The sequence below is a fragment of the Streptosporangium sp. NPDC004379 genome (assembly GCF_042873875.1).
Classification (GTDB): Bacteria; Actinomycetota; Actinomycetes; order Streptosporangiales; family Streptosporangiaceae; genus Streptosporangium.
In genome coordinates this window covers 1-55116 of sequence record NZ_JBIAMC010000030.1, presented here as the reverse complement: position 1 = coordinate 55116, position 55116 = coordinate 1, and the positions used below count along the sequence as shown (strand labels likewise).

At 69.0% G+C, this 55116-nt stretch carries 52 protein-coding genes and 5 tRNA genes; 26 read left to right on the top strand and 31 right to left on the bottom strand.

The window, feature by feature from the left end; translation table 11 throughout:
• Nucleotides 1-103: 103 nt before the first annotated feature.
• A tRNA-Phe gene (locus ACFYSC_RS36360) sits at nt 104-182 on the bottom strand.
• Between the two features lie 781 nt (nt 183-963).
• Between ACFYSC_RS36360 and ACFYSC_RS36355 the strand changes: the two genes are divergently transcribed.
• Nucleotides 964-2406 carry a WD40 repeat domain-containing protein gene (locus ACFYSC_RS36355; protein ID WP_389970775.1) on the top strand — a complete coding sequence of 481 codons (1443 nt, stop codon included), beginning with the start codon at nt 964-966 and terminating at the stop codon, nt 2404-2406.
• Between the two features lie 151 nt (nt 2407-2557).
• Here ACFYSC_RS36355 and ACFYSC_RS36350 read toward each other — a convergent pair whose 3' ends face one another.
• Nucleotides 2558-3208 carry an HAD family hydrolase gene (locus ACFYSC_RS36350; RefSeq protein ID WP_389970772.1) on the bottom strand — a complete coding sequence of 217 codons (651 nt, stop codon included), beginning with the start codon at nt 3206-3208 and terminating at the stop codon, nt 2558-2560.
• Between the two features lie 369 nt (nt 3209-3577).
• Between ACFYSC_RS36350 and ACFYSC_RS36345 the strand changes: the two genes are divergently transcribed.
• On the top strand, nt 3578-4408 hold the full coding sequence (locus tag ACFYSC_RS36345) for a serine/threonine-protein kinase (protein ID WP_389970769.1): 831 nt from the start codon (nt 3578-3580) through the stop codon (nt 4406-4408).
• A 12-nt stretch (nt 4409-4420) separates the two neighbouring features.
• Nucleotides 4421-5815, top strand: a complete 1395-nt coding sequence (locus ACFYSC_RS36340; protein ID WP_389970766.1) for a hypothetical protein — start codon at nt 4421-4423, stop codon at nt 5813-5815.
• On the opposite strand, the gene ACFYSC_RS36335 is transcribed toward ACFYSC_RS36340, so the two are convergent.
• Nucleotides 5772-6575 carry a hypothetical protein gene (locus tag ACFYSC_RS36335; RefSeq protein ID WP_389970763.1) on the bottom strand — a complete coding sequence of 268 codons (804 nt, stop codon included), beginning with the start codon at nt 6573-6575 and terminating at the stop codon, nt 5772-5774. The genes ACFYSC_RS36340 and ACFYSC_RS36335 overlap by 44 nt on opposite strands.
• 543 nt (nt 6576-7118) lie before the next feature.
• Nucleotides 7119-7355, bottom strand: coding sequence for a GntR family transcriptional regulator (locus tag ACFYSC_RS36330; protein WP_389970760.1), 237 nt, complete (start codon nt 7353-7355; stop codon nt 7119-7121).
• A gap of 175 nt (nt 7356-7530) precedes the next feature.
• Between ACFYSC_RS36330 and ACFYSC_RS36325 the strand changes: the two genes are divergently transcribed.
• Nucleotides 7531-7857, top strand: a complete 327-nt coding sequence (locus ACFYSC_RS36325) for a hypothetical protein (RefSeq protein WP_389970757.1) — start codon at nt 7531-7533, stop codon at nt 7855-7857.
• Between the two features lie 706 nt (nt 7858-8563).
• Here the strand turns inward: ACFYSC_RS36325 and ACFYSC_RS36320 are convergent.
• The 3 genes from ACFYSC_RS36320 to ACFYSC_RS36310 form a co-directional block, all read right to left on the bottom strand.
• A complete protein-coding gene (locus ACFYSC_RS36320) occupies nt 8564-9145 on the bottom strand; it encodes a guanylate kinase (protein WP_389970754.1) in 582 nt (193 codons plus the stop codon).
• On the bottom strand, nt 9142-9879 hold the full coding sequence (locus ACFYSC_RS36315) for an AAA family ATPase (RefSeq protein ID WP_389970751.1): 738 nt from the start codon (nt 9877-9879) through the stop codon (nt 9142-9144). The genes ACFYSC_RS36320 and ACFYSC_RS36315 overlap by 4 nt, the downstream gene beginning before the upstream one ends.
• 577 nt (nt 9880-10456) lie before the next feature.
• Nucleotides 10457-10825 carry a winged helix-turn-helix domain-containing protein gene (locus ACFYSC_RS36310; RefSeq protein WP_389970748.1) on the bottom strand — a complete coding sequence of 123 codons (369 nt, stop codon included), beginning with the start codon at nt 10823-10825 and terminating at the stop codon, nt 10457-10459.
• Between the two features lie 147 nt (nt 10826-10972).
• On the opposite strand from ACFYSC_RS36310, the gene ACFYSC_RS36305 reads away from it, so the two are divergent.
• From ACFYSC_RS36305 to ACFYSC_RS36270, 8 genes are all read left to right on the top strand, one after another.
• On the top strand, nt 10973-11347 hold the full coding sequence (locus ACFYSC_RS36305) for a hypothetical protein (RefSeq protein ID WP_389970745.1): 375 nt from the start codon (nt 10973-10975) through the stop codon (nt 11345-11347).
• Nucleotides 11344-12720 (top strand): FtsK/SpoIIIE domain-containing protein, encoded by a 1377-nt coding sequence (locus ACFYSC_RS36300; RefSeq protein ID WP_389970742.1) that lies wholly within the window; start codon nt 11344-11346, stop codon nt 12718-12720. Before ACFYSC_RS36305 ends, ACFYSC_RS36300 begins: the two co-directional genes overlap by 4 nt.
• A 32-nt stretch (nt 12721-12752) precedes the next feature.
• Nucleotides 12753-13466 (top strand): DUF2637 domain-containing protein, encoded by a 714-nt coding sequence (locus ACFYSC_RS36295; protein ID WP_389970739.1) that lies wholly within the window; start codon nt 12753-12755, stop codon nt 13464-13466.
• Nucleotides 13467-13485: 19 nt separating this feature from the next.
• Complete coding sequence (locus tag ACFYSC_RS36290; protein ID WP_189246367.1) at nt 13486-13662, top strand: hypothetical protein; 177 nt, start codon at nt 13486-13488, stop codon at nt 13660-13662.
• Nucleotides 13659-13799: a hypothetical protein gene (locus ACFYSC_RS36285; RefSeq protein WP_389970736.1), complete on the top strand. Its 141-nt coding sequence runs from the start codon at nt 13659-13661 to the stop codon at nt 13797-13799. The genes ACFYSC_RS36290 and ACFYSC_RS36285 overlap by 4 nt, the downstream gene beginning before the upstream one ends.
• 102 nt (nt 13800-13901) lie before the next feature.
• On the top strand, nt 13902-15284 hold the full coding sequence (locus ACFYSC_RS36280; protein WP_389970734.1) for a replication initiator: 1383 nt from the start codon (nt 13902-13904) through the stop codon (nt 15282-15284).
• A 10-nt stretch (nt 15285-15294) separates the two neighbouring features.
• A complete protein-coding gene (locus tag ACFYSC_RS36275) occupies nt 15295-15456 on the top strand; it encodes a helix-turn-helix domain-containing protein (protein ID WP_389970731.1) in 162 nt (53 codons plus the stop codon).
• On the top strand, nt 15456-16727 hold the full coding sequence (locus tag ACFYSC_RS36270; RefSeq protein WP_389970728.1) for a tyrosine-type recombinase/integrase: 1272 nt from the start codon (nt 15456-15458) through the stop codon (nt 16725-16727). Before ACFYSC_RS36275 ends, ACFYSC_RS36270 begins: the two co-directional genes overlap by 1 nt.
• Before the next feature lie 614 nt (nt 16728-17341).
• Here ACFYSC_RS36270 and ACFYSC_RS36265 read toward each other — a convergent pair.
• The 4 genes from ACFYSC_RS36265 to ACFYSC_RS36250 all read right to left on the bottom strand — a co-directional run bounded on the left by ACFYSC_RS36265 (nt 17342) and on the right by ACFYSC_RS36250 (nt 19310).
• Nucleotides 17342-17418: transfer RNA gene (locus ACFYSC_RS36265), tRNA-Phe, on the bottom strand.
• A 27-nt stretch (nt 17419-17445) separates the two neighbouring features.
• Nucleotides 17446-17520 (bottom strand) — tRNA-Asp (locus tag ACFYSC_RS36260).
• A 106-nt stretch (nt 17521-17626) separates the two neighbouring features.
• Nucleotides 17627-17699: transfer RNA gene (locus ACFYSC_RS36255), tRNA-Glu, on the bottom strand.
• A 105-nt stretch (nt 17700-17804) separates the two neighbouring features.
• Nucleotides 17805-19310, bottom strand: a complete 1506-nt coding sequence (locus tag ACFYSC_RS36250; protein ID WP_389970724.1) for a metallophosphoesterase — start codon at nt 19308-19310, stop codon at nt 17805-17807.
• A 41-nt stretch (nt 19311-19351) separates the two neighbouring features.
• Between ACFYSC_RS36250 and ACFYSC_RS36245 the strand changes: the two genes are divergently transcribed.
• Together ACFYSC_RS36245 and ACFYSC_RS36240 are read left to right on the top strand one after the other, a co-directional pair.
• The gene (locus tag ACFYSC_RS36245; RefSeq protein ID WP_389970721.1) at nt 19352-19702 is read left to right on the top strand and encodes a metallopeptidase family protein; all 351 of its coding nucleotides are present in this window, start codon (nt 19352-19354) and stop codon (nt 19700-19702) included.
• A gap of 189 nt (nt 19703-19891) precedes the next feature.
• On the top strand, nt 19892-21187 hold the full coding sequence (locus ACFYSC_RS36240; protein ID WP_389970718.1) for an MFS transporter: 1296 nt from the start codon (nt 19892-19894) through the stop codon (nt 21185-21187).
• Nucleotide 21188: 1 nt separating this feature from the next.
• Here the strand turns inward: ACFYSC_RS36240 and ACFYSC_RS36235 are convergent, their stop codons facing one another.
• On the bottom strand, nt 21189-21719 hold the full coding sequence (locus ACFYSC_RS36235; protein ID WP_389970715.1) for a PspC domain-containing protein: 531 nt from the start codon (nt 21717-21719) through the stop codon (nt 21189-21191).
• A 133-nt stretch (nt 21720-21852) separates the two neighbouring features.
• Here ACFYSC_RS36235 and ACFYSC_RS36230 point away from each other — a divergent pair, with 133 nt between their 5' ends.
• Nucleotides 21853-23010 (top strand): acyl-CoA dehydrogenase family protein, encoded by a 1158-nt coding sequence (locus ACFYSC_RS36230; RefSeq protein WP_362935788.1) that lies wholly within the window; start codon nt 21853-21855, stop codon nt 23008-23010.
• A gap of 201 nt (nt 23011-23211) precedes the next feature.
• On the opposite strand, the gene ACFYSC_RS36225 is transcribed toward ACFYSC_RS36230, so the two are convergent.
• Nucleotides 23212-23838, bottom strand: a complete 627-nt coding sequence (locus ACFYSC_RS36225; RefSeq protein WP_389970711.1) for an exonuclease domain-containing protein — start codon at nt 23836-23838, stop codon at nt 23212-23214.
• A gap of 116 nt (nt 23839-23954) precedes the next feature.
• Here ACFYSC_RS36225 and ACFYSC_RS36220 point away from each other — a divergent pair.
• Nucleotides 23955-24030, top strand: a tRNA-Lys gene (locus ACFYSC_RS36220).
• Nucleotides 24031-24135: 105 nt separating this feature from the next.
• Here the strand turns inward: ACFYSC_RS36220 and ACFYSC_RS36215 are convergent.
• From ACFYSC_RS36215 to ACFYSC_RS36205, 3 genes are all read right to left on the bottom strand, one after another.
• Nucleotides 24136-24951, bottom strand: coding sequence for a tyrosine-type recombinase/integrase (locus ACFYSC_RS36215; RefSeq protein WP_389970708.1), 816 nt, complete (start codon nt 24949-24951; stop codon nt 24136-24138).
• 47 nt (nt 24952-24998) lie between these two features.
• Nucleotides 24999-25574, bottom strand: a complete 576-nt coding sequence (locus ACFYSC_RS36210; protein WP_389970705.1) for a GNAT family N-acetyltransferase — start codon at nt 25572-25574, stop codon at nt 24999-25001.
• Nucleotides 25575-25734: 160 nt separating this feature from the next.
• Nucleotides 25735-26346, bottom strand: coding sequence for a superoxide dismutase (locus ACFYSC_RS36205; protein WP_389970702.1), 612 nt, complete (start codon nt 26344-26346; stop codon nt 25735-25737).
• A gap of 717 nt (nt 26347-27063) precedes the next feature.
• Here ACFYSC_RS36205 and ACFYSC_RS36200 point away from each other — a divergent pair.
• The 3 genes from ACFYSC_RS36200 (at nt 27064) to ACFYSC_RS36190 (ending at nt 28329) form a co-directional block, all read left to right on the top strand.
• Nucleotides 27064-27186 carry a hypothetical protein gene (locus tag ACFYSC_RS36200; RefSeq protein ID WP_389970699.1) on the top strand — a complete coding sequence of 41 codons (123 nt, stop codon included), beginning with the start codon at nt 27064-27066 and terminating at the stop codon, nt 27184-27186.
• A 147-nt stretch (nt 27187-27333) separates the two neighbouring features.
• Nucleotides 27334-27816: a hypothetical protein gene (locus tag ACFYSC_RS36195; RefSeq protein WP_389970696.1), complete on the top strand. Its 483-nt coding sequence runs from the start codon at nt 27334-27336 to the stop codon at nt 27814-27816.
• A gap of 246 nt (nt 27817-28062) precedes the next feature.
• Entirely contained in the window at nt 28063-28329 is a 267-nt protein-coding gene (locus ACFYSC_RS36190; protein WP_389970693.1) for a hypothetical protein, read from the top strand.
• Nucleotides 28330-28451: 122 nt separating this feature from the next.
• Here the strand turns inward: ACFYSC_RS36190 and ACFYSC_RS36185 are convergent, their stop codons facing one another.
• Nucleotides 28452-28670 carry a hypothetical protein gene (locus ACFYSC_RS36185; RefSeq protein WP_389970690.1) on the bottom strand — a complete coding sequence of 73 codons (219 nt, stop codon included), beginning with the start codon at nt 28668-28670 and terminating at the stop codon, nt 28452-28454.
• 95 nt (nt 28671-28765) lie between these two features.
• Nucleotides 28766-29872 carry a GNAT family N-acetyltransferase gene (locus ACFYSC_RS36180; protein WP_389970687.1) on the bottom strand — a complete coding sequence of 369 codons (1107 nt, stop codon included), beginning with the start codon at nt 29870-29872 and terminating at the stop codon, nt 28766-28768.
• 30 nt (nt 29873-29902) lie between these two features.
• On the opposite strand from ACFYSC_RS36180, the gene ACFYSC_RS36175 reads away from it, so the two are divergent.
• A complete protein-coding gene (locus ACFYSC_RS36175) occupies nt 29903-30367 on the top strand; it encodes a MarR family winged helix-turn-helix transcriptional regulator (RefSeq protein WP_389970684.1) in 465 nt (154 codons plus the stop codon).
• 148 nt (nt 30368-30515) lie between these two features.
• Here the strand turns inward: ACFYSC_RS36175 and ACFYSC_RS36170 are convergent, their stop codons facing one another.
• The 3 genes from ACFYSC_RS36170 to ACFYSC_RS36160 form a co-directional block, all read right to left on the bottom strand.
• Nucleotides 30516-31469 carry a sigma-70 family RNA polymerase sigma factor gene (locus tag ACFYSC_RS36170; protein ID WP_389970681.1) on the bottom strand — a complete coding sequence of 318 codons (954 nt, stop codon included), beginning with the start codon at nt 31467-31469 and terminating at the stop codon, nt 30516-30518.
• An 18-nt stretch (nt 31470-31487) separates the two neighbouring features.
• Nucleotides 31488-32687: an NAD(P)/FAD-dependent oxidoreductase gene (locus tag ACFYSC_RS36165; RefSeq protein ID WP_389970678.1), complete on the bottom strand. Its 1200-nt coding sequence runs from the start codon at nt 32685-32687 to the stop codon at nt 31488-31490.
• A 175-nt stretch (nt 32688-32862) separates the two neighbouring features.
• A complete protein-coding gene (locus tag ACFYSC_RS36160) occupies nt 32863-33588 on the bottom strand; it encodes a LysR family substrate-binding domain-containing protein (RefSeq protein ID WP_389970675.1) in 726 nt (241 codons plus the stop codon).
• Between the two features lie 54 nt (nt 33589-33642).
• Here ACFYSC_RS36160 and ACFYSC_RS36155 point away from each other — a divergent pair, with 54 nt between their 5' ends.
• The 3 genes from ACFYSC_RS36155 to ACFYSC_RS36145 all read left to right on the top strand — a co-directional run bounded on the left by ACFYSC_RS36155 (nt 33643) and on the right by ACFYSC_RS36145 (nt 38666).
• Nucleotides 33643-34008 (top strand): DUF5997 family protein, encoded by a 366-nt coding sequence (locus ACFYSC_RS36155; protein ID WP_362935682.1) that lies wholly within the window; start codon nt 33643-33645, stop codon nt 34006-34008.
• A gap of 114 nt (nt 34009-34122) precedes the next feature.
• A complete protein-coding gene (locus ACFYSC_RS36150; RefSeq protein WP_389970672.1) occupies nt 34123-35463 on the top strand; it encodes an SWIM zinc finger family protein in 1341 nt (446 codons plus the stop codon).
• Nucleotides 35460-38666 (top strand): DUF6493 family protein, encoded by a 3207-nt coding sequence (locus ACFYSC_RS36145; protein WP_389970669.1) that lies wholly within the window; start codon nt 35460-35462, stop codon nt 38664-38666. The genes ACFYSC_RS36150 and ACFYSC_RS36145 overlap by 4 nt, the downstream gene beginning before the upstream one ends.
• Nucleotides 38667-38740: 74 nt before the next feature.
• Here ACFYSC_RS36145 and ACFYSC_RS36140 read toward each other — a convergent pair whose 3' ends face one another.
• From ACFYSC_RS36140 to ACFYSC_RS36130, 3 genes are read right to left on the bottom strand one after another with little or no spacing between them, the layout of a single operon-like run.
• The gene (locus ACFYSC_RS36140; protein ID WP_389970666.1) at nt 38741-39778 is read right to left on the bottom strand and encodes a LacI family DNA-binding transcriptional regulator; all 1038 of its coding nucleotides are present in this window, start codon (nt 39776-39778) and stop codon (nt 38741-38743) included.
• A 16-nt stretch (nt 39779-39794) separates the two neighbouring features.
• Entirely contained in the window at nt 39795-40124 is a 330-nt protein-coding gene (locus ACFYSC_RS36135) for a hypothetical protein (protein ID WP_389970663.1), read from the bottom strand.
• Nucleotides 40125-40129: 5 nt separating this feature from the next.
• Nucleotides 40130-41047, bottom strand: coding sequence for a DUF6772 family protein (locus ACFYSC_RS36130; RefSeq protein WP_389970660.1), 918 nt, complete (start codon nt 41045-41047; stop codon nt 40130-40132).
• 152 nt (nt 41048-41199) lie between these two features.
• On the opposite strand from ACFYSC_RS36130, the gene ACFYSC_RS36125 reads away from it, so the two are divergent.
• Nucleotides 41200-42510, top strand: coding sequence for an MFS transporter (locus ACFYSC_RS36125; protein WP_389970657.1), 1311 nt, complete (start codon nt 41200-41202; stop codon nt 42508-42510).
• Between the two features lie 74 nt (nt 42511-42584).
• On the opposite strand, the gene ACFYSC_RS36120 is transcribed toward ACFYSC_RS36125, so the two are convergent.
• The 6 genes from ACFYSC_RS36120 to ACFYSC_RS36095 form a co-directional block, all read right to left on the bottom strand.
• On the bottom strand, nt 42585-43463 hold the full coding sequence (locus ACFYSC_RS36120; protein WP_389970653.1) for an alpha/beta fold hydrolase: 879 nt from the start codon (nt 43461-43463) through the stop codon (nt 42585-42587).
• A gap of 3 nt (nt 43464-43466) precedes the next feature.
• Nucleotides 43467-46163: an AAA family ATPase gene (locus ACFYSC_RS36115; protein ID WP_389970650.1), complete on the bottom strand. Its 2697-nt coding sequence runs from the start codon at nt 46161-46163 to the stop codon at nt 43467-43469.
• A gap of 67 nt (nt 46164-46230) precedes the next feature.
• Nucleotides 46231-48405 carry a DEAD/DEAH box helicase gene (locus tag ACFYSC_RS36110; protein ID WP_389970647.1) on the bottom strand — a complete coding sequence of 725 codons (2175 nt, stop codon included), beginning with the start codon at nt 48403-48405 and terminating at the stop codon, nt 46231-46233.
• 178 nt (nt 48406-48583) lie between these two features.
• Entirely contained in the window at nt 48584-49489 is a 906-nt protein-coding gene (locus ACFYSC_RS36105) for an LLM class flavin-dependent oxidoreductase (protein WP_389970644.1), read from the bottom strand.
• Nucleotides 49490-49597: 108 nt separating this feature from the next.
• Nucleotides 49598-50062 carry a MarR family winged helix-turn-helix transcriptional regulator gene (locus ACFYSC_RS36100; RefSeq protein ID WP_389970641.1) on the bottom strand — a complete coding sequence of 155 codons (465 nt, stop codon included), beginning with the start codon at nt 50060-50062 and terminating at the stop codon, nt 49598-49600.
• Nucleotides 50063-50092: 30 nt separating this feature from the next.
• Entirely contained in the window at nt 50093-51514 is a 1422-nt protein-coding gene (locus ACFYSC_RS36095) for an MFS transporter (protein ID WP_389970638.1), read from the bottom strand.
• A gap of 84 nt (nt 51515-51598) precedes the next feature.
• On the opposite strand from ACFYSC_RS36095, the gene ACFYSC_RS36090 reads away from it, so the two are divergent.
• Nucleotides 51599-52468: a helix-turn-helix domain-containing protein gene (locus ACFYSC_RS36090; protein ID WP_389970635.1), complete on the top strand. Its 870-nt coding sequence runs from the start codon at nt 51599-51601 to the stop codon at nt 52466-52468.
• Here ACFYSC_RS36090 and ACFYSC_RS36085 read toward each other — a convergent pair.
• Entirely contained in the window at nt 52378-54216 is a 1839-nt protein-coding gene (locus ACFYSC_RS36085) for an ABC transporter ATP-binding protein (protein WP_389970632.1), read from the bottom strand. The two genes, ACFYSC_RS36090 and ACFYSC_RS36085, sit on opposite strands and share 91 nt — an antisense overlap.
• 107 nt (nt 54217-54323) lie before the next feature.
• On the opposite strand from ACFYSC_RS36085, the gene ACFYSC_RS36080 reads away from it, so the two are divergent.
• Nucleotides 54324-54902 (top strand): sugar O-acetyltransferase, encoded by a 579-nt coding sequence (locus tag ACFYSC_RS36080; protein ID WP_362935619.1) that lies wholly within the window; start codon nt 54324-54326, stop codon nt 54900-54902.
• The last annotated feature ends 214 nt before the right edge of the window (nt 54903-55116 follow it).

Sequence of the window (55116 nt, the reverse complement as noted above, 5' to 3'; positions counted from 1 at the left end):
TTCGCACTCGAAGGATCACGCGATGGCCGTTCTCATTTCACGGCGCCACGCCTGCTAGCTGGGGAAACTCATACACCACCTCCGTGGACGCAACCCTCAGGTGTGGCGGTCAGGGGCAGGGTCGAACTGCCGACCTTCCGCTTTTCAGGCGGAGCGATCGTCCTCGCCGTGCGGCGGACGCCGTGGTCAGAGGGTGGTGGACGGTGGCGGGCGTGAGCCTGTGTGCGGGGACGTTGCTGTCAGGGTTGCTGTCCCTGCTCCTCAGGATCAGCTCGAAATTCTGATCTTCAGGATTTGCGAGGGGGTCGTCCCTTGCCCGCCACACTCCTGTTATAGGCCTTCGCCATGATCCTGGAGATCCTAACGATCTGTTCTGTCCTCGTCTTCCGGCTGTTTACGATCCCGCTCACCTAGTTCAGCAGTCAGCTCGTTCCCCTCGGTAGGTCCTGACTGTTGGCCGCCAGCCATGCCTTGGGAGTGAGAAGCGTCATGGCGGATCAGATCCGGCGTCATACCGCAGTAGAGATCAGCATGCTCCTCAGTCTCATCGCCTTTGAGGACTCCAGGGACGGCCGGTTCTTGCCTGCCGGCGCGCTTCCGGTGCCGACGGACACGTTGGGCCGTCACCACAGCGGCGTATAGACCAACACCACTGCCTGCCACTTGCAGCAATTGAGTGAGGAGGTCAAGGACCTGAGACATGCCGCGCTCTTTCTACGAAGGGAACAGGGAAGCCCCAAGGGCTGCCGCCAGCGAAAGCGGTGATGCCCTCATTAGAGCAGCAAGTGAAGCCTCATATCCAGACATCCAGACAAAAGGACACTTTAAGTCCAGCAGCATTCCATTTCCTGCCAATAAGGGACAAGCTAGGACTCATTACGAAAACTTCAGGACAAGCGCGGACAGCTCCTCTAGAGTGGCGGACAGCAACGGACAGCCCTAGATAGACCAGGAAGCACTTCGATGCCTCGCCTCTCCCCGTCAGACTCACCCAGACCATTCACCGGAAGCCGTATCGATCTGGAAAAGGTCCACACTCATCAAGAGCTAACTGCCGCACTACAGGCACTACGTATCCGCGCCGACCATCCCTCCACGCGAAAAATAGAAGAGCGGACCGCAGGAGAAGAAACCGAACTGAAACGCAATTCCATATCACAGATACTCAAGGGCAATAAATTTCCATCCAAAAAAGTACTAACCGCCCTAGTTTGCGCTTTAGGGGAAAATGAAATAGCGCCCTGGCATAGCGCATGGGAGCGGGTCGCGCTCCGTGAATACGATGATCCTTCACCTGAAATGGCATCGTCCAAATCAATGCCCCCCGGCCCTACAGGGGCATTGCTAGCAGCCATTAGCGATGCAAAAGAATTTTATACGGTGGCCTTTCATCCTAAAAGCGATTTACTTGCCACCGGTAGCCGTGATGGCACCATACGACTATGGAATCCAATCACTGGGGGGCGCATCGGCGAACCCCTGACTGGCCATACTGACGCCGTCCTCGCCATGGCCTTCCACCCTGACGGTCATCTGCTCGCTACAGGGGGAGACGATGGGACCGTGCGACTATGGGACCCAGCCACCAGGAGCCCTATCGGTAAACCTCTCACTGACCATAGGGGATCGGTCTGGGCTATAGCCTTCCACCCTGACGGCCACCTACTCGCCACCGGTGGAGAAGACCCCGACGTGCGACTGTGGCATCTGACGGCCGATTCACCTTCTAGTAAGCCCTTGATCGGTAATGATGGCTTCGCCGCCGCAATAGCCTTCCACCCTGATGGCCACCTACTCGCCACCAGCGGAACCGACTTCACCGTGCAGCTATGGGACTCAAAAACCGGAGGTTGTATCGGCACCCTGACTGGCCACACTGACGCTATCCTCGCCATGGCCTTCCATCCCGACGGGCACCTACTTGCCACCGGAGGACATGACGGCACCGTACGACTATGGGATCCAGTCGCCGGAACCCCCATCGGCAAACCTCTGACTGGCCATACCTACTCTATCGATGCGGTGGCCTTTCACCCTGACGGCCACCTACTCGCCACCGGCGGGTATGACGGCACCATACGACTGTGGGACCTGACCACTGGGATCCCCGTTAGCCAGCCGCTAACTAATTATGAAGGCGCGGTTACCGCGGTCTCCTTCCATCCCGACGGCCACCTACTGGCTAGCAATGAAAAACATAGGGGTGTATCCCTATGGAACATTGAAACAATCCAGTCCTCCCCTGAAGCCCTGCACAGACGCATCCATCAGTTCCGCATGCGAGTGACTACCCTACGCCAAGAACGGAAAATTCTACGGAACGAGCGCGATGACTTAGCAGCTCGTCTCTCAATTTTAACTGCCGCACTCAAAGAAGGAACAAAGATCAGCCCCGAAAAGAGCTAGACTATGGGCTTCCTTTATTGCGAAGGAGTAGCACTACTTAGGTCGATACCTTCCCGCCCTAGATGGATAGTTGATAGGGGCAGGCAGCATGTGACCGCGGAAGGGAATGTTGCTGGACAGCGCTCCCTGTGGACTGTGGCACGGCTTCTAATCAGCGCTCGCCATGCAGAATATCCATCGCCTGGAGCACGTCCATGACGACGTGATCTGCCTCGTGCTCTTGGTCCAGCCATGTTCCCCGGTCGATCCAGACCGTACGGAGGCCGGCGGCCCGTCCTCCACCGATATCAGCGACCAAGTGATCACCGACCATCCATCCACCATCGGCGAGGTCCATGCCGCACCGCCGGGCGGCGATCTCGAACAGACCAACCTCGGGCTTGCGGATGCCTTCGAGCCCAGAGAGTGCATAGGCGTCGACAGCTTCACCCAACCCTGTCCGCTGGATCTTGCCAAGCTGGTTGTCAGCGGTGCCGTTGGTGACGATTGCCACCTTCCACCTGGTCGCGCGGAGCCGCGCTAGTCCGTTCATCACCTCGGGCCGGCAGCGGACGAGGTACGGCATGCGCTTCCGATAGCAGGCCCATAACTCCTCGGCGGAGTTGGAGAGGGAGAAGCGCTCACGGACCTTGTCGAAGAAGACCTCACGATGAGGATAACCAGCTTGGTTCAGAGCAAGCAGCCAATCAGCGGCCTCTCGTCCAAGATCAAACTCGGCAGCGAACTCCTCTGCCCAGATACAGAACGCCTCATCCAGCTCAACGAGGGTGTTGTCTAGGTCAAAGAGAGCAAGTCGCTGCACGTACCGATCCCATCTCTGAGCCTGTCCTACGGGTGGAGTCCCGTGTATGTTGCCATATGGGTGATCACAAGCTAGATCCATCGCAACCAAACTAATCGGGCGTTAAACCACCAAGCCCCTAGCAACTAACATATATCCATCAAAGCAAATAGATCACCTGTTCGAATAGCATCCACCCAGTGATCAAGCTGCAGCTCCAGAGAAATATATCGGAATAACGACAAGACACACCATATCGCCACAATACGGAAAAATTAGGCGACGAGAAGATGGCCTCCTTGGGGTAATATTCGCCCCTCGGGTGCATCATCAGACCGGCAGCTAACACCTTTTTGATCTTGAAATTGCTACTCAGGCGTAAGGAATGCCATGGGTGACAACGCCTCTCACGAACCTCGGTTCACTGCCTCAGAGGTAGCCCACGCCCTAGGAGAAGACGTGACCTTCCTAGGAAGAGGGGCGTACGGCGACACTTGGCGTAGCGGAAATACGGCCGTTAAGATCATATGTTCTGACGACTATCCAGAGGCACGCTTAAAGAGAGAAGTTGAAGGCCTGAGCCGTGCCTCAAGCCCTCGTGTCGTTGCATTGCTGGAAACAACTGTAGTCCATCTTCGAGGTGCCAATAGACCAGCGCTCCGATTCGAGTACATAGCAGGCGGTGACCTCGCAAGCTTAGTTTCTCAAGGCAAATGGCCGAATCCTCTTGAAGCTGAGGGCCTGCTTAGAGGTTTACTAGAAGGGGCCGATGCCCTGCATCAAGCAAGGACAATCCACCGGGACATAAAGCCTGGGAACATTGCCTTACGCAATGGGGACTGGACACAACCCGTCCTGCTTGATCTAGGGCTAGCGAAGCAGCTCGATGGTTCAACCATTACAGCCTATCCCGGCCATATAGGAACATATACATATATGGCACCCGAGCAGCTTCAAGGACAAAGGGCTCGCAAAGCTGCAGATTTATGGGCCATCGGAGTCACAGTACGTCAGATGGTATGCCAACGGCACCCCTTCTATCACGACGGTGAATCTCTGACAATAGACCAGGCCATCACAAGAATGTCACAGGGTCCTATTTCTCTACCGGAAGGGACCAGCGAGCCCGTTCAAAGTGTCCTTGACCGCTTGACAGCAGTGCCTGAGTATGAAAGAGGAAGTACAGGGAGCAACCTACGCCGGCTAGGATTCAAACGTTAGCGAGGAAGCCACATGAGCACTAGCGACGAAGAGATTTGGGAAGAGTGCCCCGAAGAAGAAGACGACTACGAAGAAATCTACAGAGAATATCTGGAAGGTTCTCAGGAGTCTATTTTTTGGAACGCTCCTTCGTCGGCCGTTCAGCTTGCAGGAACAAATAAGTTCTTGCTGGTTAACGGCCCTGATGCTGGCCAAGTTTCCGAAATCGGAGATGTATCCGAAACCGAACCGGGAACGGCTCCTCCCTTAATTAACCGGGATGGTGCTCTAGACGGCTCGCTACCTTTGTTCTTAACGCACAAAGGTGGCCAACACCACCGCCATCTGTCTCATGCACTGGCCCGGTTACACCAAAGCCACGGAGATAATATATCGCTCGGCGTCATCCTGAAGGTATACGGGCAAAGCGCACAGGCTAGTAGAGGGTTTTTCGAGCAGTGTGCAACCGCTGCAGTGCGCATTGCGGATCCTATGTGCTACCTACTAGACGAAAATATCCTTCGCCTAAAGAAAGATCCCGTATCTAAGAGCGCTCTTTCTAGGGCTCCTTATCTAAGAGACCCAGATGATAAGAACTTCCTCGGCCGGGTACTGAATGCACAGCGCGAAATAGGGGCAAACCTCCTATTGACTCCCGGCAGAGCTCTTGATGCCGATAATCCAAAGCAATCAATCAACGCTCTCTTCGAAGAGGGCGAACGAGCTATGTCGCTTTTAGGGAGCGGCGAACGGCTTGCTCTTAATATTACGACCCCGGCACGCTGGCTTATAAGCGAATCGCTTCGAGAGCAGCTTTTTAACGAACTACTAGATCATGAGGAACATCAGATCTGGTTTGTTCGATCACAATGGCGATCTCAGCGATCTCATACTCAACCAGCTGACATTGAGCTACTTAACGGTTATAAGAGGCTCTCTGAGCTGGCCTTAGATGAGGACCGACGACTCCTACTGCCGCAGACCGGCCTAACCGGATGGCTGATGTTAGCTCACGGCGCAAAAGGGTTCGGTATTGGAAGCAGTGGCACAGACCAAGCTTTCACCGAGCCGAGTTTCGGACGAAAGCCTGGAGCTACGCGGAAAGAGCGTTATTTCGAACGCCAGCTACTCCATACGGTTGAACGTAACGTTCACGACGTACTAGCATCATTACCCGACTACCAACCATGTACTTGCCCTTACTGTTCGACGCTCCTAAGTTCACCCGCCTGGAGCCATGAGTTCGCAGGCCTCCATCTTCTGTACAGCATCGGCCGCCTAACGGCAGAAATTCAGAAGGATAGCAATAACGGTTACCACCCTGCGATCCGCCGTATCGTTAATCGGGCTTCCCGGTACGTAGCCGATAAGGGTCTAACCGACATCAATGCACCGCAACACTTATCAGCCTGGGGTCAGCTCCTCTAGTCGAGAGTAGCTGGCGACCAAATACCGGAGTTAGAGGTCCGCTGACCTTACCTGAAAGGTACAGGTCAGCGGCACGCTCTATGAGCAGATTGCGATGCATGCTTAACGGCTTACGACACAACGCAGGGACAATTACATCTAAATATCCTGAGACTGCCGAAAGGGTAGCTAACCCAACCTTATTGCTTAGGAAGTACTCCCTTTTCGAGGACAGACCGAAGCTGTGCATCTCATCCATCACAAGCCATGTATAGTCAGCTGCCTGTCTATGGGCTTGCCAGAATCCACGCCTCCAATCATTGAGCTTTGTCTCGATTGATACGATTTGATGAGCTAGCGGCTTAAACGGGTGTGTGGCGGCCCAGTGGCCGCGCTTAACTCGTTTGATATGACCATTATCGGCAAGTCGCTTTAGAACCGCCGAAGACAGATGACTTGACGTAACCCCTGTAAACCTGGACAACTGGGTTGGCGTCAATGTCGCTTCACTACTACGTGCAGCCAGGGCGCCTAGCACTGTCATGACTGCCACGTCGGGTGCATCAGTCACCGCAGGAAGCCCATAACGCTCACGTCGAGCTAATTCTTGGCTATCAAATACTGCCAATACAAGATCCGGGACTCCTGCCGCAGACTGGACCTCAAACAAAATCTGGAGCCGACCAGATAACGGTTGGATCAGCGACTCAGCTTGCTCAACAAGCGGAACAAGCATGTCTGCTTCTGCTCGGAACCCAGAGATCTTATTCTCCTGGTCCATCTCAGAAAGCATACACATGGATACTCTCCGTTACCATCATATGGCCTTAGCCTTCCCTAGGTTGATAGCACTAGCCCAGACTGATGGCTATGGTTAGCCAACCTTTAGACCAGATCGTGGCCTGATGCCTAGTCCTCTGTCCAGGTTGGTCTAGCTACCCTGCGTTCCTGTTACGAGCGCCCGCCTCGTAATTCGTTGGCAACCCGACCCGGAGCGCAGGGCCGCCAGGCCCGAGCACCGGAAGCGGGGCGGCAGCTCTTGGATACATCGCCGGACCCGAAAGTCTTCTCTGAGTCGTAAGTTCCCGCTTGGTAGGCATCAGCGCGTGGGCGGCGCCGGCCGCGACCGGCCGAAGAGCCGCAGCGCGGCCAGCGACCGCCCGACGCGCGGCGGGCCGCGGAGCGGACCGCCCTTGAAGACGTAGAGAAAGTTCTCATCCGCATCCGACGGCCCTTGATGATCTTGTCGCCTCTTGCTGCGGTTCCGCTGGTTCTTGTCGAGCCTGCCAGCTCAGTGCATCGATCTTGGGCAAAGGCTCGCGGATCATGAGCCGTCGGTCGGGGACACGATCGACCCCTTGCCCGGCTTGGTGGTGATGAACCCCTGCTCTCTGAGGGCTTCCATGGCCTTGCGAACGGTGACCCGGGCGACGTCAAATTCCTCCTGAAGCTTCACCTCGGAGATCAAGGTCAGGGGCGGATAGGTGCCGTCCTTGATGCGTTCGGCAACGATCTTCGCTATCTGCTCCCACTTGTAGAGCCTGGGGTCCCATTCGATCACAAGACGACTCTAGGTATGCCTCTACCTGCGAACATAGAACAGCAATTCCTAGGAATGGTGTAGACAGGATAGGACAGGTTGACCTACTGTCGTGCCATGCGACGGCCGGATCCGGGTCCGTGAACCCACCTGCGCGCCGCCGCATGGTGAATCAGCGAGCGACAGGAGGTGAGGCGTGACCGCGCTCTTCGTAGGTGAGGTAGGGCCGGTGGATGCTGCTGAGGCGCTCTGCACCGCCTTGGCCGAGCATGAGATCGCCGCGGACGTTCATGATGGGTACGGCCTGGCGGTGGTGTCGGTGTGGGTCGATCTGCTCGTCTGGTGCGATGGGCGGCGGTTCTGGTGGCGCACCGAATGGAACGCCCGCCAACGCCACCCCGTCTACACCTGGCACCCGGCTATGGATCCCGTTCAGGCCGCGCAGCGGGTTGCCCGGCGCTATGCCGACCTGCGCCGCAAGCACCCGGCGCGGCCAGAAGAGGGCAGCGCATGCCCGCAGTGAGCCACTGCCTGAGTCCGCACGTGGCCATGCCGCAGCGTGGCTGTGAGCGGTTGGTGTGGCGGGCTCCTTGCCGATCGCTGGTGCGGGTGCGGCCGGTGGCCTGGACCTGTTCCTGCCGCGCGACGGTCTATGAGCTGTGCGTCGGTGGTGGGCGGGCATTCCTGCGCCGGACGGTCCAGCTCGACGGCGCACCCCACATTCAGGAGACCGCGCTCATGTCGATCACTGAAGCTCAGGTCACCTGGACGGCAGTTCTGTCCGGGCGCGCCTGCTGAAGACGGGCGGGGCGGCGGATAGGAGGGATCTCGCCGCCTCGCCTGCCGGGAGCCCATTCCGCACGGCTCCTGGCCTTCGACTTCCCCCGTCCCTCGCCGGCCGTCCCCAATGGTGACTCGATGTCGGTCCCGGGAGCGGTGCCCGTCGCCCCCGTCGGTCACCGCTCTGCGCGTTCCCCGTAGACGGGGCCGGCCTTCCGAGGAGACGCCGCCGGTCTGGCAAGGGCGGGGGAAGCACGAAGCGCCTGACGGTCAGGCGGCCACCATAGGAGGAGGCGGGAGTGTGATAGGTCGGCTCTCCTCCGGCGGCTGCCCGCACAGCTCGGTGTCATGGACCTCAGCCCCGGACGGGGTATGGACCGGCGCGCGGTACGCCGCCTGCGGGACCTGGTGGCGCCTGGACCTGATCCCGCCGGAGGTGGCGGTGCGACTCATCGGGGGTGTGTCTCCTGGCGAGGACGTCCGACCGTGCACAACCTGTCGTAGGCACCCATGATCTCCTTGGCCGCGGCATCGGCGCTGATGCGGTCGGTGTGTAGTCGCAGGTGAAAGACGTCGGTCTCCAGGTCGGCGAGGGTCTCGTCCCACGCGGCAAGGCGCCGCTCGGTATCGACGTCACCGCGGTCCCGGGAGCGCTGGGCGGTGACCTCGCGCGGCACCCACAGCAGCACGCGAAGCCACCCGTCCGGCTCGCGGCCGACGAGGTGGCGCAGGTCGGTGAGGTTGCCCATGTGCGTGACCGGTACGGCTCCGGCTGCGGTGAGATCCTCGATCGTCTGCCGGTCGACGGCGTAGACGTTGCCGTAGCGGTGCGTCTCGGCCAGCACTCGCCCGGCGGCGCGCAGCTCGGCGAGGCGTTCGGCGGTGACGAACTCATACCCCTGGGCGCGGCCGGTGCCGACCTTGAGCTTGGGCAGCAACACGAATCGCGGATCGGCGCGGGTGAGGGCGGCGGTGATGGTGTCCTTGCCGCTGGCCGGCGGGCCGTACAGAACGACTCCGGCCGGGCTCACGACAGGATCCGCTTGAGAGCTTCGCGGGTCTGGTCGGCGAGACTGATCGCCGACCCAAGCCGATTGTCGACCGTGACGTGGGCGGTGGGCGGGCTGTTCTCGACGTCCAGGCCGGCCACGTACTGCTCCCAGTTCTCCAGCTTCCAGGCGTCCCGGGCGGCGCCGCGGAACTCGATGTACTCCCGCATCGACTCGGGATCACAGCGGACCCAGATCGCGGCCACGTCCACGCCCTTGGCCGCGCACCGGTTCTCCAGCCGGGCGAACCACTCCGCATCCTTGAGCTCGGCAATGAAGGGGGCCGACAGGATGGCCGAGGTGCCGACCTTGAGGTTGTCCCACGCGGTCTCCATCAGGCACCGGTACTCGAACGGGCGGACTTCCTTGAGATACAGCTCGGTGTGGCGGTCGTGGGGATCGCCGCCGAGGGAGATGAGCAGCCGTTCCACGATGCACCGGGTCAGGGAGTCCTTGTCTAGGAACGCCCAGCCGGTGATGTCGGACAGGAAGCGGGAGAACTCGGTCTTGCCCGATCCGGCGTACCCGCCGACCAGGACGAGGATGGGCTTGGGGCTGCCGCCGCCATGGCGCCGGCGCCAGGCGTCGACCACCCGGTTGCGAAGTAGGGCCTGCGGGGAGCCGGCCGCGATGTCGTCGACGGAGACCTTGGTGAAGGCTTCCTCGATGACCTGGGCGGCGGCGTTGTCGACGGCGGGGTCAACAGGCGCAGGCAAATCGGAAATCATGATTTCCGCTTTCTGGGATTCACCGGGCAAGGGGGGTCGAAAGCCAAGTTCGGGCTCGGTGGCCTGGTAAAGCAGGCAATATGCGCGCCGGTAATGCGGGCCTGGGTAGACGGCGCCTTGCTCGTGCGACCAGATGGTCTGGAAATTCGCAGCCGGTACGGCCAAGCCGTGACGGCCGGCCGCCTGACGGAGCCGCTCGCCCGCGGCCTCCAGGGTCAGGCCGTGGGCCTCCCGGTGTTCCCGCAGGCGGGAAGGGGTCCAGCCAGGACGCTGGGTCGTCTTCATTGCATACCTTCGCCTTCACGCTGTGGAGGGTCGTGCGCGGTGTGCGGTCGTGCATGTGAAAACGCTCGTGTAAATGGACGTTGAGAGCAGCTGAAGAAGCTTAACCAGCTCGGCGTGATACCGGGAAGTCGCAGCTCACGGTGGAATTAGGCCACGCCGCAAGGCGAAAGGACACCACCGGGCAAGGAGGAAGCGATGATTCCGGACCCTCAGCGCATCGTCTGGGAGTTGAACGCGATCCGGGCGGAGCTGGACGAGCTGGCGTGCCGGCTCGGTGAGATCAGCCTCGCTCTTCGAAGACTGCCGCCTCAAGAGCGGAGAGACGGTCCCCCATCTGCTTGAGCGAGTGGCGCATCTGGGTGAGCTGTTCCAGGATCTCCGACGCCGCTTCCGGGGCGACCGGCTCGGACGGCTCGGCGGGGGCCTGGCGGACGAACACCCCCTTGCCCTGCTGGCCGATTACGAGTCCTTCGGTCCGTAGGACGCTGATCGCGGCCTTAACCACGCTGGCGGAGACGTCGAAGCGTTCGCAGAGCTGGGCGGTGGACGGCAGAGCGGCACCGGGCCGCAGGGAGCCGACGCGGATCTGCCCACGCAGCTCGTCGACGATCTGCAGGTAGGCCGGTCGGCCGGTCTTCTCCACCATCATCTGTGCTCTCCTCGTCTCGCCTCCAGTTGAGCACACCCCGGTAAAGAAACCAACCAAGCCGTCGAGGTACTCATTGACAACTTAGAATTCCAAGCGTTCCATGTACTCCAAGAGTTCCACCGTCCCACCTCAGTAAGGACATCAGCCATGCGCACCATCCCCATCCCCGTCGATGTCACCAAGCTCCAGATCACCTGCGTCAAGCCGCCCAAGCCCCGCCTCGTCAGCAGGGACACCGGCGAGATCAAGCGCGACAAGGACGGCAACGTCATGTACGAGCTCACTCTCCTCATCGAGGACGAGTTCAACCGCATGGAACTGGTCAAAGTCACCACCACCCCCGAACCGCAGATCACCGCAGGCGAGGAGGTCATCCCGGTCAACCTGGTCGGCTACGTCTGGGAGCAGGCCGGTCGCTGGGGCATCGCCTACCGGGCCGCCTCCTTCCTGCCCGCCACCTCCTCCGGCTACAGCGCTCCGACCGCCCCGGTGGCTCCGGTCAGAACGGGGGCGGACCTGTGATCGACCTCGGCCACCCCCTGCTCAAGGTCCTCGCCGCCCTGCTCGTCCTGATCGCCTGGCGGCGCTGGGCGCCGGTCTCCTACTGGTACGTCCTGGTCTTCCCACGCAAAGCCCTGTGGCTGCGCTGGTCCTGGCGGCACGTGGCCTCCGGCTGCGGGCTGACCAAAAAACGCCGCCGCTGGTGGTTCACCGTCATCCCCAACCTCGTCGCCTCGACCGGCGTCGTCCGGGTCCGGCGGCGCTTCCAGCGGGTCGAGGTCGACACCAAGCCCTGGATGGGCCTGCCCCGGCCCACCCGCAGCGGCTTCCGCGTCACCTTCCATCTCCTCGACGGCCAGATCCCCGACGACTACGCCAAGGTCTGCGAACGGCTTGCGCACGCCTGGCGCATCGAGGCCGTGCGCGTCGTCGGCTCCTGCCCCGGCCGCGTCACCCTCCAGGGGATCACCCGCGACCCTTTGGCCCACGTCGCGCCGGCCGTACCCCCGACTGAGCCCCGAGACGGCTGGCGGGCTGACGACCTGCTTCGCCCCGTCGTCGGGGTGCTGGAGACCGGCGCGGCCTGGCGGATGGACTTCCGGCTCATCCCGCACTGGATGAACGCCGGCGCCACCCAGTCGGGCAAGTCCAACCTGATCAACGCGCTCATCGTCGGCCTGGCCCCGCAACCGGTCGCCCTGGTCGGCTTCGACCTCAAGGGCGGAGTGGAGCTGTCGGCCTACGCCGACCGGCTCACGGCCCTGGCCACCACCCGCGAGGAATGCCTCAACCTGCTCGGCGACCTCATCGCGGTCATGGGCGCCCGGATGCTCGCCTGCCGCCGCTACGGGGTCCGCGACATCTGGCAGCTCCCCGACGCATGCAGGCCCATCCCGGTCGTGGTCCTGGTCGATGAGCTGGCAGAGCTCTATCTCACCGCCGACAAAGCCGAAAAGGACCAGGTCACCCGTACGGCTACCGCGCTGCTGCGCATCGCCCAGCTCGGCCGCGCGTTCGGCATCCACCTTGTGCTCTCCGGCCAGCGCATCGGCTCCGACCTCGGCCCCGGCGTCACCGCGCTGCGCGCTCAGATCGGCGGACGCGTCTGCCACCGGGTCAACGACCCCGAAACCGCCGTGATGACCCTCGGCGACCTCGACCCCGACGCCCTCGTTGCTGCCCGGTCCATCGCGCCGGAACTGCCCGGCGTCGCCGTCATCACCGGCTCCGATGGCCGCTGGTACCGGGCGCGGTCCGGCTACGTCTCCACCGACGCCGCCGAACACGCCGCCACCGCCTACGCCCATCTGACCCCCTCCTGGAACCAGGTGGCCGCCTCCGGCCTCGGCCACGAGCTGCCCGCCACCGACGACATCCCCGAACTCGCCGCCTGAACCCCCCTCGACCCCACCGGAAGGAGGTAACGATGACCACGAGCAGGCCCCGGCTGGCCGTACGGCTCGCCGACGCCGGACCGGTGCTGATCCTCGCGCTCATCGCCGGAGCGGGCAGCTTCACCCACATCCGCGACACCGCCACCGAACACGGCCAGAACGGGCCGATGGCGTGGGCCGTGGCCGTCTGCATCGATCTCACCTGCGTCATGGCCGCCCGGGAACGCCAGCGCGACCGCAAGACCGGCCGCCGCCCGGATGGCTGGGTCTCCTGGCCCACCCTCGTCCTCGTCGGCGGAATTACCCTGTCCCTGGCCGCCAACCTCGCCCAGGCCGAACCGACCCCCTGGGGATGGATCTGCGCTGCGACCCCGGCCGGCGCCTTCCTCATCGCCGTCTCCATGCTCGAACGGCGCGCTTCGGCCCCTCGACCCGAACCGGTCCCGGAGCCCGTCCCCGCTCCTGCCGCTGTCCCGCATGCCGTGCCGGAGCTCTCGGCCGAAACCGCCGCGCTCGTCCCTTCACCCGGCCCCGCCGCACCGGCCCGCACTGAACCGCCCGGCGACCGCGGCGACACCGGGCCGACCGGTGAACTCGTCGACTACGCCCGCCGGGTGGCCGCCGAACACCACGCCCGGCACGGCCGGCCCATCACCCGCGACACCCTGCGCGCCCGCCTCGGCGTGTCCAACCAACTCGCCGCAGACCTGCTCCATGCCCTGCACGAGCAGCCCGGCCCCGCCTGAACCCCTGAAGGAGAACCCCATGCGCATCCGCATCGATGGCACCTACGCCGAAGTCGTCCACGCCGCCAACACCATCCGCACGCTCCTGCCGATCCGGCAGATATCGCCGGTCATGAAGCTGCGCGAGCGGCCTCATACCTGGCGGGTGTTCCTCAACACCGCCCCCAGACGCGACACCGGGAGATGGATCACATGACCGACGACCCCAACGCCCCGACCGCCGAACTCCCCGGCATCGCTCCCCGGCGCTGGCAGTGCTGCCACTGCGGCGGGACCGGCGTCGACGGCTACGGCGAGACCTGCGAGCACTGCGAGGGCCTCGGCTTCTGCTGAGCCCTTGGCGCCCCCGGCGTGACCACACATCCGCCAAGACGTCTGTCACGTCGGGGGCCATCCCGAACCGAACCTCTCGACCCGGAAGGGACGCACCCCATCATGCCAAGCACCCACGCGATAGCCGGACTCATCACCCGGCTCCACGATCCCCACTACGCCCGCTGGGCCGCCCAGATCCGCGCCACCGGCGGCTGCCGTCAGCCGATCCACCTGCGCGGCCACGTCCACCACCTCGACCCCGCCACCGGCCAGCGGCTCCACTCCTACACCACCGCCACCGAACCGGACGGAGTCCTGCGCGTCCCGTGCAAGACCCGCCGGGCCTCCCGCTGCCCGGCCTGCGCCGAGACCTACCGGGCCGACACCTACCAGCTCATCCGCGCCGGCCTCGTCGGCGGCAAAGGCGTCCCGGAGACCGTTACCGCGCACCCGTGCCTGTTCGTCACCCTCACCGCTCCCTCCTTCGGCCTCGTCCACACTCGGCGGGAGAAGAACGGCAAGGCCCTGCCCTGCCACGCCCGCCGCGACGCGGTCACCTGCCCGCATGGGCGGGTCATGTCCTGCACCGCCCGGCACGGCGTCGAAGAGACATGCCTCGGTGAGCCGCTGTGCGCCGACTGCTACGACTACGCGGGCTCGGTGCTGTTCAACGCCACCTCGCCGGAGCTGTGGCGGCGCTTCACCCTGGCGCTCCGCCGCAACGTCGCCAAGGCCGCGGGCCTGACCCTGCGGGAGCTGCGCGAGCAGGCCGTGATCTCCTTCGCCAAGGTCGCCGAGTACCAGAGGCGCGGCGTCGTGCACTTCCACGCCGTCATTCGCCTCGACGGCCCGGAAGGGCCTGCCTCCCCGCCTCCGGCCTGGACGAGCGCTGACGTGCTGGCCGACGCCGTACGGCACGCCGTCTCGGCCGTGACGGTCACAGCCCCGGCCGCAGGGGACGAACCGGCGCGGGTGCTGCGCTGGGGCACTCAGCTCGACGTCCGCCCGATCACCTTGGACGGTGACCTCACTGATCAGGCGGTGGCCGGCTACATCGCCAAGTACGCCACCAAGGCCGCCGAATGCGTCGGCACCCTCGACCGGCGTATCAGCCCCCTCGACGACCTAGCGGCCCTGCCGCTGCGGGAGCACGCCCGGCGGCTCATCGCCGAGTGCCTGCGCCTGGGCGCCCTCGACGAGCTGGCCGACCTCCGCCTTGCCTCGTGGGCACACATGCTCGGCTTCCGCGGACACTTCTCCACCAAGAGCCGCCACTACTCCACCACCCTCGGCGACATCCGCGCCGAACGCGCCGACTACATGCGCGACGAGGCCGTCAGCACCGGCCGGCTCCCGCTCTTCGACGAGGACACCGTCCTCATCGTCTCCCACTGGGAGTACACCGGACAGGGCTACTCGCTTGGTGACGCCCTTTTGGCAAGCGCTCTTACCGGAAACCGCCTTGCCGATCCTTCGGCTCTCCTGGGGGCTTCGGATGGATAACACGCAGCTCTTGACCGTCGATGAGGCCGCCGCATGCCTTCGGGTGAGCCGCTGGACCCTCTACTGCCTGATCCGCTCCAACGAGATCCGGAGCGTGAAGATCCGCCGTCGTCGCCTCATCCCGGTCGACGCGGTGGCCGAGTGCATCCACAACCTGATGGAGGCGGCGTGATGACCAGCAGAGCGCTCGGCACCCCTGGGGAAGAGCCCAAGCGGCAGAGCAAGCGCCGCATGCGGAAGCGCTCCAACGGTGAGGGGAGCATCTGGCCCCGTAAGGACGGCCGGTACGGCTACGCGGCCTTCGTCCCCACGACCGGCGGAGCCGTGAAGCGGGTCCAAGGGTCGGCCCGGACTCAGGAGGAGGCCAGGAAGAAGCTCACGGAGCTTCTGAGGAACGCGGACGACGGCATCCCGGTCTCCTCGGAGAACTGGACCGTCAGCGACTACCTGAACTACTGGCTCACGCACATCGTGAGGGAGGAGCGGCGCCCCAAGACCTACCAGGGCTACGAGAGCGTCGTCCGGCTCCACCTCATCCCCGGCCTCGGCAAGCGGCGGCTGAGCAAGCTCAACGCTCAGGACGTCCGGCTCTTCATCACCCAGACCCGTACCGAATGCCAGTGCTGCAAGCATGGGTGGGACGCGTCCCGGGAGGCTCCGGTCTGCTGCGCGCTCAAGGGCGGGAAGTGCTGTGAGTCCCGGCTGTCGACCCGCATGGTTCAGTCCGTGCACGCCGTACTCCGCAACGCTCTGGAGTCCGCGGTGCGGGAGGAGATCATCCCGCGCAACGCGGCCAAGCTGGTCAAGGTCCCGGTGCCGAAGTACAAGGTCAATCGCGGCCTGACCGTTCCTCAGGCTCGCGCGGTTCTCAAGGCCGCCAGGGAGCACCGGCTGTTCGCCCTCTACGTCCTGGCGCTCTGCCTCGGTCTGCGGCGCGGGGAGCTACTCGGCCTCCGCTGGCAAGACGTCGATCTCGACGGCGCGAAGCTCGAAGTCACTCAAACCCTTCAGCGGGTCGGTGGCCGACTCCAGTTCGTCCGGCCCAAGACCAATGACTCCGAGCGGACCGTCCCGCTCCCCTCTATCTGCGTGGAGGTCCTTCGGGAGCACCGCAGGCGGCAGTTCGCCGAACGCTCCGACCGCTGGGACGACTGGGAGGAACACAGTCTCGTCTTCCCGTCCCGGCGGGGAACCCCGATGGAGCCGGACAACCTCCGGCGGAGCTGGGGAGCGATCCGCGAGGCCGCCGGCCTCGGGGACATGCGCTTTCACGATCTCCGGCACACCTGCGTGACGCTGCTGCTCAACCTCGGTGTACCGCCTCAGGTCGTCCGTGACATCGTCGGCCACAGCGACATCGAGGTGACCATGACCATCTACGCTCATGTCTCCCTCGACGACAAGCGCCGCGCCCTCGGCAAGCTGGGGGATGCTCTCGGCTGAACCTGAATTCCCAGATCGCCCTGGCTGCTTCAGCCGGGGCGATCTTCGTTTGCCGAGAAGATCTCTTGGAAGTTCGGCATATACCAAGATTCGGCATGGTCTGCTGCTTTAGCCTGGGACGGCTACACCCGTGGGACAGCAGTTCACATCGCTTCCTCACCGATCCATGTCGGGCGCCGTTTTCTTAGGCCCCGTCAGCGAGAGGAGGTGATGCATGTGGCTGCGAAGCACCGGCGTCCACAAAGATCGTGGACGTGGGTGTGGCCCGTCCTAGACGCCGTAACTAGGTTGGCGCCGTTGGCGGCGGCTCTGCTCGCTCTTAGGAGCTAGCGGACGGGCCTTCCCTTCTGTAGCACGCCCGACTCGGTTACCACCCGAGTCGGGCCAGCTCACCGCAGTGATAGCGGTTTTGCTAGCGTCATCGGCCCGTTCCGACCTGGCCCCGTTCCGACTTGCAAGAACTTAGGTTAGCCCGGCCGCAAGAGGTTGGTAGTCCACATTCCTATATCAACGTCATAGCAAGCCAGGATCGACGTTGCTGTCAGCGCTGCTGTCATCGAAGATCAAAAAAGCCCCGAGCGATCATCGCCCGGGGCTTCTCTGCTGCTCAAGTGTGGTGGTCAGGGGCAGGGTCGAACTGCCGACCTTCCGCTTTTCAGGCGGACGCTCGTACCAACTGAGCTACCTGACCTGGATGGTGGTGCGACACCTACCAGAGCGGTCCTGACGGGACTTGAACCCGCGACCTCCACCTTGACAGGGTGGCGAGCACTCCAAACTGCTCTACAGGACCTTGCTTTGTTGGAAACTTCCGTTTCCGTTTTTCTCGGCCCGCCTAGCTTACCAGTTCTTCGGAGGTCTTCGACCTGCCGTTTTCCCGGTGAGCCTTCGCTCGGCCGTGCCCCCAACGGGATTCGAACCCGTGTCGCCGCCTTGAAAGGGCGGTGTCCTAGGCCACTAGACGATGGGGGCTCGGGACTCTCGTCCCGTTCCGTGCCGTCTTCCGCTGGAGACCTCTGAAGCATAGGGGACTTTTGCCCTCGATGCCAAAGCGGCGTTCCGGCGGCTTACGGAGCCTTACGGAGCCTTGGGGTCGGCGGTCTCCCCCGTCGGAGAGGGGGTGGCCGTCGGCCCGAAAGAAGGCCCGGGAGAAATTGTACGGCCCGGGTCGGTCTCGACGTGACGTTCGATCTGCACCGACTGCTCACCCAGTCCGCCCAGAGTGATGTCGTCCCAGGCCCGGAGCCTGTGGGACTTGCGGTCGAAGTACAGCACGGAGGCCGCGACCGGCGTGGGCTCGTCGTGTTCCAGGGCACGCAGGCCGGCCCCTCCGGTGGAGCCCTGGACGAGGACGCGGGTGCCGGACGGCAGCAACTCGGTGGACCGCTCGTGGGCGTGCCCGGTGAGGACCATCGGCACGGCGCCGGAGAAGGCCCGGGCGATCGTGGGGTCGTGCACCGCCACCAGGTCGGCCGGCTGCTTGAACGCCTGACCCAGCCGGCTGGCGTAGGCGTGCCCGAGGGCGGTCAGGGTCTCCGGGGCGGAGTCGATCTCCACCGACTTGTCGGGGGTGAACCGGGGGTCGCCGACGCCGTAGATGCGCAGCCCCGCCACCTTCTCGACCTCGTCGTCGAGGACGACGGCGTTCTTCTGCTTCGCCACGGCCCGCTGGGTGGCCTTGGAGTCGTGATTGCCGCGGACGAAGACGTACGGCACGCCGAAGGTGGGGATCTCCTCGACGAACTTGTCCTCGGGGCCGGTGCCGTGGTCGGTCAGGTCCCCGGTGTCCACGATCGCGTCGATCTTGAACTGGCCGATGACCGAGCGGATGAGGTTCCACGCGACCGGGTTGAGGTGGATGTCGGAGACGTGCAGGATCCGGATCGAGGTGGGGTCGGAGTCGTATATCGGCAGGGACGAGACCGTGTCGTAGAGCTGGGAGACGTTGTTGACCAGCTTGGCGAGCTGGGAGCGGTAGGACTCGAACTTCGTCACGATCGACTCGGCGCTGCCGACCAGGGACGGCGCGCCGGCGATCAGGCCGGTGTACTTGGGCTCCACCACCGAGTTCGGCCGGAAGGTCAGGGCGGCGCCGGCGCCGGTGGCGGCCATCGCGACGACGACGCTCAGCAGGCCGGCCAGGGCCGCCCAGGGGCGGCGGAAGACGATCAGGGAGACGACCAGCCCGCCGAGGAGGCCGCAGAGCAGGGCGCGCAGCACGAGCGTCTTCACCCCCTCGCGCAGCTCCTTCTCAAGGAGGGTGGGGAGCTGGCTGGACAGCCGCGGATCCTCCAGCAGCGCTCCGGCGCGGGCGGGGTTGATGTTGTCCAGGGTGACGCGCAGGCCGATCGGGGCGTCGTGCGTGTCGAACTCCAGGGTGCCCAGCGGGTGGACGTCCACCACGGTCTCCCCCGACCACGACGGCGCCGCCGACATGCCGATGTCGACCGGCCCGACGCTGGTCCGCACCGGGCCGCCGAGCGAGATGCCCAGCCACGCGCCGGCGATCGCGATCACGACGACCGCCGCTCCGCGTGCGAACGGCCCCCTGACGAAGGAGGCGAGACTTCTTGTCCGGCTCATGAAACCCATGCGGCTCCCTAACACCCGGAAACGCGGGCACAATGGCTGTTGTGATCGAGGTCTCGAGAGAGAAGTTCGAAGAGCTCGTGGCCGAGGCACTGGACACGATCCCTCCCGAGCTGACCAGGGTCATGGACAACGTGGTCGTGGTGGTCGTGGACGACCCTCCCGAGCCCGGTCTGCTTGGCCTCTACACGGGCATCCCCCTTACCGAACGCGGCGACTGGTACGCCGGGGTGTTACCCGACCGGATAGAGATCTACCGTCACCCCATCTGCACAATGTGCTCATCGGAAGACGAGGTCGTGCGAGAGGTGCGGATCACCGTGGTTCACGAGATCGCCCACCATTTCGGCATCGACGATGACCGGCTCCACGAACTCGGCTGGTGACCGTCCGCGACCGCGGGTGACCACGGCCATCATCCCCGAACCTCACCGGCGACGGTGACTTTTCCCGGTTTCTGATTACGGCTTGCACGCGGTTGGACGCTTTCAGTTGCGCCGCGGCGCTTCAGCAGGCACCGTAGGTTACACACTGAACACCCACAGTCAATACGCCTGCGAGCCCACCGGAGTCCTATGGCGGCCACCACGCCCGGCCGGCTGCCCGGGCGGCACCGCCGTCCGGCCGAACGCCGGGCAACGTACGGCGAGGTCATCGCCATCGGCGAGTTCCGCGCCCTCTGGCTCGGCCAGGGTCTTTCGCTCCTGGGCGACCAGCTCTCCCGGGTGGCGCTGTCCGTGCTGGTCTTCCAGGGTACGGACTCGGCGCTGGCCACCGCGTCGGTCTACGCGCTGACCTACCTTCCGCCGATAATCGGCGGCCCCCTCCTCGCGGGGCTGGCCGACCGCTACGCCCGGCGGCGGGTGATGATCATCTGTGATCTGCTCCGGGCCGTCATGGTGGCGCTCATGGCCGTCCCCGGCACGCCGTTCCCGGTGCTGTGCGCGCTGGTCTTCTGTGTGGTGCTGCTCAGCGCCCCGTTCTCCGCCGCCCGCGCCGCGCTGCTGCCCGAGCTTCTCACCGGCGACCGCTACGTCATGGGCTCCGCTCTGCAGAACATGACCAACCAGGGCGCCCAGATGCTGGGGTTCGCCCTCGGCGGCGCGCTGATCATGGGGATGGGTCCGTACCGCGCGCTGGCCCTGGACGCCGCGACATACCTCGCCTCGGCGCTCATCCTCGCCTCCGGGGTGCGGCGGCGCCCCCTCCCGGAGAACGGTGAGACCGGCCGTCCCTCCATGTGGACGACGACCCGCGCCGGAGCGCGACTGGTCTTCGGCGACCCCCGGCTGCGGACGCTGGTCCTCTTCGCCTGGCTGTGCGGCTTCTACGTGCTGCCCGAGGGGATCGCGACGCCGTACGCCGCCACGCTGACCGTCGATCCGGAGCGGATCTCCTTCGTCGCGGGCCTGCTCATGGGGTCGATGCCGACCGGTACGGTCGTCGGCGCGTTCTTCTTCAGCCGGTACGTCACCCCGTCCCGGCGTCTGCGGTCGATGGGGTGGATGGCGATGCTGACCTGCGCGCCGCTGATCCTGTGCGCGGCGCGGCCCCCGCTCGCCGCGGTGCTGGTCCTGTGGTTCGTCTCCGGCATCGGCGGCGCCTACCAGCTCGCGGCGAACGCCGCGTTCGTGCAGTGCGTGCCCGCCGAGCGCCGGGCGATGGCCTTCGGGCTCGTACAGTCGGGCCTGCTCGCCGTCCAGGGGATCGGCATCCTCATCGGCGGTGCCGCCACCGCCGAGCTGGGCCCGGAGGCCGTGGTGGGACTGGCCGGCGCGGCGGGTCTCGTCGTCGCCGCCGCGCTGGCCGTACTGTGGTCGGGATCCCGCAAGGAGATCATCGAGAGGGTCCGCGCCGAGGCGGCCGCCTGAGTCACACCCGCGGCTCGTCGTCCCGCCGCGGCTGGGCGGCCGGGCCGGAGGGGGCGTCCTGCGGAGCGGCCGGGCCGGCGTAGGTGTCCCGCGGAGTCGTCGGCGTGGCGTAGGCGTCCTGCGGGGCGGCCGGGCCGGAGTAGTAGGGGGTGGGGTCGGCGTAGCCGGGGTGGCTCCGGTCCGGGCCGCCCTGGGGGCGGTTCTGGCCGGCGTTCCTGGCCCAGTGCTCGGCCTTGGCCCAGCTCTCCCGGGCCTTGACCTTGGCGTCCTGCCAGGCCGGGTCGTCCTTGTGCTTGTCGATCAGGCGCTCCAGGACCGACGTCCCGGTGGTCTCCGAGGGCATGAGCAGCCACCCGACGAGGTAGATGCCGGCCCCGAGGCCGCCGAAGAACGTGGTGACCGCGATGACCACGCGGACGACGTTCGCGTCGATCCCGACGTACCGTCCGATGCCGGAGGCGACGCCCGCGACGACGCGGCCGTCCCTGGTCCTGTAGAGCCGCTTGACACCCGAGAAGTCGTTTTCTTCCATGTCCTCAGACTGCCCCGCGAGGAGCCCCGATCCCATCGGGATTCGCCCTGGCGCGACCCTGACCTTCCATCCGGCGGCATCCGGAATACCCTGACACCGGGCCCAGGGAGCCCCCGGGAGAAGGGAACAGTCCATGGACGACCTGCTGCGCATCGACGACACGCTCTCCGAGGAACAGCGCCTGATCCGCGACACGGTGCGGCGGTTCGTGACCGAACGGGTGCTGCCCCACGTCGGCGACTGGTTCGAGGAGGGCGTCTTCCCGGCGCGCGAGCTCGGCCCGGCGCTCGGCTCCCTCGGCCTCCTGGGGATGCACCTGGACGGCTACGGCTGCGCCGGCATGGACGCCGTCTCCTACGGCATCGCCTGCCGCGAACTGGAGGCCGGCGACTCCGGCCTGCGGTCGTTCGTCTCCGTGCAGGGCTCGCTCGCCATGTTCCCCATCTGGAGGTACGGCTCTGCGGAGCAGAAGGAGGAGTGGCTGCCCCGGATGGCGGCCGGCGAGGCGATCGGCTGCTTCGGCCTGACCGAGCCGGACCACGGCTCCGACCCGGGCGGCATGCGCACCCACGCCAAGCAGGACCCCTCGGGCGACTGGATCCTCAACGGCTCCAAGATGTGGATCACCAACGGCTCCATCGCGGACGTCGCGGTGGTCTGGGCACAGACCGAGGACGGCATCCGCGGCTTCGTGGTCCCCACCGACACGCCCGGCTTCTCCGCCCCGGAGATCCACCGGAAGATGTCCCTGCGCGCCTCGGTGACCTCGTCGCTGTACCTCGACGACGTCCGCCTGCCCGCCTCCGCCGTGCTGCCGGAGGTACGGGGGCTGAAGGGCCCGCTGTCGTGCCTGTCGGAGGCTCGGTACGGCATCCTGTGGGGCGTGGTGGGCGCCGCCCGGGCCTGCCTGGAGACGGCCCTGGACTACGCCACCAGCCGGGTGCAGTTCGACCGCCCCATCGGGGCCTTCCAGCTCACCCAGCGCAAGCTCGGCTGGATGTACGTCGGCCTGGGGCAGGCCCAGCTCACCGCCCTGCACCTGGGGCGGCTGAAGGACGCGGGCGCCATCACCCCGCAGCAGGTCAGCTTCGGCAAGCTCGCCAACGTCCGCGCCGCCCTCGACATCGCCCGTGAGGCCCGCTCGATCCTCGGCGGCAACGGCATCACGCTGGAGTATCCGGTGATCCGGCACATGAACAACCTGGAGACCGTACTGACCTACGAGGGCACCGAGGAGGTGCACCTGCTCACCCTGGGGCGGGCGCTCACCGGCCTGGACGCCTTCCACTGAACCGGCCGCCCACCGGCCTGGACGCCTTTCGCCGGGCCGGCCGTACGCGCCGGCGGCGGGCGGGTCCGTACCGGGGTGGGCGCCGGACGGCCGCCTCCACCGGCCGTGGGGGCGGCCCCGAACCGCTTCATGGTGTCGGCCGCCTCGCCGCCTTCACGGCCGTGGGGGGCCGCTCTCCGGGGGACCGCGCCGTCCGGTGCGCTACCGCTGGAGCGCCCGGCGCTGCGGCAGGCCCAGGGGGTGCCACTCGGGCGCCCGGGTCGCCGCCGACTCCAGCTTCTCCGCCCAGGAGACCCCGCGGCGCAGGTAGAAGCGGAGCAGCTCGGCGGCGGCGCGGGCGTCGACCAGCGCGTGGTGGGCGTCGGAGAGCGGGATGCCCGCCCGCTCGCAGCAGGCCGACAGCGTCCACTTGCCGTGCGGGATGAACTCGGGGGCGAGCTTCTGGGTGCACAGGGTCTCGGTCAGCCACTGGCTCCCGGGCAGGTCCCGCAGGAAACGCAGGTCGAACGAGGCGTTGTGGGCCACCAGGACGCGCCCGGCGATCCGCGACCACACCTCGTCCAGCACCTCCTCGATCGCCGGAGCGCCGGCGACCATCGCCCTGGTGATGCCGTGGACGTGCGCGGGCCCGGTGTCCCGCAGGGGGTTGATCAGCGAGTGCCACTCGTCGACGGTCTCGCCGCCGGTGTCCAGGGAGACGAGCGCGATCTCGCAGATGCGGTCGCCCCTCGCGGGAGAGAACCCGGTGGTCTCCACGTCGACCACGACATATCCCTGCCGCGCGGACACCCGGTGCCCCGGAAGCGACTCCAACCCCCAGCTTGTCATGAACGCCAGCCTATGGGGCGGGCGTTCATGGTCACGCGGTGTTCGGCGAACCGGGAGACCCGGCGGGCCTGGCGACGGACGATAGTGGACACTATCCTCGGTACGCTGTCTTCAGCGGGGCGTTAGCTCAATGGTTAGAGCTGCGGACTTTTAATCCGTAGGTTCTGGGTTCGAGTCCCAGGCGCCCTACCAGCGGAAGCAGTGGTTTCCGATCTTCTCCGGAAGACGGTCTACAGCCACCTTCTACAGCCAAAGGGCCGGTCCTCACCAGGAGGCCGGCCCTCATGCGTGTCGTGGTCAGCCGAACAGCTTCTTGGCGACCGCGTCGACGGCCGCACGTTCGATGTCCGGGAGCACGTGCGTGTACGTGTTCATGGTCAGCCCGATCTGGCTGTGACCGAGCGTCTTCATCACGGTCCGCGGCGAGGCCCCGGAGGCGAGCAGGAACGAGGCGCAGGCGTGGCGCAGGTCGTGAAGCCTCAGCCAGTCGAGCCCCGCCCGCTTCCGGGTGGCCCGCCACCGGGTGCTGAGGTTGCCCGGTTCGATGGGGGTTCCGATCGTGGAAGGGAAGACGAGCCCGAGGTTCTGCCACCGCTTGCCCGCTGCGAGCTGTTCGGCCGCCTGAGCCCGCCTGTGCCTGCGGAGCGCCGCCAAGGTCGGTTCCGGCACGGGGACGACCCGGCGGGACCGGTCCGTCTTGGGATCGACGAACTGAAGGGAGCCGTCCGCCCGCTGGAGCGTCTGCCGTACGGCGAGCAGCCCGCCGGCGAAGTCGATGTCATCCCAGCGGAGCCCGAGGAGTTCGCCGCGCCGCAGGCCGAGTGTCAGCGCGCAGATCCAGAAGGCTTCCAGCCGGTCGTCTCTGATCACGTCGAGCAATCGTTTGGCCTCCTCGATCGTGAGGACCCGCGCCTCTTCCCGGCGCACGGCCGGAGGCTTGACGAGCTTGGCGACGTTCCGGTGCACCAGCTCCTCCCGTTCGGCATCGGCCAGCGCGTTCCGGATCAGCCCGTGGATCTGCTTGACGGTGGCGGCCGTCAGCCCTGATTCGGCCTTGGCCTCCACGAGCCGGCGAACATCGGTGGGGGCGAGCTTGTCGAGCTGCTTACTCAAGGCGGCGGCGCGACGCGCCGCCGCACGGCCCAGCGTCGCGGTTCGACTCAGACGAGAGTGCCCCAGCCGTCATGGCGGTTGATCTCAGCGCGGCCGAAGACCGCCAGCGGCAGTTGCGGGTAGAAGTCGGCCGGCAACAGAGTGATCTGCCGCCAGCCCAAGTGCTGATACAACCGGGCGGCCGGAACATGAGGGGAAGTGATCAGCCACGCGGTGGAGCGGTCGGCGGTCGCGGCATTCAGCAGGGACCTCCCGAAGCCGCACCCCCGGGCGTCGGGGTGAACGAACAGTTCGGCCACCTCGAACGCGCCGTGCACCAGACGGCGGGTGGCGTCCAGGCCCAGCGCGTCGACGAGCGCCTTATACAGGTGGTTGTTCGACAGGTCGGTGGGGGTGGGCCAGCCATAACACACGCCGACCAACCGGTCGTGATCATCGCGGACGGTCCAGGCGGTGAACCCGGGCCGCGCCAGTGACCGGGTCAACCGGGCAGGGTAGGCGCGCAATTGCTCGGGCGTCTCCGACCAGGGCGATGCGCCGTAACAGTGCTCATATAGCGCGATGACGTCGGCTGACATCGATACGACCTCGGCGGCGTCGTGGCGGTGGCACGGGTAGGGCATCGGCGTCCTTACTGCTGTGGCCGCCAGCTCATGTCGTGATCGCACCAGGGAGCCTGGAGGAGCGGAAGGGAGGGCGGTGCCCGCGCGCCGGTTTGGACCATCACTCAAGGAAGGCCGACGTGCGGGCACCGGGTTCACGGAGCCCAGAAGGCAGGCGGCGTCAGAAGTCAGCGGCGTTCTTGGCGGCGGTGTAGCGGGCGATGACGTCGTTCCAGTTGATCAAACCCCAGAGCTTTTCGACGTAGTCGGGGCGCACATTGCGGTATTGCAGGTAGTAGGCGTGCTCCCAGGCGTCGAAGACCAGCAGCGGGGTGGTGTTCATGCCGACGTTGCCGTGGTGGTCGTAGACCTGCTCGACGATCAGGCGCTGTCCGAGGGGCTCCCACGCCAGCACGCCCCAGCCGGACCCCTGCACGGTGGCGGTGGCGGTGGTGAGCTGCTTCTGGAAGGCCTCGAAGGAGCCGAAGTGCTCGGTGATGGCGTCACCGAACTCACCATCGGGGCGATCGCCGCCGTCCGCGGACAGGTTCTGCCAGAAGATCGAGTGCAGGACATGACCGGACAGGTTGAAGGCGTAGGTCTTCTCCAGCCCGACCAGGCCGCCGAAATCACCCTTGTCGCGGGCCTCGGCCAGGCGATCCAGGGTGTCGTTGGCGCCCTTGACGTAGGCGGCGTGGTGCTTGGCGTGGTGCAGCTCCAGGATCTCCCCGGTGATCGCCGGCTCCAGGGCGGCATAGTCGTACGGCATGTCCGGCAGGGTGTAGTGCCCCATCGGTTGTCTCCTCGCGATCGACCTAGATGCAACTTACTTGCAATAGCAGTATCTAAGCAACAAGACGTGATCTCGTGGAGGCCGCCCCGGCCTTCAGTGCGCATGTGCCCGCCTCTTCCGCGCCCAGAGAACTACTCGGAGATGTCTTCTCGGTGGCCCAGCGCTTCCGCGTCACTCGTCTGTGCCTACGAGTCCCGCTCGGCCGCCTGAGCTGATGAGACTGGGCCGTAGCCGCCACAGCCCTCTCACGATCGCCTGGCGGTGGCCGATCTCCGCGCAACGCTGGGGCGATCGACGGTCCGAGGCATCGTTCCTCAACCTCTGCTCACCGGACGACGGGGCAGCGCAGGAGGCAGGTATCCCGTTGCATCCTCCGTTGCAGTACAAAGGCGTTCAGGACCGTTCACCGTGGACCACCCGTGCCCTCTGAACTGCATTGAACCGTCCGGAACAGCACGAGGGCGATCTTTTAATCCGTAGGTTCTGGGTTCGAGTCCCAGGCGCCCTACCTCACCGAACTGGGCGGACTTCCACATCGTCGTGACCGGGGAGCCCGCCCGGTCGCGTTTCCCGCCGCGTCCGTCACCGTCGCGGCACGGGAGACCAGCCGCGAGCGGCTGAGAGCAGAGTTGCGCGGCACCCGGCTCGCCGAGATACGCAAGCTCCTGGACGTCTCCCAGAAGCTTCTCGCCGAGCGCACGGGCGTCTCCCAGGCGCGTGTCCCAGATCGAGCACGGCCGGATCGGCGGTCTGGACACCCTGCGTTCCTATGTCGTCGCGCTGGGCGGGACGCCGGACGTGGTGGCGGACTTCGGCGACCATGCCGTGAGGGTCGCCTGAACCATCTCCGGATGCGGGCAGAAGAGTACGCCGTTGGCCATCGATCTCAGCCGCCGAACCCGGTACGCGTGGCCTCCATCAGGCCCGTGAACCTGAACGCTGCCAGGCAGCGGTCCGCCAGGACGTTCGACCCGAGAGAATGGCTGAATGCGTCGATTCGATGCCGCGGGGGCCGGCCTCGTTCCCGGGCAAACGGTCCGGGCCCGGGTGATCGCCCATCAACCGTGGGGCGTCAGCATGGTGATCCCCGGGCATGAGGACATCGGTGCGTCCATAGACGCCGCCGTGATCGATAGCCCGTCGGGCAACCCCCGTGCCCTCCCCGAGGAGTACCCCCGGGTCGGCACCGAGGTTGACGCCATCGTCCAGCAGCTACGCCGTTACACCTCGCCCGCCTGGGCACGGTTGAGCCTGCGCAGCCAAGACCTGGAATGCTTCCGATGGGGATGCGATTTCTGCGGCACACCGGCCGTCTTGAGCCCGGGAGGCGACGGCGTGACCATGGACGTCCGCAGCGCCGACGGCCCCGGCGGCACCGCCGTCATCGCCCACCGCGAGTGCCTCGCCATCCGGCTTCATACCCGAAGCCTCGAACCGGTGCGTATCCGCTCAGTCGGGCGAAGGCCGTAGATCCCTCGTCAACGAGATCCGGAGCGTGCGCGGAACGCCTGGCCTGCCTCGATCAGGTGGCACAGGGCCGATGGCCGGATTCCCAGCCGCAGTTTCGTCTCGATCCACTCGTCAAGGCTGCGGCGCGGCGCCGCGCGGCCCGCCAGAACGCCGCCCCCGAGGTTGCTCCAGCCATCGGGTCCTGACCGCTGTGCTCCTCGCATACATCTGGACCTTATCCGGACACGACGCTCACGATCATCGGCTGTGACTCCCCTCGGTCTGCTTCTCGTTCTTCTTCCGCTGGCGGCTTTCGGCAACGCCGCATACCGCGCGCGACGACGTCCCACGGAGTCAGCGGCGACCTTTCGGCGGGCATTCTTGGCCACCGGTGCCGCCTTTTTTGGAATAGCCCTGCTGATGATGCTCGGTATTTTTGACACATACCGGCCCGAGGCCGCCGACCTCATCATCAAGCTGGGCTTCGGCATGATGATCGGCGGCGTAGCCTGCGCGATCACCGAGCGCAGGTGAAGGCCGGCCCTCCGGCAGGCCCCAGGTCCGGGGTGATCGCCGACCGTGAACGCCGGCTTCGTGGTGGCTGAGGTGAGGGCCTGATCGTCCCGCCTGCCACGTCCCGGCCCTCGGCCGTCTGCTCATCCGAGTCGGTGCCGCCTGTCACGCAGGTGAGCGGCACGCTCCGCCGCCATGCGTTCCCGTCGCTCCTGCGCCAGGATTTCTTGAGGAGTCGGCACCCGTCGTTTCTCGTGCCTGATCGCCAGGCGAATCGCCCAGTAAAGAGCGATGAAGAACAGCAACACCGGTATGGCCCACATCATCAGCAGTAGCAGAATACCGGTGAACCCGATCTCCATTTGGTCCTCCCCATGGGGAGGACCAGCATGCCCGATCTCACGGATCGCGTCCATCGACTGCTTCGCCGCCCGTCCCCGTCGAGGCGGCGGTCCCGTCATTCCGCCATCGCCGGTTCTCCGTCGGAAAGCCCGACGGCGGCATCCGCGGACACGAGCTTGGTGAGGACGGCCTCCGCGTCATCGGACGACTCCGTACGGTAACCCTGGGCGTGGTAAAAGCTGAGGTTGCGCAGGCTCCGGGCTCCGGTGGACAGCACGACGCGGCGGCAGCCGGCGTCGGCCGCGGCTTCGGCCTCGCGCAGCAGCCAGCGCCCCACGCCCTGGCCGCGCAGGTCGGGGGCGACGCCGAGGCGGCCCACGTGCCAGTCGTCCTCCACGCGGCGCGCGCGCACCATGCCCAGGAGCCGCCCGTCCCGCCACAGGCCCGCGGCCTGCCAGCCGGCCAGCCATGCGCGCACCTCATCAAGCGACTCCTCCAGGGCGGGGATGGCCAGGGTGTCGTTGGCCACCGCCTCCTCCACCCAGCAGCACCGCTGGAGCACCAGGACCTCTGGAGCATCGTCCGGGGTCAGCGCTCTCACGTACGACCCCGGCAGCGGCACCGCCCCCGGACCCGAGCGGATTCGCTCGCGCATCGGCCGCAGGGCGTGGGCGAGGCGGACGAGCTCGTCCAGGACTCCGGCGGCGGCCTCGTCGCGGCCGGCGTCCGGGCGGATCCGCCCGCCGTCCACCGTGTCGGCGATGCGCAGGGCGACCGTGGCGCCCAGCGGCACCAGCCGCAGCGTGGTCACCACCTGCTTGGCGTGCTGGACCGACCGGGTGCCCGCCGAGGTGTTGCCGTAGCTGACGAACCCCATCGGCTTCCACGCCCATTCCCGGTTCAGGTAGTCGAGGGCGTTCTTGAACGTCGCCGGCATGCCGTAGTTGTACTCGGGGGTGACCGCGATGAAGCCGTCCGCCGCGTCCACCATCGCGCTCCACCGCGTGGTGTGCTCGTGCCGGTGAACGCCGGAGGCCGGCTCCTCCTCCTCGTCGAGGAACGGCAGGGCGAGGTCGCCGAGGGTCACCGGCAGGAGATCCACGCCCAGTTCCGCGGCATGCGGCGCGATCGCGTCGATCAGCCACCGGCCCACCGCCGGGCCGAGAGCGCCGGGACGGGTGCTGCACACGAGGACGAGGACTCGCAAAGATTTCGTTGACATGTAAATGAACGTAGCCGGTAACTTGTTTACATGTCAAAGAGATGGTCCTCCGAGGCGGTGCGCTGGCTCGACGCGGACGAGGAACGCGCCTGGCGCGCCCTGCGCCGGATGATGGTCGCGATCCAGTCACGCACCGCGCACGACCTGGCCGAGATCGGCCTGTCCGAGCCCGACTACGAGGTGCTCAGCACGCTCTCCGAGCGTCCGGGCCACGCCAGCACGCTGCGCGAGCAGGCCGCCAAGATGGGTTGGTCCCGCAGCCGCCTGTCGCGGCACGCCAGCCGCATGGAGGCCCGCGGTCTCGTGCGGCGCGAGCCCGACCCGGACGACGGCCGGGGCTGTTACCTCGTCCTCACCGAGAACGGTCTGGAGACGCTTGAGGACGCGGCCCCGATGCACCTGGAATCGGTCCGCCGCCACGTCATCGACCGGCTCTCGGCCGCCGACCTGTCCGTCCTGGAGGACATCGCCCGCAAACTGGAAGAACCCGCATGAGCGTCACCCGAGGAACCGGGCTTCCCCCAACGGCCCGGACACCGGCGGTGTGGCATCAGACCTCCAGGTCCGGCGGCCGGTGGCGTTCGAAGCCGGGGAGCGGTTCGTCGCGGCGCCGGTGCCGCGCCTGACCGCGGTCGGCGGCGGGTCACCACCGGGCGATGAGCGGCGTTTCCGGTTCGTGCCGCCGCCAGGACCCGGCGAGACGGACGAGGCGGGTGGGGGCGGCGATGCCGCGCACGGTTGCGATCCTGCCGTTGGCGATGTCGAACGCCACGGCACCGACGACCTGGTCGCCGACCACGAAGAGGATGGCGGGGGCGCCGTTGACGAGCGCGTAGTGGATGGCGGGCGTGCCGCCGGCGAATCGCCGTTTCGCGGGTGTGGGTTTGAAGCCGGCCCGCACGACGGCGGCGATGCGCTGCGGAGTGTCGTACTGCGGCAGCGTCCCGGTCAGACCGGCGCCGTCGGAGATCATGGTCGCGTCATCGGTGAGCAGCGCCGCCAGCCGTTCGGTACGGCCCGATGAGGCGGCGGCGAGGAATTCCTCGACGATCCTGCGGGTGGTCGCCGGGTCGGCTTCGCCGCCGCGGCGGCGTGCGACGGTGATGCGGCGCCGGGCCCGATGGAGGTGCTGCTGGCTCGTGGACTCGGTGATGTCGAGGATCTCGGCGATCTCAGCGTGGCTGTGGGAGAACGCTTCGCGCAGGAGGTAGACGGCCCGTTCGAGGGGTGCCAGACGCTCCATGAGGGTCAGCACGGCCAGGGAGACCGATTCGCGCTGCTCGAACGTGTCGGCCGGACCGAGCATCGGATCGCCGTCGAGGAGCGGTTCGGGCAGCCAGGCGCCGACGGCGCGTTCGCGGCGGGCTTGTGCCGAGCGGAGCCGGTCGAGGCACAGGTTGGTGACGACCTTGGTCAGCCATGCTTCCGGCACCTTGATCCGCTGCCGGTCGGCGGCCTGCCAGTGCAGAAACGCGTCCTGTACGGCGTCCTCGGCGTCGGCGGCGGAGCCCAGCAGCCGGTACGCCAGCGAGGCCAGCCGGTTCCTGCTGGCCTCGAACCGGCCTGTGTCGAAACGGTCGGTGGCGGCGCTGTCCACGCGGATCACCCTGGGCGGCTACGCGAACACGTTCGCGGCGGACGTGTCCGGCGCGGCGGCCAGACGGCGCCTGCGGTTGGGGACGCCGAAGGTCGGGTGCGAGTTGGCCCACAGTGACATCCTGAGGATGCCCGCCTTGACCTGCGCGGCCTTCCGGCCGCCCACATACGTCGGCTTCGCCTGCCCTTCGTCGTCGACCGGCTGGAGGATCCCGTCCCGTCGCCCGAGGCTGATGTGGTTGTACGAGTAGACCAGCTTGGTCTTCGCGATCTCGCGGCCGGTCAGGCGTCCCACGATCGCGTGGATCGCCTGACCGCCGGTGTAGCCGGCCGAGGCGCAGGACATCGGCAGCGGCCTGCCGTTGTCGCCGATGGCGTAGGCGCTGTCGCCGACGGCGTAGACGTCCGGGTGCGAGACCGAGCGCATGGTGCGATCGACGACGATCCGGCCGCTCCCGGTGACCTCCAGCCCGCCGGCGGCGGCGATCGGGCCGACCGCGAATCCGGCCGTCCACACGGTCGCGTCGGACGACAGGGCGGTGCCGTCGGCGCACAGCGCCCGCGTCGCTTCGACTGCTTCGACGCCGGTGTGCTCCAGGACGGTGATGCCCAGCCGTTCGCAGGCCCGGCGAAGGTGGCTGCGGGCCCCGGCGGAGAGCCGGGCGCCCAGCTCGCCGCGGGCGATGAGCGTCACCGACAGGCCGGGCCGGGACTCGGCGATCTCGGTGGCGGTCTCGATGCCGGTCAACCCGTCGCCGACGACCAGCACGCGCCCGCCTTCGCCCCGCCTGCTCAGGCTGTCCAGGCGCTCGCGCAGACGCAGCGCCGAGGGCCGGGCGGCGACGTCGAAGGCGTGCTCGGCCACGCCGGGGACGCCTTCGACGTCGCCCTGGCTGCCGAGCGCGTAGACGAGCGTGTCGTAACCGAGCTCGCCGCCGCCGTCGGCGTCGGCCATGGCGACGGCCCGGCGCTCGGGGTCGACGGCGGTGACCCGGGCCAGGCGCAGCCGTATCCCCGTCCCCGCGAAGACGTCCGCGAGCTTTTGAACCTCGATTTCCCGGCCGGCCGCCAGCTGGTGCAGCCGCAGCCGCTCGACGAAGTCCGGCACGGCGTTGACCACGGTGATCTCGGTGTCCGCCGGGGACAACCGGCGGGCCAGGTTCCCGGCCACGTAGACCCCGGCGTAGCCGGCGCCGAGGACGGTGATGCGGTGCCTCATGTCTCGCTCCTGTCGGTTCGTCTCCTCCGGTGACTTGAGCGGGACGGCGCCCCGATTGCTGACAGGTAGCGCATGTGGCATGGGTCACAGAGCGGCGGGAGCATCATCCGAGTTGACCGGCGTGGACGGTGCGCGAGCCGGGCGCCCCGCGGCGGCCTTCGAAGCGGTGCGCGGTTCAGCGGGGACGGTGGCCCTTCCTGCCCCGGCCGGGCTGCGCGCCCCGGCGGCCCGATCCACCCGGAGCGGGACTCCGCGGCTGCTTCCGCGCCTTCGCCGGAGCGGGTGCGGGCGCGGGCGCGGGGGTACGGCCTCGCGTGCTGTTCGCCGTACGGCCGCGGACGATGCCGATGAAGTCCTCCACCAGATCGGTCGTCGCCTCCGTGGGCCAGGCCAGCGCGACCTGCGACTGCGGCGTCTCCAGGACCGGCCGGTAGGTCAGGTCTCTCCGGTGGTGCAGGCGCGCCAGCGACTGCGGGACCAGCAGCAGCCCGGCTCCCGACGCCACCAGCTCGATCGCCTCCGCCGTCGTGTCCGGACGTGTGAAGGCCGGCAGCCCCGGCGGAGCGGCCCATTCGAGGGTGTCGTCCATCGGGTGGAGCACCTCCTCGTCGGCGAGGTCGGCGACGGTCACCTCGTCGGCGGCGGTCGCCAGGTGGTCCTTCGGCACCACGACCACGGTGGTCTCGACGTAGAGAGGGATCACGCTGAGCCCCTCGCGGTTCACGGGCAGCCGCACGAGCCCGGCGTCGGCGTCGCCGTCGTGCAGCGACCTCACCGCCTCGGCGGCGGCTACGGGGACCAGGGTGAGTGGAACGTCGGGCACGCGCTCGGCCCAGACGCCCGCCCATTTGGCGGGCGTCACCCCGGGCACGTAGGCCAGCCGGAACTCCCTGTAAGTCACCTCCTCACGGTACCGGTGTCCGGGGAGGCGGCTTCGCGCCCTACCCTTGACACCATGACCAAGCCCAAGACCACCCAGACGATGAAGCCCGCGACCGCGGCCAAGAAGCTGGGTGTGCTCCTGGAGGCCACTCCCGCCGAGTTCCAGGAGGGGGTCGTCTCCAGGGATGAGCTGAACGCGCTGCAGGCCGACCCGCCGGCGTGGCTGGCCGATCTGCGGCGCAACGGGCCGCATCCCAGGCAGGTCGTCGCCGTGAAACTGGGCGTCTCCAACTCGGGCCTGGCCAGGGGCGGCGTCACCGGGCCGCTCACCACCGCCGAGATCGACGCCATCAAGGCGGAGAACCCCGAGTGGCTGCAGCATGAGCGGTCGGTTCAGGCCGAGGTGCGCAAGGAGGCGCAGCGCCTCAAGCAGCGCTAGCCGGACGGCGGAAGCGGCGGTCCGGTTCGGTCCGCCGCCGTCCGGACCCGCGCCGCCGCCGTCCGGATCGGCCGCCGCGCCGGTTTGTCGGTGGGGCGATCTAACGTCCCGGCCATGACTTCAGCGACGCAGGCGTACACGTACGCCGCGCCCTCCTCCCTCATCGGCGGCCGTCTCGGATTGGCGACCTCCGGCGGGCGGGCCCTGTCCGGCCCCGTCGTGGCCCCCCGGTTCTTCAGCGGCGTGGTGACCCAGGCCGCCCCCGCCGCGGCGGCCCTGCTCGGCGTCGCCGATGTGGCTCTGGCCCGCTACCACCAGCCGCAGGCGCGGCCCGGCTGGGTGCGCGACCCGGTGGTGACGTGCAACGGGGACCGGCTGCGGTTCGAGTCGTTCTCGGCCTGCGGCGGCGTGTACGCCCGGCTTGATCTGCTGAGCGGCGCGCTCGACGGCGAGGTGTTCGACCGGGGCACCACCAACGTCGACGTGAACGCGCCGCTCCGGGAGGCGCTGGCGCGCGTCGGCGCGCGTGACCCGTTGCACCTGGGGGTGGGCCTCGACGAGCTGGTCGTGACCACGATGGACGGCGCGGTGGTGGAGAAGAAGGTCCCCCTGCCCGAGCGCTGGTTGCGCGGCTTCGCCGAGGTGCAGGTCATCGCCTCGGGCATGGATCAGCGCGGTGAGCTGACCGGCATGACGGCGGTGCGGTTCCTGCGCGGGCTGCCCAGGAAGGGCACGGTGTGGGTGGCGCAGGCGGGGCGGGAGCCGAAGGTCTCCGACCGCCGGGTCCCGGGCTCGGTCCGGCTCGCCGACCCCGGCCGGCTCGGCACCCTCCTGCCGCTGCTGCGCTTCGCGAAGTCCCTCCGGGTGTACGGCCCGGCCGACGCCGCCTCCGATGCCGCCTCCAGTGCCTGGGAACTGGAGCTCCCGGGCATGCGCTACACGCTCGCCCTCTCACCCGAGCGCTGGCGCGGTTTCTCCGGCGAGGGCGCGGTGCTCGACGACCTGGCCGCCGACGAGGCCGAGGACGACGCCGACGTGGTGGGCATGCTGCTCAACTTCGAGCCCGAGGTCGAGATCGGCCTGCTGGCCGACCGGGCGGGCATGCCCGCCGACCGGGTGCGGGCCGCGCTGACGCGGCTCGGCGTCGCCGGGCGGGTCGGCTACGACCTGTCGGAAGCCGCCCACTTCCACCGTGAGCTGCCCTATGACAGGGACAACGTGACCGTGCTCAACCCTCGGCTGGCCAAGGCGCGCAGACTCGTCGAAGCGGGTGCCGTGCGCGTCGACGGCGAGTCGGTCACCGTCCGCACCCCGGGCGGTGAGCGCCGGGTCTCGCTGGCCGACGGTTCCTGCACCTGCGAGTGGTGGTGGGACCATCGCGGCTCCCGTGGGCCGTGCAAACACGTGCTGGCCGCCCGGATCGTCGCCCGCGCCGCCGTGGAGGTCTCCCCGTGAGCCTCTGGACGGAGATCTGCGACCTGGTGGCCCGCAACCAGGTCCACCGCCTGGCCGATCGGCTGGTCACGCTCACCGAGGAGGAGCGCGCCGAGCTGGGCGGGCGGCTGCCCGGCCTCGTCAAGGAGCTGCGCCGTGTCCGCACCGAGCAGGTGCGCGCCCAGCGTCCCGGCGACTTCGAGGAGATGGCCTCCTGGGAGGTCGGCGAACTGCTCGACGAACTTGCCGGCGCGCTGCTGCTGACCGGTGTCGGCGTCATCACCGGCCCGGCGGCCGCCGTGACGTGGATGACCGGCCGCGACGTCAACCGCCGCTGGGCCGATGACCCCGACGTCGCCCAGGTGTGCCGGGTGGCGGCCACCCGTCCCCCGGAATGGCGTCGTGACGTCGCGGTCCGCCTGGCCCGGCGGGTGCGCCGTCCCGCCGATCGCGTCGCGCCGCTGGCCGTGGCGCTGCTGCGGGAGTCCGGCGCCGCGCCGCCCGACCACGACCCGCTGGTGGCCGCCTGGCTGGCCGCGCCGAGCGTGGCCGATGACCCGCTGACCCCCGTGCTGCTGCCTCGTGTCTTCACCGCCGACGGCGCGGGCCGCGCCCTCCGTGACGAGCGACTGGAGCCCCTGCCGACCCGCTGGCTGGCCGCCGCCGCCCGCGAGCTGCCCAGGGAGCAGGTGCTCGACGGTTGCGTGAGCCGTTTCCTGCGCGGCGACGAGGCGCAGGACCTGCGGTTCTTCGTCCGGCTGCACAGGCTCCTCGACCCCACGCCGGCGGAGGCCGCGCCCCGTCTCCGCGACTACCTGCGGCTGTTGCCGTCGGCTCCGGGCACGGTCGCCGAGCTGGCCACCGAGCAGGTGCGTGAGGCGATGCCACTCGACCACGCCGATCTGGTCGAGGCGGTCGAGGCGCTCACCTTCCGGGAGGAGGCCAAGTTCGCCGCCAGGGGCCTGCGCTGGCTCGACCATGCGATCCGGGCCACGCCCGAGACGGCCGCCGACTTCGTGACCGCGCTGACCACGGCGTACGCGCACAGGTCCTTCGACGTGCGCAACCGCGCGGCCGAGCTGACCCTGAAACACGCCGGCCTGCTCGCCGGCCGTGTCGGAGAGATCCTCGAAGGCGCCCGCCATCTCCCCGCCGACCTGGGTGCGAAGCTCGCCGAGCGGTTCGGCGGCGAGGTCCCGGTCGAGGAGATGCCGGAGCGGAAGGAGTTCCCGCCGCTGCCCGAGCCGGCGGAGGCACAGCGGTTCCCCGAGCCGTCGATCCTCCCCGGCCACCACGAGAACTGGATCGGCCAGGAGCGCTGGCTCGCGGCCTTCGTCACGGGAATCGCCGAGAACAGGGAGGAACTGCGTCGCAGGCTCAGGTCCCACGTCGAGCAGGACCACGGTCACTGGCGGTCCGAGGATGCTCGCCTCGGCCCCGGCGACTGGCGGGCGGCGCTGTCCGCCGAACTCGTCACTCCCGGGAGCGTGCCGGAGCCGCCGCCGATCGGGCCGGAGAAGTTCTGGGACAGCGCGAGTCACTCCGTGGGAGTACGCGTCGTGCCCCGTGGAGAGGAGCCCGATCCCGAGCCGGGACCCCGGCGGATCATGGTGGGCGGCGCCTGCCGGCCGGGCCGCTACCTCGACGACGACGCCCCGCTGCGTGCCTTCTTCATCACCTGGAACAGCGACGACGGTCCGGACGAGGCGGTGGCCCGCGAGGGCGACCGGCGGATCCCCTTCACCGGGGGCCGCATCCACCTGTACGGTCCCCCCGCCGACGTCGAGCGGCCGTGGCGTTCCGGCGCCGGGGAGGGCGAGGAGGTCCACGACGACGGGCCGCCGGATCGCCCCCGTCCGGCGTCGACGAAGCCCGGCGCCCTGTACGACGATTCCGAGGAGGCCATGCCGTCCTTCGTCCTCGACGGCGCCTATGAGCGGATGGCCGGGCTCGGCGTGGATCCCGCTCGGATCGCGGCGATGCGGACGGGGCAGCGGGTGCCCCCTCCGGGTCCGGACGAGCCGCTCGTGGAGGTGACCGTCGTCTTCGTCCCGTCCCGGCTGCGTTCCTTCATGCCCCAGGAGTTGCCCGAGCACGACGAATGGCGGCGGCGCAACCGGCTGCCCCATCCCAATCGCGTCTCCCCGCCCCACGACTTCCTGCTGCACCGCTACGCGGAACTCGCCGAGGCCCTGCGAAACGACGCCCTGCCGCCGGTGCTGCTGTCCACGCCGACCTGGATGAGCGGCCACCTCGACCCCGACGTGCTGGTCGACCGGCTGGAGACCTGCGCCGCCGCCGGGGTGGAGCCGCTCCCCGCCGACCTGGCGCAGGCGCTGCTGCGGCTGCCCAGGGGCGGCCACCGGGCCGCGGCGGAGCGGGCCGCCAAGGTCGACTCGGAGGCGGCGCACTCGGCCGCCCGCTGGCTCGCCGGCGGCGGCATGGCCGACCCCGAGTGCGGCCACCTGTGGCGCCACATGGTGGACGCGTCCATGGTCGAGTTCGGCGACGACGAGCCGGAGCACTTCACCGAGGTCAGGCTGCAGCCGGTGTTGCGGGTGACGGCCCCGACCGGTCATCGCCTGATCGACGAGGTGCTGCTGCGTCAGCCGTTCGACTGGATGGTCGACGAGTTCGGCGGCACGCTCCAGGCATGGCCTGCCATCCTGCCCTCGCACCGTGAGGTCGTGGCCGTCAACTTCCTGCCCTTCCTGCTGCGCGGCCACTGGGGCACATGGGCGACACCCTCGGAGCTCACCGGCCTGGAGGTCGCCCAGGGCCCGATGGGTGAGTCCACGGCGGTGATCCTCGCCTTTCTCCTGGCCGGCGGCGTGCCCGGCGTGATCCCGCTGCTCCTGCGCATGGCCGCCAGGGGCGAGCTGCCCGCCGAGGCGATCGGCCGCCAGCTCGCGCTGGTGCTGCGCCGCACGTGGCGGGAGACCCGCCCCGCCGTCGCGACCCTGGCCGAGCTGGCCGACGCCGGCGGCCACCACGAGGTGTGGCGCATCCTGCGCGCTCTGCTGCCCGGGATGTTGCCGGGCGAGGGGCGGCGTATCACCGTGACCCACGCCGAACTCGTCGCCTTCGCCGCCGACGTGGCACGCTGGACCGGCGCGCGGGGGGAGATCCCGGTCGTCGCCGAGTTCGCGCGCAGCCGCCGGACGATCCGCTTCGTCCACGAGTGCAGACGCCTCCACGCCCAGCTCACCGGAGCTGCTTCATGACCTGCGACGGCGTCCGTACCGAGATGTCGTCCTCGCGCGCACCGGTGGATCCACGCGGTCCGGCGCGGGCCCGCTCACCCCGTCGACCGGCGTTCGACCAGTTCGGCGGGGAGGCGGGTGCTGGTCCGCGGGCGGTCCGGCTCGGCGACCCGGCGCAGCAGCAGCTCGACCGCGGCCGTGCCCGCCTCGTCGGCGGGCAGCCGGATCGTGGTCAGCGCCGGCTGGAGGTACGCGGCGAACGGGTGGTCACCGTACCCGAGCACGCGAACGTCCTCGGGTACGGCCAGGCCGCACTCCCGGACGGCCCGGTAGACGCCCAGCGCGAAGTAGTCGTTCGCGGTGATCACCAGGTCCGGGTGGTTGTCCGGGGTGATCAGGTTGGCGGCCAGGGCGTAGGCGTCGTCGGGCCGCCAGGGCAGGCTGGCGCCGCTCGTGCGGCGGGTGGGCACCTTCAGCACGAGCGAGTGCTCGTGGGCGATGCCCAGCTCGTCGAGCGCGCGGCGGAAGCCCGCGACCCTGGCGGCGACCGTGCTGACGCGGAGGTCCTCCTCCAGCAGCCAGATCCGCCGGACGCCGGGACGGGCCACCCGGACCATGGCGTCGGCGACGGCCGCCTCCACGTCGATGCCGACGAAGTCCAGCCCGCGGCCGGGGATGTCGCGGCTGATCTGCACCACCGGGATGTTCGCCTCGACGAGCCCGTCCCACACGTCGCTCCTGGACTCGGTGGCGACGCCCAGCACGCCGTCCACGCCGAACCGCAGGAGCTCCTGCACCGCGCGCTCCTCGTTCTCGTCGGAGTCCTCGGTCACGAGGAGCAGCACGGAGTAGCCGGCGGCGCGGCACCGCCGTTCGACCGCGGAGATCAGCGCGGCGTAGAACGGGTTCGACGGGTTGGTGATGACCAGGCCGACGACCATGGTCCGGCCGGACACGAGCGAACGGGCGTGGCTGTTCGGAACGTATCCGAGCCGCCTGGCCTCAGCGACGACCAGTGCCCTGGTGCTCTCGCTGACCTGGTCCTTGCCGGTCAGCGCCCGGGACACGGTGTTCGCCGACAGGCCCAGCCGGTCGGCGACATCGCGTAGCGTCACCCGTTGCGAACGTGCCATCCCGTCACCCTCCGGCTCAGCTCTTGCCGACCAAGTAGATCCGAAGTCTGGCAGCCGGGGCCTCGTCGCCGGAAACCCGGCAGCGTACCCGCAGCCACTGGCCGAAGCCGGTGATCGTCCAGCTCGTCATCCCGGGCGTCTCGACGCGGACCGCCGGCACGTCGGCCGGGCACCAGGTCAGGCCGTCCGGCGAGATCTCGGTGGTCAGCTCCAGCGTCCCGGTCAGCTCGTGCGCCTGGACGAAGAAGCGGGCCTCCTGGGCCCACGGAAGCTCGTACGGCTCGGTGGCGAGCTCGTCGTTCACCAGTGCGGCGCGCTCCAGCACCGCGGTCATGGTCGATCGCATCGTCGTCACCAATCCACCGAGATGAGCACGGAGTCGAGGAAGAGGAAGTTGCGGATGTCGGCGTGGGTCCGGACGGAGAAGTAGAAGTTGAGCAGGTTGTCCAGGGTGCTGTAGCGGTCGGGGTAGATCGGCACCGGGACGTCTCTCATGTCCATGACCCGGTCGTTGAGCCGGAGTTCCACGTTCGACCGCGTGCGGGTGTCGATGTCCCAGCGCAGGTAGTGCCAGTTGATCTTGGTGGGCACCTCGTTGACGCACATCTCCAGCGGCTCGTCGAAGTACCGCCAGTCGTCCGGGTTCGGCGCGGTGAAGTCGGCGGCGTACGGCAGGGCGAACCTGCCCTCCTGGTGGTCGCGCGGCGTCGGCTCGGGCACCACCGGGTACATCCACCGCTGGGTCATCTCGCCGTCGAGGTTCGTGTTCTGGTAGCGGATGACGTTGTGGTAGCGCACGCCGTTGTCCGCGCAGATGTCGGTGGCCACGGTGAACGCGCCGAACTGCGACTCCGACGGGTGCCGGTTGCCGTCCCAGGCGACGCTGGCGGGCAGTTCATGGCCGACGGTCGCCTCGGCCTTGAACGCGAAGTGGGCCTCGATGCGCACCAGGCCCCGCCCGGCCATGGTGAGCCGGCGGATGCCGGTGGCCGTGTGCCCCCGGTGGGCGCGGGTGGCGAGCTTCAGCGCGTAGTTCCCGCTGAGCGTGCCGTGCGTGCCGACGTCGAAGAACGAACAGGAGGAGAGCTGCGGTGGCCGGAAGTCGCGCATGTGGTCGTCGACCGTGCCGAGGTCGCCCCGGCCGTTGTAGTTGCCGATCAGCTCGGTCCAGCCGTGGGTGGTCGAGTCGAACCGGTCGAAGCACAGGATCCGTCCGAGCGGATCGTACTTCGACAGGCCGGCGTCGGTGGTCGGCGCTGCGAGTCCCATGCGCAGTCCTCTCTCATTAACGCTCATGTGAACAGCTCGGTGACCGAAACTCTTGACCTTCCGAGCAGCCCACTCGTAGTGTTGCGGCCACATTAACGTTAATGGTCCGAATGCGGGGGCGCAATCGGCAAGCTGTGATGAGGGAGTCAACGATGACAAGGCGGCTCAGCCGGGCCACGATCGCTTCCACCGTCGGCACCGCGCTCGAGTGGTACGACTTCTCGCTGTACGGCACCGCCGCCGCGCTGGTGCTGCCGCTCGTGTTCTTCCCCTCCGGCGACCCGGTGGCGGCGACCCTGTCATCGCTCGGCACCTTCGCCGTCGGGTTCTTCGCCCGGCCCGTCGGCGGCGTCATCATCGGCATCCTCGGCGACCGCGTCGGCCGCCGCACGATGCTGTTCGTCACCCTGCTCCTGATGGCGACGGCCTCCACGCTGATCGGCCTGCTGCCCTCCTACGCCGCCGTCGGCCCGATCGCGCCGATCATGCTCGTGGCACTGCGCGTGGTGCAGGGCCTCGGCGCGGGCGGCGAGTACGCGGGGGCCATGCTGATGTCCGCCGAACACGCCGAGACCCGGGCGCGCGGGCTGAACGCCAGCGTGCCGACCCTCGGCAACGCGATCGGCTCGCTGGTCGCGACGGGCGTCTTCTTCCTCGTCTCCTCGGTCATGCCGCACGAGGCGTTCATCGACTACGGCTGGCGCATCCCGTTCCTGCTCAGCATCCTGGTCGGCGTGGGCGGCGTGATCGTGCGGCTGAAGGTCTCCGACACCCCCGAGTTCCGCGAGGCACGGGAGAGCGGCGACAGCGTGCGGGCGCCGCTGCGGGCGTTGTTCGCCTCCTCCCGCCACAAGATCATTCCCGGCATGCTCATCAGCGTCGCGCCGAACGTCATCAGCTACCTGCCGTCCGTCTACGCCCTGACCTACCTGACCACGCACGTGCACGCCGAGGCGTGGATCGGCCTGACCGCCGTGGTGATCGCCAACCTCGTCAAGATCGTCACCGTGCCGACCGCCGGCTGGCTGTGCGACCGGTTCGGGCGCCGCCCGGTGATGGTCACCGGATCGGTCGCGGCGGCGGTGCTGTTCTATCCCTTCTTCTTCATGCTCGACACCGGCACGCCCGTCGTGATCTGGGCCGCCTTCGTGATGATCTTCACGCTCTGCAACGACCTGACGCTCGCCTCGCAGGCCACGATGATGTCGGAGCTGTTCGACGTCCGGTACCGCTACACCGGCGTCACCTTCACCCGGGAGATCGCCGGCGCCGTCGTCGGCGGCTGCATCCCCTTCGTGGCCGCCTGGCTCGACGGCTGGTCCGGTGGCCAGATCTGGCCCATCGTGCTGGTGTCCGCCCTGCTGTGCCTGCTCTCGGCGCTCGGCACCCGGTTCATCAGCGAACCCGACCATCTGCGGCGGCCCTCACCGGTGGCGGCGCGCAGCGGCGGCACGGCCGCGTAGTCCACGCACCGGCCCCGAGACGCGGGCGTGCCGTACCGGCGGGGCTCCTCGCGGATCGTGTTCCACCGCGATCATCACCCCGCCGTGTGCGCGAGGATGGCGGTGGCCAGTTCCTCGTGCGCCTCCGGCGGCAGCGTGTGCCCCATGCCCTCCACGATCATGAGCCGCGCCCCCGGGATCCGCTCGGCGATGACCGCGCCATGGCCCGGCTTGACGGGCTCGTGGCTGCCCTCGATGACCAGCGTGGGCGCCTGCACCCGGTGCAGCACGCCCACCGGCTCGAAGTCGGGCCTGGCCATGGCGGCCAGCCGGTGGTTGGCCACCGCCGACAGGTCGCGGGCCCGCTCGTGGATCCGCTCCTGCAGCCGGCGGGCCGCATCCTCGTCGAACGGCAGGCCGGTGCCGTGCAGCACGCGCTGTTCGGCGATCATGCCGTCGATCACCGCGCGCCGGTCCTGCGGCGGCGGGGCGGCCATCAGCGCGCGGTAGAAGGCCACGAACTCCGGCGCCGGCTCCGGCAGGGCGTCCTCGGACTGCGGCTGCCCCGTCAGGGCCCGCACGAGCACCTCGCCCTCGCCTCCGCCGAGCGGCGAGGAGGCGATGACGGTCAGCGAGCGCACCCGCTCCGGCCGCTCCACGGCGATGAGCTGGCCGAGCAGCCCGCCCGCCGAGTGGCAGACCAGGTGCGCGCTCTCCAGGCCGTGGGCGTCCATCACGCGGTAGACGTCATCCTTGATGTCGTCCCATGTGTACGGCTCCGCCTCGAAGTCGACGGTGCCGGACATGCCGGTGTCGCGATGGTCGTACCGGATCACCCGGCGGCCTCCGGCGGTCAGGCGGCCGACGAACTCGTCCGGCCACAGAACGCCCTGCGACATCGAACCCATGATCAGCAGGATCGGCGCGTCGGTCTCGGCGCCGAACTCTTCACTCCAGATGTTCACGTTCTGCATGCCTCACAGCATGCCGTCCCCGGCCACGGGCGCCTTCTGTAGAACTACCAGTCGCGCCAGGTCAGTACGTGAGCCGATGCCCAGCTTCGGATAGATCTTGTACAGGTGGTACTCGACCGTGCGCGGGCTCAGGAAGAGCGTGGCGGCGATCTGCTTGCTCGACAACCCGTCGGCGACCAGGCCCGCGATGCGCAGTTCCTGCGGGGTCAGCGCGTCCAGCGCGGTCGCGGGCGGAGCCTGCCCGCTCTCGCCGGCCGCCCGCAGCTCGTCCTGCGCGCGCCGCGCCCACGGCCGCGCGCCGGCCCGCTCGAACGTCTCCCACGCCGTCCGCAGATGCGCCCGCGCCTCGCCCGGCCGCTGCGTGCGGCGCAGGCGCTCACCCAGCAGCAGGGCCGTCCTGGCCGCCTCGAACGGGTTGGTGTGCAGCCGCAGCGCCTCGCCGAAGGCGTCCTCGGAGGCGTCGACCAGGCCCCGGCAGCGGGCCAGCAGCGCGCGCGACTCGGGCGTCGCGGCGTGCGCCGACCACCGCTCGTACGCGGCCAGCGCCGCCCTCGCGCCCGTCTCGTCACCCGCGCCCAGGGCGGCCTCGACGTGGTCCGGTGCGGACCGCCACACCACGGTCGGATGCCCGGCGCCCGGTCCCGCCGCGGCGATGGCCGTGAAACGGTCACGTGCCGCCGCGTGGCGGCCCAGGCACAGGTCGAGCATCGCCAGCGCGTACGCGGCCACCCCCGCGCGCAGTCCCACCCGGTGCGGGATCGCGATGGCCAGCGCCTCGCGGGCCTGCCGCTCACACGGCTCCTCCTCGCCGCGCAGCGCCGCCAGCACCGCCAGGCCGGCCAGGTGCGCGGCCACCGTGTTCTCGTACCCGGCCTCCCGGGCCAGCGCCAGGCCCTCCTCGGAGACGGCCTGGCTGCGTGCCAGCCGCCCAGCGATCCGCTCGGCGGTCGCCACGAACTCCAGCACGACGGGGAGCTGCCCGGTCATCCCCGACACCCTGGCCACCCGCCCGGCCCGCTCGGCCATCTCGGCGGCCAGATCCGGCTCGCCCAGCGCGCTGGCCGCGGCCGCCGCCCACAGATGTCCCGTCGCGTCCTCCTGCTCGCCGGCCCGCGCCAGCGCCCGGCGCAGCAGGCCCGGCCCCGCGGCGTCACCGTCCATCGTCAGGCCGATCCCGGCCACCGTGTCCCGCAGGAACCCCTCGGGGTACGCCACCGCCCGCCGGCCGAGCTCGGCGATGGTCGCCGTGTCACCGACGTACGAGGCCGCCTCCACCGCGTCGGCCAGCATGTCCAGGCCGTCGCCCGCCGCCAGGATCCGTACGGCCTCGGCGGCGTCGCCCGAGTTCAGCTCGAACCGGCCCCGGAGCCGGGCGATCTCCATGGCGAGGGCGGCGTCCCCACCGGCCCGTTCGCGCGCCTCGGCCAGCAGCGACTGCGCCTGTCCCGGACGGCCGCCGAGCCAGGCCGCGACGGCGGCGTCCTTCAGGCGGACGGCACGTGCACGCGGCTCGGGAGTCAGCTCGGCGGCCCTGGCCAGGGCGGTGGCGGCGGCGCCGTACCCGCCGCGGTCGCGTGCCCGCTCCGCGGCGGCCGTCAGCACGGCGGCGACCTGCTCGTCCTGGCCCAGGACGGCTCCGGCCAGGTGCCAGGCGCGGCGGTCGCCCTCGGTCAGCTCCGCCAGGACGGTGCGCACGCGGCGGACGTCGGCGGGGGCGGCCGCCTCGTGGAGCGCCGATCGGATGAGCGGATGGCGGAAGCGCACGCTCGTGCCCGACACCCCGGCCAGTCCGCTCTCCTCCAGCTCGGCCAGCGCCGCCCGCCCGGTTCCCGTATCCGTGCCGGGCGGCGTCGGCCGCCCGGCGGACAGTCGCCCGGTGGCGCGCAGGACCAGGTCGAGATCGGCCTCGACGGCGGCGACCAGGGCGGCCAGCCGGGCGGGATCGGACAACCCGGCCACCCGATCGCCGAAGAGCCGGGCGCCGCCGGGCAGCGGATCGGGCAGCGGTTCGCGCCCGGCGAGCTGCGCGGGCGTCAGACGGGCGGCGATCTCGCCCAGGGCGAGCGGGTTCGCGCCGGTGAGCGTGACGAGCTCCCGTCTCACCCGGGCGGGCAGCGTACCGTGGCGGGACTCCAGCAGCTCGTCCGCGGCGGACTCGGCCAGGCCGCGCACGTCCACCGTCGACGGCACGCCCTTGACCGGAGCCTCCCCGCGTACGGCGAGCAGCATCGCGATCCGTTCCGTCCCCAGCCGCCTGGCGGCGAACAGCAGCGCGTCGGCCGAGGCCCGATCGACCCACTGGAAGTCGTCGACCACGCAGACCAGCCCGTCCGGAACGGCCGCCTCGGCCAGCAGCGAGAGCACACCGGCCCCCACCAGGAACCGATCGCCGGCACCGCCCGCGGCGAGTCCCAGGGCCGCGCGCACGGCATCGCGCTGCGGCTCGGGCAGCGCGTCGAGCGAGCCGGCCACCGGCCACAGCAACTGGTGCAGCGCCGCGAACGCGAGGTCGGACTCGGACTCGACACCGGTGGTCCGCAGCACCCGCATCGCGCCGCCGCGCGCGGCCGCCGCGTCGAGCAGGGCGGTCTTGCCCACACCCGCCTCGCCCCGCAGCACCACCGCGCCGCCGGAACCGTCGCCGGCCCGCGCGATCACCTCGTCGAGTGCGCTGATTTCCGCAGATCTGCCGTAAAGCACGAAAACCCACTGTAGAAGGCCCCGTACCGCCGTCCGCCGACGGCCGTGTCATCGTTTCACCGGACGCTCAGGGAACCAGCGCGAGCCTTTCCTGTTCCTCCTGCACGATCCGGCGGGCCAGCGCCTGCTCGGAGACGTCGATCGCGTCGGGGGTGGACGCGGCGACCTCGCTGTGCCGGGCGTAGTCGTCGAACAGCCTGGCCTTGGTCCCCAGGATCTCGAGCATGCGCTGGTCGACGCTGTCCGCCACCAGGAGCCGGTGCACCTGGACCTTGCGGACCTGCCCCATCCGGTGCGCGCGGGCCACCGCCTGGCTCTCCATCGTCGGCTTGACCTGGGGCTCGCAGAGGATGACCACGGAGGCGGCCTGGAGGTTGAGGCCGACCCCGCCCGCCTGGATCTGGCTGAGCAGCACCGCGTGCCCGGAGGAGGCGGCGAAGTCGTCGACGATCCGCTGACGGCGGGCGGCGCCGACGTCCCCGGAGATCGGCCCGTGGAGCCGTCCGCCGAGGGCGTCGTGGACGGCGGCCAGGACGTCGCGGAAGTAGGAGAAGACCACGACCTTGAGGTCGTTCTCGGCCGCCTCGTCCACGAGCTCCCGCAGTCGCTGCAGCTTGGCGGACCTCCCGGGCACGGCGTAGGCGGCGCGGCGCATCGCCATGAAGTTCCCGCCGGTCACGGCCTCGCGGTAGGCGGCCAGGTCCTCCGGGCTGAACTCCTCCCACTCCTCCACCTGCACCAGGTCGGGCAGCTCGGTGAGGACGTCCCGCTGGTTGCGGCGGAGGTAGACGGGCGCGACGGCCCGCCGGAACGTCTGCGGCCCGGTGAAGGTGTTGTTCAGCTGCACCTCGGAGAGCAGGTCCGGCTGGAGATGGCCGACCAGCGCGCAGAACTCCCCGACGCGGTTCTCCATCGGGGTGCCGGTCAGGAAGAGCACCCGGCCGACCCGGTCGCACCAGCCCGCGACGGCCTGCGAACGGCGCGTCTCCGGGTTCTTCACGTAGTGCGCCTCGTCGACCACGAGCATCCCGACGGGGACGTCCTCCCGGATCCGGAGACGGTGCAGCGTGTCGATCGTCGTCACGGCGACCCCTCCCCTGCGGGTCCACTCCGCCAGGGCCGCGGCCCGGTCGGTGCCGTGCAGGGCGTACGCCCTGAGCCTGCTGCGGTTCTCGATCTCCCGCATCCAGTTGATCAAAACGCTGGCCGGGCACGCCACCAGGAAGTGCGTGTCGCCGCGGGCCCTGAGGTGGGCCAGGGCCGCGATCGCCTGGACGCTCTTGCCCAGCCCCATCTCGTCCCCCAGGATCACCCGGCCCTGGGCGAGCGCGAACCGGGCGCCGAACGACTGGTAGCCGCGGAGCGAGACGTTGAGATGGGTGTCGTCGAGCTCCTGGCCCTTGACCCGCGCGGCGATGTCGTCGGGCAGGAACCCCTCGGTGGCGGCGCGGCCGGGCCCGATGCCCAGGATCTCGCCGAGGAGGCCGTGGTACTCGGGGGCGCGGACCTCGAAGTCGATCCAGACCTCCGCCTCGGACGGTTCCGGGCGGAGCAGGTCGGTGGTGACCTGGGCGAAGAGCAGCCTCAGACCGTCGTCCCCGGCCCGGTCGAGCGCGGCGGCGATCCGCTCCGCGGCCTCGCGTGCCCGGTCGCGGCCCCGCGCGCCCGCCAGCAGCATCAGCATCCGGCTGCGCGCCGGGGCCGCGACGGGCACGAGGGGCTCCAGCTTCTCCCTGAGCGCTCCGGCGGCCTCGCAGGCGCGCGACAGGTCGGGGCCGGGAGCCAGCAGCCGGTGCAGGGCGACGAGCAACGCGGTGGTCCCGGGGTCCCGCCGGTCGACGTCGATCCGGACGGTGACGGACTCCTCCGCCGCCTTCGCGATCTGCGCGGCGGCCGCGTGCACCTGGGCCGCCGTACGCGCCCCGATCCCGGGCAGGAGCTGGAGCCCGTACGGCGTGTCGTCCAGGACCTGCCGGACGGTGGCGTAACCGGCCTGTTCGAGGGCCCCGAGCCGCAGCCGCCCGCCGGTGACGTCCTTCAGCCGGGCGACGGGCATCGAGCCCAGCTCTTCCCGCGCCCGCTCGGCCCGCACCTCCGACACCGCCCGCCGGGCGTCGGCGTCGGCTCGTCCGCTGTCGGCCAGCAGGGCCCCGGCCGCGGCCAGAAGACCTTCGGCCTCCGACAGGAGGCGCCTGATCTCCTTGGGGGCGAGTGGGATGGATTGCCGCGTGATCCCGTCCACGTTCCAGCTCCTCCGCCGTGATCCGGGCCGCCGCCGCCTCCAGAGAGATCACTCAGGAAGATCGGCCGTCAGGCGATCGTCCGTGTGGACTTTAACATTGTCTGTCCGTTTGGAACCGGGCTTTCGACAGTGGTTTCGATCCCGGGGACCCTCGCCACGCGGAATCCCCGCTCGATCGCTATTTCGCGATCGCCTCGCGCACGGCCGGGACGATCTCCTGGGCCCAGCGGGCCAGTGTGGTGGGGTCGGCGACGCCGTGGTCGGCGGAGAAGAGCACGAAGCCCGACGCGCCGTGCTCCAGCACGGCGCCGGTCAGCTCCTCGGCCCACTGGTCGACGGAGCCGCCGATCCAGCGGCCCTCGTGGTCCCGGGTGGCGGGCAGCGGCCGGTCGGTGACGCGCCCGGGGAAGTTGAAGACCGTGCGGATCTCGTCCGGGTCGCGGCCGGCGGACGCCGCCGCCTCGTCGATGACCGGCCGCGACGTCCGGTAGCGCTCGCTGAGCCAGTCGGCCGCGTGGCCGGGGATCCAGCCGTCGGCGACGCGGCCGGTGGCGGCCAGGCTTCTCGGCCCGTTCGACCCCGTCCACACCGGCACCGCGGCCACGGGCGCGGGCTCGATCCGGTGCACCCGGTGGTGCCTGCCCTCGTAGGTGACCGGGGGGCCGCCGCCCGACAGCTTCTTGATCAGGACGATGGCCTCCTCGAAGGCGTCCACGGCGTCGCCAGGCGTCTGCCGCGGCACCCCCATGTCGGCGATGCGGTCCCACAGCCCTCCCGCGCCCATGCCCAGCACGACGCGGCCGCCGGACAGCGCCGACAACGACGTCACGGTCCTGGCCAGCATGGGAGCGGGCCGGGTCGGCAGGTTGGTGACGTTGGCGAAGCCCGCGATGCGCTCGGTGCGCCCGAGGATGAAGCCGAGGGCGGCGTAGGCGTCCAGCCGCGCGCCGAGGTAGGGGTGGTCCGACAGCGAGAAGACGTCGAGCCCGTCCCGCTCCGCCTGCTGGACCATGTGCAACAGCTCGGGTATGTCGCCGAGGTTGGAATGCGCACCGAAACCGAAGACCACATCAGATGCGGACAAGACACTGCCTTTCCATAGTGCGAGGAGAACCGACACGAGAGAAAAAGGGGTACAGTTCGCATCACGAACAATATTAGTTCGCGATGCGAACTTCAACCCTTCTCCCGGTCAGGGCGAGGCGTCCGGCTCCATGAAGACGGCGGGGACCTTGTTGTCCGTCACCACGCGGCCGAGCAGGGCGGCGAGCATGTCGCGCTCCGCCGGGACGAACCCCGAGGTCAACTCCTCGATCCGGCGGCAGGTCGCGGTGTAGAACTCCTCGGCCAGCCTGGCGCCGCGCCCGGTCAGGGCCACCCGTACCGCGCGGGAGTCCTCGGGGTCGGGTTGGCGCCGGACCAGGCCGTTGCGTTCGCTGCGGTCCACCAGGCCGGTCAGGCTCGACTTGGCGAGGCCGAGCATCGCGCCCAGCTCGCCCATGCCGTACGGCCGCGCCATCAGCACGCACAGCAACTGGCCCTGCTGCTGGGTGATGCCGTACTCTCGGGCGGAGTCCACATAAACGGCGTTCACCAGGAACGTGGACCGCACCAGCGCGGCCACCACCCCGATGGGGCCGTCGGCATTCTTGCTCATTGGCACAGAGTAGCGAATTCGTGGTACGAACTATCGGCTTCGGTCCCTTTCGGCGCCGGACACGGAGGAGACGGTGCGGCGGGCCAGAGCCACCCGCACGGCGCACGCCGTTCCGATCGCGAGGAGGACGACGCAGGCGGCGGTCACCCGCAGGAGACCCTCGGCGGAGGAGGGCGCCGCGAAGTAGACGCTCCCGAGTCCGGCGACGGCGGTCACCCCGGCGAGCACGGGCCCGGTGGAGTTCAGCGCCGAGATCGCCGACGCCAGCCGCGGCTCCACCAGAGAGGTGATCTGCGCCATCAGCGGACTGTACCCGGCGGCGTGACCGGCCCCGGCGAGGAACAGCAGCGGCATGGAGCCGAGCGGGTGCCACCGGTCACGGTGGAGGAGCACCAGCAGGGCCGCCCCCGCCGCGAACATCACCGGTCCCGCCACCGGCAGCGCGCTCTGCAGCCACCGCGGGTAGCGGTTCCAGCTCAGGCTGAGGACGCCGAAACCGAGGGTGTACGGAACGAACGCCAGCCCGGCGTGGAGCGGGGAGTGGCCGAGCGCGGTCTGCAGGTGCAGCGTCAGGGTGAACAGGAAGACGGTGTAGCACCCCATGATGATCCAGCAGGCCGCCAGCCCCGGCCCGGTTCCGCCGGGCCGCAGCGCCGCCGGGTCCAGCAGCGGATTCCGCGCTCTGGCCTCATGGCGGACGAACGCCACCAGCAACGTGACACCGCACGTCAGCGAGATCCACGTCCAGGCGGGCCAGCCGTGGTCCCGGCCGAAGATGAGCGGGACGGTGAGCGCCGTCATGGCGACGGTCAGGAGCGCCACTCCGGCCGGGTCGAGCCGTACCCGCCGGTCCGCGCGGTGGTCCGGCAGGATCCGCGGGCCGGCCGCCAGCAGGATCAGGCCGATCGGAACGTTGATCAGGAAGATGGGCCGCCAGGAGAGGCCGAACAGGTCGGCGCCGGCGATCAGGCCCCCGACGACCTGCCCCAGCGCGACTCCCAGGGCGAGCACCGTGCTGTAGACGCCGATCGCCTTACGGCGTGCCGCTCCGTCCCAGTGCATGTGGACGAGGGCGAAGATCTGCGGCGTGAGCAGCGCCGCCCCCATGGCCTGGACGACACGGGCGAGTACCAGCACGATCGCGTCAGGGGCCAGTCCGCACAGCAGCGACGCCCCGGTGAACCAGCCGAGCCCGAGCAGGAACGCACGCCGGTGTCCGATGACGTCGCCGATCCGGGCGCAGGTGACCAGCAGCACGCCGGTGGTCAGCAGGTAGCCCGACACGACCAGCTGGATCTCGGCGCCACCCGCGTGCAGGCTCTCGCGGATGGTCTCCGCCCCCACCGACACGATCGACCCGTCCATGGACGCCATGGCCTGCCCGGTGAGCAGTACGGCCAGCATCCGGTTCCGGTGGGCGGCCGTCACCGGCGGAGGAGAAAGATTGATCATGCATCCAGCGTCGGCCGTCCATGCCCGTCCGTCTTGAACGAATATGCGGATGGCGCTGTCGGTGGTGATGCGTAGGGTTGTCCGGTGCGTACCGCGAAGAGGCTGGTCGAAAGCCCGCACTTCATGATCGACGTTGTCGGGTGCGAGGACGACCACGCCGGCTGGTCCGTTCCGGAGACGTCATCCGCGGCCGAGATCGTGCTGGTCCGGCGGGGCCGGTTCCGGCTGGACTCCCAGGGCCGGCGGATGACGGCCGAGCCCACCGTCGGCTACCTGCACCGCCCGGGGTGGGAGATACGCTTCGCCCACCCCGCGGGCGGTGACGTGTGCACCTCGATCACATTCGTCGGCGACGCGCTGACGGCCGGGCTCGATGCCGCCCGTTCTCCCGCGGTCCACGTGGACGCGCGGCTCGAACTGGCCCATCACCTGCTGCTGCGTACCGGCGCCGACCCGGACTTCGCCGCCGTCGAGGCCGTCCTGGACCTCCTGTTGCTGGCCCTCCGCGAACAGTCCCGGGACGCGCCTTCGCCGGGACGGCGGGAGTTGGCGGACCACGCCCGGGAGGCGATCCTCTCCGGCGAGCCGGACTGCGCCGACCTGGTGGCCCTGGCCCGACGTTTGGGGACCTCCCCGTCCCATCTGAGCCGCACCTTCCGCCACCACGTGGGCATGCCCCTGAGCCGCTACCGCAACCGGGTGCGGGTGAGCCGCGCGCTGACGCGCATGGACCAGGGCGAGACGAGCCTCGCGGCGCTCGCGGCCGGCCTCGGCTTCAGCGATCAGGCCCACCTGACCCGGGTCATGCGCGACGAGCTGGGCCACACACCCGGCCGGGTCCTCACCCTCCTCGCCTCCGCGTCTCAGTCGGCGCCCGTCGCCTCCAGAAGCGCGTCCTGGGCGTCGTCGTCGATCAGGAAACCACCGGACTGGTGGTGCCAGAGCCGGGCGTAGGGCCCCTGGGCCCGGAGCAGTTCGCCGTGGGTGCCCTGCTCCACGACGCGCCCCTGGTTGAGGACGATGAGCCGGTCCATGCGGACGACGGTGCTCAGGCGGTGCGCGACGACGAGCGCGGTGCGGTCCCGCATCAGGTTCCACAGCGCCTCCTGGACGAGGATCTCGCTCTCGGAGTCCAGGGCGCTGGTCGCCTCGTCCAGCAGCAGGATCGGGGCGTCGCGCAGGATGGCGCGCGCGAGCGCGACGCGCTGCCGCTGGCCGCCGGAGAGCTTGACGCCGCGCTCGCCGACCAGGGTTTCGAACCCGTCCGGCAGCGCCTCGACGAACTCCGTGACGTGCGCCGCCTCCGCGGCCCGGCGGATCTCCGCCTCGGTGGCCCCCGGCCGGGCGAACGCGATGTTGTCGCGCACGGACCGGTGGAACATCGCGGGTTCCTGGGGGACGTAGGCGATGAGGCCGCGCAGGTCGGCCTGGCGCATCCGGGCGATGTCCTGCCCGCCGACGAGGATCCTGCCGCCGTCCACGTCCATGAGGCGCAGCAGCAGCCGGGTGAGGGTGCTCTTGCCGCCGCCGGACTGGCCGACCAGCCCGATCCTGGCACCGCCGGGGATGTCCAGGTCGAGGTCCCGGAACAGGGGCGGGCCGTCGCCGTAGGAGAACGTCACCCGTTCGAAGGTGACGCCCGCGCCGGACGGGCGCAGCGGCTGCGGGTCGGCCGGGTCGACCACGGTGGGCGGCACGAGGAGCAGCTCGGTGAACTGGGCCGCCTCGGTGAGCAGGCTCTCCATGCGCCGGTAGATCTGGTTGAACTCGAACATGATGCCGATCGCGTTCGAGTAGTAGGTGAACGTCACCACGATGGCCTCCGCGCCGAGACCGCCCCGGAGCGCCACGGCGAGGAGCAGGCCCAGGGAGCTGGTGAGCACCGACAGCGGGGCGACGACGGTGTCCACCCGGAGGTTGCCGTAGTCCCAGGACCGCAGGGACAGCCTGCGCTGCTCGGCGGCCCTGACCCGGTACTCCGCGGCCTCGCGTTCCTCGGCGGCGAAGGCGCGGACCGTGTCCATGTTGGTCAGCACGTCGGCGACGTGGCCCGACACCAGCACCCTGGCGGCCTCGCGCTCGTCGACCAGCGCCTGGCGGCGGCGGATGAGCGGGGCGATGAGGAGGCCGGTGACGGCGATGAGGCCCAGCAGGACGAGGACCAGCAGCGGGTGGTACCGCCACAGGACCACCGAGGCGAAGAGCAGGGGCACCACCTTGGCGATGACCGAGAAGGTGAGCGTGTCGAAGAAGTCCTCGAACCGGGAGGAGAACCCGATGACCCGCTTGGTCAGCGAACCGGCGAAGTTGTCGTGGAAGAACGCGGTGTCCTTCGCCATCAGCTCGTCCATGCCGACCACGCCGAGCCGCTCGATGCCCCGGGCGTCGGTGCGGTTCAGGAAGTGCAGTCCCAGCCGCCACAGCGCCTCGCCCGCCAGCAGCAGCGCGCCGAAGCCGAGGACGTACGGCAGCAGCGCGTCGAGGGTGCCGTCGCCGCCGCCGGCCAGGTGCCCCACGAGCCCGGCCACCATCAGCGGCGCCAGGTAGGCGAGGCAGATGTTGCCCATCGCCGGCAGCGCCAGCGCGGGCACCGCGATCGGCCACTGGCGCCGCACCTCGCCGCAGTAGTGGCGCAGCGCCAGCAGGACCGCCGACCTGCGCGCGGCCGGACTCTCCTCGGAGCCTTCGTGTGATCCGGTCACAGTCGCCCCCACCCCTCCCCGGACGCCTACCCCGCCTCGGTCATGCTGCCCCAGGGCCGTACGGCGGAGCGAACGGTTTTCCCGTCACCCCGCCTAGGGTCGTCGTCATGACCGACTTCTTCGCCGGGGACCCCCGCACCAACCGCGAGCGCATGCTGGCCGGAGACCTGTACATCGCCGACGACCCGGAGCTGGGGGCCGCCCTCGGACGCGCCGCCGCCCTCGCCCACCGGTACGGCGAGCTCTACCACGCCGACCAGGGGGCCGCCCGGTCCGTCCTTGAGGAGCTGCTCGGCTCGATCGCCCCCGACGCCCACATCCGGCCGCCGCTGTACGTCGACTACGGCTCCCACATCACGGTCGGTTCCGGCACGTTCGCCAACTACGGGCTGACCGCCCTGGACGTGGCGCCCATCACCATCGGCGACGACGTGCAGATCGGGCCGAACGTCCAGCTGCTCACCCCCACCCACCCCGTCGAGCCCGAGCCACGGCGGGCGAAGCTGGAGGCCGCCAGGCCGATCGTGATCGGGGACAACGTCTGGCTCGGCGGTGGCGCCATCGTGCTCGCCGGGGTGACGATCGGCGCGAACAGCGTCATCGGCGCCGGCGCCGTCGTCACCAGGGACGTCCCCGCGAACGTCGTCGCCGTGGGCAACCCGGCCAGGGTGGTCCGCCACCTCTGAGGGAAGCCGGACGCCCCTCGGGCGACCCGCGCCAGGCGGGCTTCCGGCCGGTTTCCGAGCCGTCCCGTCCGCCGTGCCCGCGGGCGGGGCGGCCCGCGGGGCGGGGTGTCAGGAGGCGTGGTGTCAGGAGTTGGTGGGGAAGCCGAGGTTGACGCCGCCGTGGCTGGGGTCGAGCCAGCGGGAGGTGACGACCTTGCCCCGGGTGTAGAAGTGG

Excerpts from the sequence above, each read along its gene's own strand:
- ACFYSC_RS36355 (WP_389970775.1), top strand. The coding sequence starts at position 964 with ATGCCTCGCCTCTCCCCGTCAGACTCACCCAGACCATTCACCGGAAGC.
- ACFYSC_RS36345 (WP_389970769.1), top strand. The coding sequence starts at position 3,578 with ATGGGTGACAACGCCTCTCACGAACCTCGGTTCACTGCCTCAGAGGTA.
- ACFYSC_RS36340 (WP_389970766.1), top strand. The coding sequence starts at position 4,421 with ATGAGCACTAGCGACGAAGAGATTTGGGAAGAGTGCCCCGAAGAAGAA.
- ACFYSC_RS36335 (WP_389970763.1), bottom strand. The coding sequence starts at position 6,575 with ATGGACCAGGAGAATAAGATCTCTGGGTTCCGAGCAGAAGCAGACATG.
- ACFYSC_RS36310 (WP_389970748.1), bottom strand. The coding sequence starts at position 10,825 with ATGATGGTGGAGAAGACCGGCCGACCGGCCTACCTGCAGATCGTCGAC.
- ACFYSC_RS36305 (WP_389970745.1), top strand. The coding sequence starts at position 10,973 with ATGCGCACCATCCCCATCCCCGTCGATGTCACCAAGCTCCAGATCACC.
- ACFYSC_RS36295 (WP_389970739.1), top strand. The coding sequence starts at position 12,753 with ATGACCACGAGCAGGCCCCGGCTGGCCGTACGGCTCGCCGACGCCGGA.
- ACFYSC_RS36290 (WP_189246367.1), top strand. The coding sequence starts at position 13,486 with ATGCGCATCCGCATCGATGGCACCTACGCCGAAGTCGTCCACGCCGCC.
- ACFYSC_RS36285 (WP_389970736.1), top strand. The coding sequence starts at position 13,659 with ATGACCGACGACCCCAACGCCCCGACCGCCGAACTCCCCGGCATCGCT.
- ACFYSC_RS36280 (WP_389970734.1), top strand. The coding sequence starts at position 13,902 with ATGCCAAGCACCCACGCGATAGCCGGACTCATCACCCGGCTCCACGAT.
- ACFYSC_RS36270 (WP_389970728.1), top strand. The coding sequence starts at position 15,456 with ATGACCAGCAGAGCGCTCGGCACCCCTGGGGAAGAGCCCAAGCGGCAG.
- ACFYSC_RS36250 (WP_389970724.1), bottom strand. The coding sequence starts at position 19,310 with ATGAGCCGGACAAGAAGTCTCGCCTCCTTCGTCAGGGGGCCGTTCGCA.
- ACFYSC_RS36245 (WP_389970721.1), top strand. The coding sequence starts at position 19,352 with ATGGCTGTTGTGATCGAGGTCTCGAGAGAGAAGTTCGAAGAGCTCGTG.
- ACFYSC_RS36240 (WP_389970718.1), top strand. The coding sequence starts at position 19,892 with ATGGCGGCCACCACGCCCGGCCGGCTGCCCGGGCGGCACCGCCGTCCG.
- ACFYSC_RS36235 (WP_389970715.1), bottom strand. The coding sequence starts at position 21,719 with ATGGAAGAAAACGACTTCTCGGGTGTCAAGCGGCTCTACAGGACCAGG.
- ACFYSC_RS36230 (WP_362935788.1), top strand. The coding sequence starts at position 21,853 with ATGGACGACCTGCTGCGCATCGACGACACGCTCTCCGAGGAACAGCGC.
- ACFYSC_RS36225 (WP_389970711.1), bottom strand. The coding sequence starts at position 23,838 with ATGACAAGCTGGGGGTTGGAGTCGCTTCCGGGGCACCGGGTGTCCGCG.
- ACFYSC_RS36210 (WP_389970705.1), bottom strand. The coding sequence starts at position 25,574 with ATGCCCTACCCGTGCCACCGCCACGACGCCGCCGAGGTCGTATCGATG.
- ACFYSC_RS36205 (WP_389970702.1), bottom strand. The coding sequence starts at position 26,346 with ATGGGGCACTACACCCTGCCGGACATGCCGTACGACTATGCCGCCCTG.
- ACFYSC_RS36195 (WP_389970696.1), top strand. The coding sequence starts at position 27,334 with ATGCGTCGATTCGATGCCGCGGGGGCCGGCCTCGTTCCCGGGCAAACG.
- ACFYSC_RS36185 (WP_389970690.1), bottom strand. The coding sequence starts at position 28,670 with ATGGAGATCGGGTTCACCGGTATTCTGCTACTGCTGATGATGTGGGCC.
- ACFYSC_RS36180 (WP_389970687.1), bottom strand. The coding sequence starts at position 29,872 with ATGTCAACGAAATCTTTGCGAGTCCTCGTCCTCGTGTGCAGCACCCGT.
- ACFYSC_RS36175 (WP_389970684.1), top strand. The coding sequence starts at position 29,903 with ATGTCAAAGAGATGGTCCTCCGAGGCGGTGCGCTGGCTCGACGCGGAC.
- ACFYSC_RS36165 (WP_389970678.1), bottom strand. The coding sequence starts at position 32,687 with ATGAGGCACCGCATCACCGTCCTCGGCGCCGGCTACGCCGGGGTCTAC.
- ACFYSC_RS36155 (WP_362935682.1), top strand. The coding sequence starts at position 33,643 with ATGACCAAGCCCAAGACCACCCAGACGATGAAGCCCGCGACCGCGGCC.
- ACFYSC_RS36150 (WP_389970672.1), top strand. The coding sequence starts at position 34,123 with ATGACTTCAGCGACGCAGGCGTACACGTACGCCGCGCCCTCCTCCCTC.
- ACFYSC_RS36140 (WP_389970666.1), bottom strand. The coding sequence starts at position 39,778 with ATGGCACGTTCGCAACGGGTGACGCTACGCGATGTCGCCGACCGGCTG.
- ACFYSC_RS36135 (WP_389970663.1), bottom strand. The coding sequence starts at position 40,124 with ATGCGATCGACCATGACCGCGGTGCTGGAGCGCGCCGCACTGGTGAAC.
- ACFYSC_RS36130 (WP_389970660.1), bottom strand. The coding sequence starts at position 41,047 with ATGGGACTCGCAGCGCCGACCACCGACGCCGGCCTGTCGAAGTACGAT.
- ACFYSC_RS36125 (WP_389970657.1), top strand. The coding sequence starts at position 41,200 with ATGACAAGGCGGCTCAGCCGGGCCACGATCGCTTCCACCGTCGGCACC.
- ACFYSC_RS36120 (WP_389970653.1), bottom strand. The coding sequence starts at position 43,463 with ATGCAGAACGTGAACATCTGGAGTGAAGAGTTCGGCGCCGAGACCGAC.
- ACFYSC_RS36100 (WP_389970641.1), bottom strand. The coding sequence starts at position 50,062 with ATGAGCAAGAATGCCGACGGCCCCATCGGGGTGGTGGCCGCGCTGGTG.
- ACFYSC_RS36095 (WP_389970638.1), bottom strand. The coding sequence starts at position 51,514 with ATGATCAATCTTTCTCCTCCGCCGGTGACGGCCGCCCACCGGAACCGG.
- ACFYSC_RS36080 (WP_362935619.1), top strand. The coding sequence starts at position 54,324 with ATGACCGACTTCTTCGCCGGGGACCCCCGCACCAACCGCGAGCGCATG.